The organism is Desulfovibrio desulfuricans (assembly GCF_024460775.1).
GTDB lineage: Bacteria > Desulfobacterota > Desulfovibrionia > Desulfovibrionales > Desulfovibrionaceae > Desulfovibrio > Desulfovibrio desulfuricans_E.
The window spans coordinates 288217-344556 of record NZ_JANFYZ010000001.1; the positions used below are offsets into that span (position 1 = coordinate 288217).

The 56340-nt window shown below is 56.0% G+C and carries 57 protein-coding genes and 1 other RNA gene (2 of these 58 cut by a window edge); 22 read left to right on the forward strand and 36 right to left on the reverse strand.

Features of this window, described 5'->3' with window-relative positions; genetic code table 11:
• On the reverse strand, positions 1–992 hold the 5' portion of the coding sequence (locus tag NE637_RS01120; protein WP_227118348.1) for a dicarboxylate/amino acid:cation symporter. It extends 295 nt beyond the left edge of the window; 992 of the gene's 1287 nt are visible here — the first part of the coding sequence; it begins with the start codon at positions 990–992; the stop codon falls past the left edge of the window.
• 674 nt (positions 993–1666) lie between these two features.
• On the opposite strand from NE637_RS01120, the gene NE637_RS01125 reads away from it, so the two are divergent.
• From NE637_RS01125 to pgm, 4 genes are all read left to right on the forward strand, one after another.
• Positions 1667–3136, forward strand: a complete 1470-nt coding sequence (locus NE637_RS01125) for a 30S ribosomal protein S1 (RefSeq protein WP_215647633.1) — start codon at positions 1667–1669, stop codon at positions 3134–3136.
• A 14-nt stretch (positions 3137–3150) separates the two neighbouring features.
• A complete protein-coding gene (locus tag NE637_RS01130) occupies positions 3151–4578 on the forward strand; it encodes a DegQ family serine endoprotease (RefSeq protein ID WP_215647632.1) in 1428 nt (475 codons plus the stop codon).
• 52 nt (positions 4579–4630) lie between these two features.
• Positions 4631–5656, forward strand: a complete 1026-nt coding sequence (locus tag NE637_RS01135) for a glycosyltransferase family protein (protein WP_227118349.1) — start codon at positions 4631–4633, stop codon at positions 5654–5656.
• Between the two features lie 102 nt (positions 5657–5758).
• Positions 5759–7408 carry a phosphoglucomutase (alpha-D-glucose-1,6-bisphosphate-dependent) gene (pgm, locus tag NE637_RS01140; protein ID WP_227118350.1) on the forward strand — a complete coding sequence of 550 codons (1650 nt, stop codon included), beginning with the start codon at positions 5759–5761 and terminating at the stop codon, positions 7406–7408.
• Between the two features lie 223 nt (positions 7409–7631).
• On the opposite strand, the gene NE637_RS01145 is transcribed toward pgm, so the two are convergent.
• Positions 7632–8699: a pseudouridine synthase gene (locus NE637_RS01145; protein WP_319637968.1), complete on the reverse strand. Its 1068-nt coding sequence runs from the start codon at positions 8697–8699 to the stop codon at positions 7632–7634.
• Between the two features lie 28 nt (positions 8700–8727).
• Here NE637_RS01145 and NE637_RS01150 point away from each other — a divergent pair, with 28 nt between their 5' ends.
• From NE637_RS01150 to ssrA, 8 genes are all read left to right on the forward strand, one after another.
• Positions 8728–8850 carry a hypothetical protein gene (locus NE637_RS01150; RefSeq protein WP_256186001.1) on the forward strand — a complete coding sequence of 41 codons (123 nt, stop codon included), beginning with the start codon at positions 8728–8730 and terminating at the stop codon, positions 8848–8850.
• Positions 8851–9276: 426 nt separating this feature from the next.
• The gene (gene rdgC, locus NE637_RS01155) at positions 9277–9900 is read left to right on the forward strand and encodes a recombination-associated protein RdgC (RefSeq protein ID WP_192111783.1); all 624 of its coding nucleotides are present in this window, start codon (positions 9277–9279) and stop codon (positions 9898–9900) included.
• 18 nt (positions 9901–9918) lie between these two features.
• On the forward strand, positions 9919–10446 hold the full coding sequence (locus NE637_RS01160; RefSeq protein ID WP_192111784.1) for a hypothetical protein: 528 nt from the start codon (positions 9919–9921) through the stop codon (positions 10444–10446).
• Positions 10447–10455: 9 nt separating this feature from the next.
• Complete coding sequence (locus tag NE637_RS01165) at positions 10456–11487, forward strand: ABC transporter permease (protein WP_227118351.1); 1032 nt, start codon at positions 10456–10458, stop codon at positions 11485–11487.
• Positions 11487–12323 (forward strand): ABC transporter permease, encoded by an 837-nt coding sequence (locus tag NE637_RS01170; protein WP_215647627.1) that lies wholly within the window; start codon positions 11487–11489, stop codon positions 12321–12323. Before NE637_RS01165 ends, NE637_RS01170 begins: the two co-directional genes overlap by 1 nt.
• Positions 12324–12399: 76 nt before the next feature.
• Entirely contained in the window at positions 12400–14004 is a 1605-nt protein-coding gene (locus tag NE637_RS01175; protein ID WP_227118352.1) for an AAA family ATPase, read from the forward strand.
• Positions 14005–14233: 229 nt separating this feature from the next.
• Positions 14234–14770 carry a hypothetical protein gene (locus tag NE637_RS01180; RefSeq protein WP_227118353.1) on the forward strand — a complete coding sequence of 179 codons (537 nt, stop codon included), beginning with the start codon at positions 14234–14236 and terminating at the stop codon, positions 14768–14770.
• 47 nt (positions 14771–14817) lie between these two features.
• Positions 14818–15197: a transfer-messenger RNA gene (ssrA, locus tag NE637_RS01185) on the forward strand.
• A gap of 75 nt (positions 15198–15272) precedes the next feature.
• On the opposite strand, the gene hyoA is transcribed toward ssrA, so the two are convergent.
• From hyoA to fabG, 20 genes are all read right to left on the reverse strand, one after another.
• Positions 15273–19592 (reverse strand): NACHT domain-containing antiphage protein HyoA, encoded by a 4320-nt coding sequence (hyoA, locus tag NE637_RS01190; protein WP_227118354.1) that lies wholly within the window; start codon positions 19590–19592, stop codon positions 15273–15275.
• A gap of 46 nt (positions 19593–19638) precedes the next feature.
• Positions 19639–20850, reverse strand: coding sequence for an AMP-binding protein (locus tag NE637_RS01195; protein ID WP_227118355.1), 1212 nt, complete (start codon positions 20848–20850; stop codon positions 19639–19641).
• A complete protein-coding gene (locus NE637_RS01200; RefSeq protein ID WP_227118356.1) occupies positions 20850–21725 on the reverse strand; it encodes a beta-ketoacyl synthase chain length factor in 876 nt (291 codons plus the stop codon). Before NE637_RS01200 ends, NE637_RS01195 begins: the two co-directional genes overlap by 1 nt.
• Positions 21722–22939, reverse strand: coding sequence for a beta-ketoacyl-[acyl-carrier-protein] synthase family protein (locus tag NE637_RS01205; protein WP_227118357.1), 1218 nt, complete (start codon positions 22937–22939; stop codon positions 21722–21724). Before NE637_RS01205 ends, NE637_RS01200 begins: the two co-directional genes overlap by 4 nt.
• 8 nt (positions 22940–22947) lie before the next feature.
• Positions 22948–23220, reverse strand: coding sequence for a phosphopantetheine-binding protein (locus tag NE637_RS01210; protein ID WP_371740758.1), 273 nt, complete (start codon positions 23218–23220; stop codon positions 22948–22950).
• Positions 23217–24119, reverse strand: coding sequence for a lysophospholipid acyltransferase family protein (locus NE637_RS01215; RefSeq protein WP_227118358.1), 903 nt, complete (start codon positions 24117–24119; stop codon positions 23217–23219). The genes NE637_RS01210 and NE637_RS01215 overlap by 4 nt, the downstream gene beginning before the upstream one ends.
• Positions 24109–25296 carry a DUF2062 domain-containing protein gene (locus NE637_RS01220; RefSeq protein WP_227118359.1) on the reverse strand — a complete coding sequence of 396 codons (1188 nt, stop codon included), beginning with the start codon at positions 25294–25296 and terminating at the stop codon, positions 24109–24111. The genes NE637_RS01215 and NE637_RS01220 overlap by 11 nt, the downstream gene beginning before the upstream one ends.
• Positions 25284–25766, reverse strand: coding sequence for an acyl-CoA thioesterase (locus tag NE637_RS01225; protein WP_227118360.1), 483 nt, complete (start codon positions 25764–25766; stop codon positions 25284–25286). Before NE637_RS01225 ends, NE637_RS01220 begins: the two co-directional genes overlap by 13 nt.
• Complete coding sequence (locus tag NE637_RS01230) at positions 25763–26128, reverse strand: ApeI family dehydratase (RefSeq protein ID WP_227118361.1); 366 nt, start codon at positions 26126–26128, stop codon at positions 25763–25765. The genes NE637_RS01225 and NE637_RS01230 overlap by 4 nt, the downstream gene beginning before the upstream one ends.
• Positions 26125–26676 (reverse strand): hypothetical protein, encoded by a 552-nt coding sequence (locus NE637_RS01235; RefSeq protein WP_227118362.1) that lies wholly within the window; start codon positions 26674–26676, stop codon positions 26125–26127. Before NE637_RS01235 ends, NE637_RS01230 begins: the two co-directional genes overlap by 4 nt.
• The gene (locus tag NE637_RS01240; protein WP_227118363.1) at positions 26673–28916 is read right to left on the reverse strand and encodes an MMPL family transporter; all 2244 of its coding nucleotides are present in this window, start codon (positions 28914–28916) and stop codon (positions 26673–26675) included. The genes NE637_RS01235 and NE637_RS01240 overlap by 4 nt, the downstream gene beginning before the upstream one ends.
• Positions 28917–29031: 115 nt before the next feature.
• Positions 29032–29760 (reverse strand): outer membrane lipoprotein carrier protein LolA, encoded by a 729-nt coding sequence (locus NE637_RS01245; RefSeq protein ID WP_227118364.1) that lies wholly within the window; start codon positions 29758–29760, stop codon positions 29032–29034.
• A complete protein-coding gene (locus tag NE637_RS01250; protein WP_227118365.1) occupies positions 29760–30197 on the reverse strand; it encodes a hotdog family protein in 438 nt (145 codons plus the stop codon). Before NE637_RS01250 ends, NE637_RS01245 begins: the two co-directional genes overlap by 1 nt.
• The gene (locus tag NE637_RS01255; protein ID WP_227118366.1) at positions 30187–30603 is read right to left on the reverse strand and encodes a hypothetical protein; all 417 of its coding nucleotides are present in this window, start codon (positions 30601–30603) and stop codon (positions 30187–30189) included. The genes NE637_RS01250 and NE637_RS01255 overlap by 11 nt, the downstream gene beginning before the upstream one ends.
• A gap of 5 nt (positions 30604–30608) precedes the next feature.
• On the reverse strand, positions 30609–31397 hold the full coding sequence (locus NE637_RS15845; RefSeq protein WP_367240624.1) for a lysophospholipid acyltransferase family protein: 789 nt from the start codon (positions 31395–31397) through the stop codon (positions 30609–30611).
• Entirely contained in the window at positions 31345–31614 is a 270-nt protein-coding gene (locus NE637_RS01265; RefSeq protein ID WP_022658786.1) for an acyl carrier protein, read from the reverse strand. Before NE637_RS01265 ends, NE637_RS15845 begins: the two co-directional genes overlap by 53 nt.
• Positions 31611–32852, reverse strand: coding sequence for a beta-ketoacyl-[acyl-carrier-protein] synthase family protein (locus tag NE637_RS01270; RefSeq protein WP_227118367.1), 1242 nt, complete (start codon positions 32850–32852; stop codon positions 31611–31613). Before NE637_RS01270 ends, NE637_RS01265 begins: the two co-directional genes overlap by 4 nt.
• Complete coding sequence (locus NE637_RS01275; protein ID WP_227118368.1) at positions 32834–34291, reverse strand: phytoene desaturase family protein; 1458 nt, start codon at positions 34289–34291, stop codon at positions 32834–32836. Before NE637_RS01275 ends, NE637_RS01270 begins: the two co-directional genes overlap by 19 nt.
• Positions 34291–35505, reverse strand: a complete 1215-nt coding sequence (locus tag NE637_RS01280; protein ID WP_227118369.1) for a beta-ketoacyl-[acyl-carrier-protein] synthase family protein — start codon at positions 35503–35505, stop codon at positions 34291–34293. The genes NE637_RS01275 and NE637_RS01280 overlap by 1 nt, the downstream gene beginning before the upstream one ends.
• A 6-nt stretch (positions 35506–35511) precedes the next feature.
• Positions 35512–36240, reverse strand: coding sequence for a 3-oxoacyl-ACP reductase FabG (fabG, locus tag NE637_RS01285; protein WP_225529807.1), 729 nt, complete (start codon positions 36238–36240; stop codon positions 35512–35514).
• Positions 36241–36359: 119 nt separating this feature from the next.
• On the opposite strand from fabG, the gene NE637_RS01290 reads away from it, so the two are divergent.
• A complete protein-coding gene (locus NE637_RS01290) occupies positions 36360–36527 on the forward strand; it encodes a hypothetical protein (RefSeq protein WP_192111807.1) in 168 nt (55 codons plus the stop codon).
• Between the two features lie 242 nt (positions 36528–36769).
• Here NE637_RS01290 and NE637_RS01295 read toward each other — a convergent pair whose 3' ends face one another.
• From NE637_RS01295 to NE637_RS01305, 3 genes are all read right to left on the reverse strand, one after another.
• Complete coding sequence (locus NE637_RS01295) at positions 36770–36958, reverse strand: hypothetical protein (RefSeq protein ID WP_227118370.1); 189 nt, start codon at positions 36956–36958, stop codon at positions 36770–36772.
• Positions 36936–37703, reverse strand: coding sequence for a hypothetical protein (locus NE637_RS01300; RefSeq protein WP_227118371.1), 768 nt, complete (start codon positions 37701–37703; stop codon positions 36936–36938). The genes NE637_RS01295 and NE637_RS01300 overlap by 23 nt, the downstream gene beginning before the upstream one ends.
• A 64-nt stretch (positions 37704–37767) precedes the next feature.
• Positions 37768–38718: a hypothetical protein gene (locus NE637_RS01305; RefSeq protein WP_227118372.1), complete on the reverse strand. Its 951-nt coding sequence runs from the start codon at positions 38716–38718 to the stop codon at positions 37768–37770.
• A gap of 27 nt (positions 38719–38745) precedes the next feature.
• Here NE637_RS01305 and NE637_RS01310 point away from each other — a divergent pair, with 27 nt between their 5' ends.
• The 7 genes from NE637_RS01310 (at position 38746) to NE637_RS01340 (ending at position 44515) form a co-directional block, all read left to right on the forward strand.
• Positions 38746–39108, forward strand: a complete 363-nt coding sequence (locus tag NE637_RS01310) for a hypothetical protein (protein ID WP_227118373.1) — start codon at positions 38746–38748, stop codon at positions 39106–39108.
• Positions 39105–39668: a LemA family protein gene (locus tag NE637_RS01315; RefSeq protein WP_227118374.1), complete on the forward strand. Its 564-nt coding sequence runs from the start codon at positions 39105–39107 to the stop codon at positions 39666–39668. Before NE637_RS01310 ends, NE637_RS01315 begins: the two co-directional genes overlap by 4 nt.
• Positions 39652–39948 carry a hypothetical protein gene (locus tag NE637_RS01320; RefSeq protein WP_227118375.1) on the forward strand — a complete coding sequence of 99 codons (297 nt, stop codon included), beginning with the start codon at positions 39652–39654 and terminating at the stop codon, positions 39946–39948. Before NE637_RS01315 ends, NE637_RS01320 begins: the two co-directional genes overlap by 17 nt.
• 54 nt (positions 39949–40002) lie before the next feature.
• A complete protein-coding gene (locus NE637_RS01325) occupies positions 40003–42069 on the forward strand; it encodes a DUF2207 domain-containing protein (RefSeq protein WP_227118376.1) in 2067 nt (688 codons plus the stop codon).
• 67 nt (positions 42070–42136) lie between these two features.
• On the forward strand, positions 42137–42787 hold the full coding sequence (gene catA, locus NE637_RS01330; RefSeq protein ID WP_227118377.1) for a type A chloramphenicol O-acetyltransferase: 651 nt from the start codon (positions 42137–42139) through the stop codon (positions 42785–42787).
• A gap of 84 nt (positions 42788–42871) precedes the next feature.
• Positions 42872–43213, forward strand: coding sequence for a helix-turn-helix domain-containing protein (locus NE637_RS01335; protein WP_227118378.1), 342 nt, complete (start codon positions 42872–42874; stop codon positions 43211–43213).
• A gap of 12 nt (positions 43214–43225) precedes the next feature.
• Positions 43226–44515 (forward strand): type II toxin-antitoxin system HipA family toxin, encoded by a 1290-nt coding sequence (locus NE637_RS01340; RefSeq protein WP_215647601.1) that lies wholly within the window; start codon positions 43226–43228, stop codon positions 44513–44515.
• A 43-nt stretch (positions 44516–44558) separates the two neighbouring features.
• Here the strand turns inward: NE637_RS01340 and NE637_RS01345 are convergent, their stop codons facing one another.
• On the reverse strand, positions 44559–45533 hold the full coding sequence (locus tag NE637_RS01345) for a helix-turn-helix transcriptional regulator (protein ID WP_227118379.1): 975 nt from the start codon (positions 45531–45533) through the stop codon (positions 44559–44561).
• 46 nt (positions 45534–45579) lie between these two features.
• On the opposite strand from NE637_RS01345, the gene NE637_RS01350 reads away from it, so the two are divergent.
• Together NE637_RS01350 and NE637_RS01355 are read left to right on the forward strand one after the other, a co-directional pair.
• Positions 45580–45918, forward strand: coding sequence for a nuclear transport factor 2 family protein (locus tag NE637_RS01350; RefSeq protein ID WP_192111816.1), 339 nt, complete (start codon positions 45580–45582; stop codon positions 45916–45918).
• Positions 45919–45938: 20 nt separating this feature from the next.
• The gene (locus tag NE637_RS01355) at positions 45939–46766 is read left to right on the forward strand and encodes a nitroreductase family protein (protein WP_227118380.1); all 828 of its coding nucleotides are present in this window, start codon (positions 45939–45941) and stop codon (positions 46764–46766) included.
• A gap of 84 nt (positions 46767–46850) precedes the next feature.
• Here the strand turns inward: NE637_RS01355 and NE637_RS01360 are convergent, their stop codons facing one another.
• The 10 genes in view from NE637_RS01360 to NE637_RS01405 are tightly spaced (at most 31 nt apart) and all read right to left on the reverse strand, a layout consistent with a single transcriptional unit that may run on beyond the window.
• Positions 46851–48275, reverse strand: a complete 1425-nt coding sequence (locus tag NE637_RS01360) for an NADH-quinone oxidoreductase subunit N (RefSeq protein ID WP_227118381.1) — start codon at positions 48273–48275, stop codon at positions 46851–46853.
• Positions 48276–48306: 31 nt separating this feature from the next.
• Positions 48307–49830: an NADH-quinone oxidoreductase subunit M gene (locus NE637_RS01365; RefSeq protein ID WP_227118382.1), complete on the reverse strand. Its 1524-nt coding sequence runs from the start codon at positions 49828–49830 to the stop codon at positions 48307–48309.
• Between the two features lie 25 nt (positions 49831–49855).
• Positions 49856–51646, reverse strand: a complete 1791-nt coding sequence (locus NE637_RS01370; protein ID WP_227118383.1) for a Na(+)/H(+) antiporter subunit D — start codon at positions 51644–51646, stop codon at positions 49856–49858.
• Entirely contained in the window at positions 51639–51884 is a 246-nt protein-coding gene (locus tag NE637_RS01375; protein ID WP_215647596.1) for a hypothetical protein, read from the reverse strand. Before NE637_RS01375 ends, NE637_RS01370 begins: the two co-directional genes overlap by 8 nt.
• A 2-nt stretch (positions 51885–51886) precedes the next feature.
• On the reverse strand, positions 51887–53380 hold the full coding sequence (locus tag NE637_RS01380) for a monovalent cation/H+ antiporter subunit D family protein (protein WP_192111822.1): 1494 nt from the start codon (positions 53378–53380) through the stop codon (positions 51887–51889).
• 12 nt (positions 53381–53392) lie between these two features.
• Entirely contained in the window at positions 53393–53719 is a 327-nt protein-coding gene (gene nuoK, locus NE637_RS01385; RefSeq protein ID WP_192111823.1) for an NADH-quinone oxidoreductase subunit NuoK, read from the reverse strand.
• A complete protein-coding gene (locus NE637_RS01390; protein WP_227118384.1) occupies positions 53719–54243 on the reverse strand; it encodes an NADH-quinone oxidoreductase subunit J family protein in 525 nt (174 codons plus the stop codon). Before NE637_RS01390 ends, nuoK begins: the two co-directional genes overlap by 1 nt.
• The gene (locus tag NE637_RS01395) at positions 54243–54683 is read right to left on the reverse strand and encodes a NuoI/complex I 23 kDa subunit family protein (RefSeq protein ID WP_022658762.1); all 441 of its coding nucleotides are present in this window, start codon (positions 54681–54683) and stop codon (positions 54243–54245) included. Before NE637_RS01395 ends, NE637_RS01390 begins: the two co-directional genes overlap by 1 nt.
• 1 nt (position 54684) lies before the next feature.
• Positions 54685–55677, reverse strand: a complete 993-nt coding sequence (gene nuoH, locus NE637_RS01400) for an NADH-quinone oxidoreductase subunit NuoH (protein WP_192111826.1) — start codon at positions 55675–55677, stop codon at positions 54685–54687.
• Positions 55678–55688: 11 nt separating this feature from the next.
• A protein-coding gene (locus NE637_RS01405; protein ID WP_192111827.1) for an NADH-quinone oxidoreductase subunit D crosses the window boundary here: on the reverse strand, positions 55689–56340 show its 3' portion. The gene runs 467 nt beyond the window's last position; the window shows 652 of its 1119 coding nt (coding positions 468–1119); its start codon lies off the right edge, out of view; it ends in the stop codon at positions 55689–55691.

Here is a 56340-nt window from a genome sequence, read left to right on the forward strand (position 1 = left end):
AGCTGATCGCCCAGCGGCATGGGCGTATTGGTGGCCTGGGCAAGGAATATGGCCGCCATTGTGAGATAAATGGCTGTTCCATCAAGGTTGAAGGAATAGCCAGCTGGGATCACAAGATCCACAACACTTTTGTTGCAGCCAACTTTTTCCATCTTGCGCAGCATGTTTGGCAGTACGGATTCAGAAGAAGAGGTGCCAAGCACGATAAACAGTTCTTCACGAATATAGCGCACAAACTTGAAGATGCTGAATCCGCAGCTGAAGGAGATGGTCCCCAGAATGAACACGACAAAAAGGATGCTTGTAACGTAGAAGCACACAATGAGCTCGCCAAGTACAAGGACAGAGCCAATACCCTCCTTGCCGATGGTAAAAGCCATTGCGCCGAACGCGCCAATGGGAGCCACATGCATGATAATGCCGATAACCTTGAACAGCACTTCGGAAAGGCTCTTGATGAGGTCAAAACACAGCTTGCCCTTTTCGCCGCTGTAATTCAGGGCAAAGGCAAACAGCATGGCCACCAGCAGCACCTGGAGGATCTCGCCGCTGGTAAAGGCAGAAACAAAGGTATTGGGAATGATGTTGAGGAAGAAGTTGACGATATTGTTGTCTTTGGCCTTGCCAGCATATTGGGCGGCAATGTTTTTGTCCGCAGCGTTGAAGGCGCTAACGTCAACATTCATGCCCACGCCGGGCTGGGCCAGGTTGACCACCACAAGGCCGATAGCAAGTGCCGTAAGCGTAATGACGGTAAAGTACACCAGCGCTATACCGCCAGTTTTGCCCACCGCCTTGATATCTTTCATGCCAGCTATGCCGGTAACAACGGTTGAAAAAATCAAGGGCGCGATGATCATTTTAATGAGGTTGATGAAGCCCTTGCCCAAGGGTTGCATCTTGACGGCCAGTTCAGGATAAAAGTGACCCAAAAGAATGCCAATGAATATGGCAATGAGAACCTGCACATACAAAATTTTCAAGTACTTCATGGCTGGAATCCTGGCTTATGGCCTGATGTAAGTCTTGTTTCTCAGCTCTAGATACACCAAAAAATTCTTTTTTAAAATTGCAATTTAAATTTTACGTCAAGGTGGTATGATTATTTTTGACAAAATAACGCTTACTTTTTTGTTATAAAAATCGTACATAGCAGTATTTTTCTCTAAAAAAAATATATAATGAAAACAAACAAAAATATTACTATGATTATATAATATAGTAATTGACTCCATAATATTGAATCCAAATTTTATTTTTAAAAAACTGTTTGTATGTTCCAACAATTTTTTTATGTACAACGTACAATAGTCATTGAATGATGTATCACTGCATTGATCATAATTGCAATCAAATTATTTTTTTAACTAGTTGCATGAAAAACAACTGTTTGATTGAACAGTATAATTATAATTAGTAACATAAATAAGTATCTATAGCGCCACCTCAATTATCATCTATTGTTTTACCCTTGTCTTACCTCTGTGCATACTCATGGCATGGTGGCAATGGCTGCACAAAAAATATCCACCTGTATAAATTTGATTCAGCACCTACCAAAAGGCCCGAAAAAATCAGGACTAAAAAGACAATTGTTTTCCTTGTGCGGATGGCGTAATATGGCGGACTTGAGCAATAAGCCCAGCTTGTAAGGAGCAGGAAAACTATGACCGAGGATAAGTTCGCAACCTCCATGTCGGAGGAAGGCGCTGAGGATTTTGCCGCCATGCTGGCGGCCCACGACACCGCTTCAAACCGCCTGCAGCCCGGCCAGAAAGTGACCGGAACTGTAATTGCCATCACTGGCGACAGCGTTTTTGTGGACGTGGGCATAAAGGTTGACGGCATCATTGACCGCAAAGACATTCTTGATGCCGAGGGCAATGAAAGCGTTAAGCCCGGCGACAGCCTCGAAGCGTGGGTTACTGGTGTTTCCTCGCAAGAGATTCGCCTTTCCCGCTCCATGAGCGGCAGCGGCGTTGCCGCGCTTGAAGAAGCCCGCGATGCGGCGGTGCCGGTTGACGGCCGCATAACCGCAGTGTGCAAGGGCGGCTATACGGTTGACGTGCTTGGCAAGCAGGCCTTCTGCCCTGGCAGCCAGCTTGGCGTTGCCACGTCTGAAGACGCCGCCGAAGTTGTGGGCCGCAGCATGCCGTTTCTGGTTATCCGCGTTGAAAACCGCGGCAGAAATGTTGTGGTTTCGCACCGCGCCATTGTTGAGCGCGAACGCGCCGAACAGCTTGATGCCCTGCTTGAAAGCCTCAAGCCCGGCGACATGGTTGAAGGCAAGGTCACGCGTTTCGCCGCTTTTGGCGCATTCATGGAACTTGCTCCTTCTGTTGAAGGCATGATCCATCTTTCCGAACTTTCCTGGTCGCGCGTGGGCGCTCCTGACGAAGCCGTGTCGCTTGGCGACACCGTGCGCGCCAAGGTTATCTCCATCAGCAAGGACAGCAAGGGCCACGTGCGCATTTCGCTTTCGCGCAAGCAGGCCGAGGGCGATCCCTGGCAGGATGTGACCACCAGACTTGAGTCTGGTACGGTTGTTTCCGGCAAGGTTGTGCGCCTCGCGCCCTTTGGCGCTTTTGTGGAGCTTCTGCCCGGTATTGAAGGCCTTGTGCATATTTCTGAACTGTCGTGGACAAAGCGCGTGGCCAAGGCCGAAGACGTGCTTGCGGCGGGCGAAGTCGTTTCGGTTAAAATCAAGGAAATCAACCTTGAAAATCACCGTATTTCCCTGAGTCTGCGCGATGCGGAAGGCGACCCGTGGAAGGAAGCCGCCCAGCAGTTTGCCGTTGGTTCAACGGTAAGCGGCACGGTTGAAAGCCGCACTCCCTACGGTCTCTTTATTACGCTGGCCCCTGGCATCACCGGTTTGCTGCCCGCTGGCGTCATCAAGAATTCCAAGCAGGGCAACCAGTACAGCAAATTGGACAAGGGCGACACCGTCACCCTTACTGTACAAAATTTGGACACCAGCGCCAGACGCATCAGCCTTGCCCCTGAAGGTGAACAAGCTGCCCAACCCGCCGAAGACAAGGCATGGAAGCAGCATACATCCGCCGGAAGCTCCAACAGCGGGTCTGGAATGAACATCATGGCACAGGCTTTGCAGAAGGCTCTGAAAAATAAGTAACCAGGAGCTTTTCCATGATGATAAAAAAATGTCTTGCAGCCATGCTTGCCGTGACCTTTCTTGCGGCATCGCAGCTTGCCCAGGCAGCCAATCTGCCCGACTTCAGCGAACTGGCGGCCAAAAGCGGCCCGGCAGTCGTAAACATCGGTACGGAACGGAAGGCCAGCGGTAACAGCCAGGACGATCTCATGGGGGAAATGTTCCGCAATATGCCGCCAGGATTTGACAAATTCTTTGACCAGTTCGGCGGCAAGCGCGGTGGCAAGCGCCCCCAGATGAAACAGAAGTCACTGGGATCCGGCTTTATTGTCTCCGCTGACGGCTATATTGTTACCAACAATCATGTGGTTGCCGATGCGGATGTTATCCGTGTGACCCTTGATCAGAGCAATGGCAAAAGCGAAGCCATCACGGCCAAGCTGGTTGGCGCAGATGAAGAAACCGACCTCGCCCTGCTGAAAATTGAAACCAAAAAGACCTTGCCCTACCTTGCGTTCGGCAATTCGGATGAACTGCGGATAGGCGAGTGGCTGCTGGCCATCGGCAACCCCTTTGGGCTCGACCACTCGGTGACGGCGGGTATTCTTTCGGCCAAGAACCGCAACATACACGCTGGCCCCTTTGACAACTTTCTGCAGACGGATGCCTCCATCAACCCCGGCAACAGCGGCGGCCCGCTGCTGAACATGGCCGGGCAGGTGATTGGCATCAACACGGCCATTATTGCGAGCGGGCAGGGCATTGGCTTTGCCATTCCGAGCAACATGGCCGCCAAGATCATCGACCAGATCAAGTCCGGCAAAAAGATCAGCCGTGGCTGGATTGGCGTTGGTATTCAGGATGTTGAAGAAAATACCGCCAAGGCGCTGGGCCTCAAGGACGCCAAGGGCGCGCTTGTGGGCAGCGTTATGGAAGGCGAACCTGCTGCCAAGGCTGGCATGAAAGACGGCGACATCATTGTTTCCGTTGACGGCAAGGCAATTGATGACGCCGCGGCCCTGCTGCGCGTGATTGCCGACAAAACCCCCGGCAGCAAGGCTGCAATAACGGTGTGGCGCGATGGCAAAACCACTGAACTTTCCGTGACGCTTGGCGAACGCAAAACCTCGCAGACAGGCGACCAGAACGGCAAGGATCAAAAGCAGAAGGATGAAGGTTTGCTTGGTATTTCCGTCCGTCCGCTGACGGATGAAGAACGACGCGACCTCAAGATTGAGAAGAACGAAGGGCTGGTCATTATTGACGTCAATCCTGAAAAGCCCGCTGCTGAAGCCGATCTGCGCCCCGGCGACGTGATTCTCAAGGCCAACCTCAAACCCGTTCGCAGTGCTGCGGATCTGTCGAAAATCGTCAACGATGAAGGCGTCGCCCGCGGTGCCGTCATGTTGCAGATTTCACGGCGAGGCGATGTGTACTTCCGAACTGTAAGCCTGAGCAAGTAGCAGGCACAACTACACGGGCTGCCTCTTAACCGGGGCAGCCCTTTTTTTATCCATGAGCTTACGCATACTCAACATTGGCGGGCCGTATCTGGCCTCCGCCCTCAAACGCCTTGGGCACCACGTCATCACGGCGCATCCGGCAGCAGACGCCGACATTCCCTCACCGCACCCGTATTCTGTGCGACAACTCCTGAACCGCCTTGATACACTCGGTTTTGCGCCTGACGCACTTTTCTATTGCGATGACGGCAACATGCCAGAACTGCTTGATCCGGAAAATGCCCCCTGGCCTTCGGTGCGTTATTCCATTGATACCTACTGCAACCCCTGGCACATCCCGTATTCCAACGGTTTTGACGCAACCCTTGTGGCGCAGAAAGACTACGTGGAAGTATTTTCGCACGAGGGCATACCGGCGCGCTGGTTTCCGCTGTTTTATCCCCAGATTCTTGAGCCAGTGGGGGATTTTGCTGCCCGCGACATCCCCGTAGCCTTTGTGGGAACCCTCGGGCACAAAAATAACCCGGACCGCGCGCCATTTCTCAAGGCCTTTCGCGCCAGACAGCCGCTGGTGGCAATTTCTGGCGATTACAAGCCCATCTTTACGCGCAGCCGCATTGTTCTTAACCAGACGGCGGCTTCGGAAGTGAATTTTCGCTGCTTTGAGGCTATCGCCTGCGGCGCGGCCCTACTAATGGAAACCTGCGGCAACGGCCTGAACGAACTCTTTGTTCCCGGCGAGGAAATTCTGCCCACATACCAGCGCAACGATGCGCAGGCAGCCGCGGCCATTGCCGCAGAAACCCTCGCAAACCCCGAAAAACTCGCGAAAATTGCCCAAGCCGGGGGCAGAGCAGTGGCCCGGCGCCATACAGACACGGCGCGCGCGGTCAGCCTGACGCAGATGCTCGCAGAAATGTGCGCCACTCAGGCGCACCGGGAGCGGCTTGAGCAGTCGCTTGAAAAGCGCACTGCTCTTGTACGCGGTGCATATGGCATGCTTTCCAGCGAGCTTTTTGACCCACAGCTTGAAGAACACCGCGATTTTTTTGAAAAAATGTGCCTTCGTCAGCCATAGCTCCATAAATACCTGGTAATGCATCAAGGGATGCATCCTGCATTGCAGGCATGTGCGATAGGGCATATAGTTGGCAGAGCACCACTTTTTGGAGGAATATCAATGCCAGTTGTGCATAGCGATGCCGGGCATCTGCCTGGGCTGGAAAAGCTGGAGAACATCCCCGCGCTCATGAGCGCGTATTACACCGAATTTCCCAATCCGGCGCTTGCAGCCCAGCGTGTTGCCTTTGGCACCTCGGGGCATCGGGGCACATCAGTGCTGTGCAGCTTTAACGAGGAGCACATCTATGCCATCACTCAGGCGGTGTGCGACTACCGCGCCGCCAAGGGCATTGACGGGCCGCTGTTTCTTGGCGGCGATACCCATGCGCTGTCAGAAGCCGCCTTTCGCTCCGCGCTGGAAGTGCTGGTAGCCAACAACGTGAATGTGTGCATTTCGGCTGGCGGGGCCTACACAGCCACTCCGGCGATCTCCCATGCCGTGCTCAAATGGAATGCGGGCCGAGTTAACGGTCTGGCCGATGGCATTGTCATCACGCCTTCGCACAATCCCCCGCGTGACGGCGGCTTCAAGTACAATCCACCCCACGGCGGCCCGGCAGAAGCCGAAGTCACCAGCCAGATTGAAAAATGCGCCAATGCCTACCTTGAAAACGGCAACAAGGGCGTAAAGCTCACACACCTGCGGGCGGCACGTGCCTCGTCGCTGGTGGAAGAATACGATTTCATCGGCAGTTATGTGCAGGACCTGGCTGGAGTGCTGGACATGAAGGCCATTGCCTCCTCTGGCCTGCGCATCGGCGTTGACCCCCTTGGCGGCGCAAGCTTGCCCATGTGGGAACCTATTGCTGAAGCCTACAGAATTGACCTTGAAGTGGTGAACAGGGCAGTGGATCCAACATTCCGCTTTGTTCCCTGCGACAAGGACGGCAAAATCCGCATGGATTGCTCCTCGCCCTATGCCATGAGCCGCCTTTTGGATCTGCGCGACCATTTTGACCTGAGTTTCGCCTGCGACCCGGATTCCGACCGACACGGCATTGTGACGCGCAATGAACTGATGAACCCCAATCATTATCTGAGCGTTGCCGCCTGGTATCTGTTCCGTACCCGCAGGGGGTGGCCCGCGCAGCGCGGTATAGGCAAAACCCTTGTGACAAGCGCCATGCTCGACAGGGTAGGGAAGGATCTTGGCCGCCCGGTTGTTGAGGTGCCTGTGGGCTTTAAATGGTTCGTGCCCTATCTGCTCAATGGGCGCTGCGGCTTTGGCTGCGAGGAAAGCGCGGGCGCTTCCTTCCTGTGCTTTGACGGCACGCCCTGGAGCACAGACAAGGACGGCCCCCTCATGTGCCTGCTGGCGGCTGAAATGATGGCGGTGGAGCAGTCCTCCCCAGATGAACTTTACACAAAACTGACCGAGCGTCTTGGCGCGCCCGCCTATCAACGGCTTGATGCTCCGGCGGATGACAATGTACGGGCAAAACTTGCGGCGCTGACGCCTGAAAGCGTGAGCCTTAAAACTCTGGCTGGCTCGCCTGTTACCAGTGTGCTCACTCGCGCGCCCGGCAATGATGCCTCCATCGGCGGTGTAAAGGTGGTCAGCGATGACGGCTGGTTTGCCGTACGTCCCTCCGGTACGGAAGCCATCTGCAAAGTGTATACGGAGAGCTTCAAGGGCGAAGACCACCTGCAAGCCTTGCAAAAGGACGCCATCGATTTTCTTGAGCATTTGCTGAAAGGCGATGCCTGATTGGAGTACAGATAATCTTTCTCTGCCAAGCGCGCGTAGCGCGCGGCAATTTTTTGCGGTTCAATATAAAGGTATATAGCCCTTTAATCAGCAAAGCGCAGTCGCAATGCCGGGTATCCGGTCACTGCGACTGCGCTTTGCTGTAAATAATTCTGGCAAATGTACGATCTTGCCCAAGGGGCTTACTGGCTACCAACAGGAAGATTGCCAGACCAGCAAAGGTCTACCGCGCGGCGGGCAGTCCAGCGCTTTCACGCAGACGGGCAACCTCGGCATCCGTAAGGGGCCGGGCCTTGCCGCTGGCCAGATCCCCAAGGCGCAATGAGCCTTGAGCAACACGACACAGGCGCAGAATGGTCAGCCCAAGATCACGACACATACGGCGAATCTGGCGGTTCAGGCCCTGACGCAGCACCATCTGCAACTGGGTATTGCCGCCAACCTGCTGAGCGATCACTTCCACAGGCATAATATCTTCACCTTCGGCAAGGTGCATGCCGCGCCGCATGATTTTGAGCGCCCCTTCAGGCACAGTGCCGCGCACAAGCACCTCATAGGTCTTGGGCTGGTGATGCCGGGGGTGGGTGAGGCGCTGGGCCAGTTGGCCATCATTGGTGAGCAGCAGCAATCCCTCAGAAAAATAGTCAAGTCTGCCAACAGGATACAGCCTGAGCGCCTTGTATTCAGGCGCAAGGCAATCCAGTACGGTGGGCCTGCCTTCCGGATCGCTCACTGTGCAAACCACATGCACGGGCTTGTTGAGCATGAGGTAGGTATAGGACTGCGGGGCCGACAAAATGCGGCCATCCACGGCAATGCTTTCAAAGGGCAATACCTGACGCCCTGGGTTGGGCTCCGGCTTGCCGTCAACACTGACGCGCCCGGCAAGAATAAGCTCGTCTGCCTTGCGGCGCGAGCATAGACCAGTTGCGGCTATGGCCTTGTTAAGGCGTATGCCGTCAGCTGCATTGTCAGCATCGGGCTGAGACTTTGTGGGCGCGGCAGGCCGAACAGAATGATCGGCGTCAGATTTGACGGCCTGGGGCTGCGCGGGTTTGCGTTGCGAAAAGCCGTCTCGGGCCTCACGGGCGTTCGGCTGAGTACCTGACCGTGAATCTGTCCGCGAATCAGAACGGCCATTTGGTCCATTGGCAGACCAGCTATCAGAACGTGGGGCATGATTCTTGCGCGCGTCCGCAGGCTGTTCCTTTTTATGGGAGATGGTGGACGAACTGTTTTTGCTGCGGTTTCTGGCGGATGATCCGGCATTGCCGGAATGTTTGGGCGGCACGGTGATTTCTCCTTGGCAAGATGCGCACATGGTGCGTGAAGTGGAGCATGCCGTCAAGGGCAAGCAAGAAGCGCATGCATGGCTGACCTGGCATTACGGCGGCTTCCAATCTTCAAAAGTTTACATAATTATCATTATGGGACATTTATAAATACTGTATGCTGGGTGGACCGGGGTTCAAAACCAGCACGAAAGTCTGCTTAGAATGCCATTGGCGGCACCACTGCCAAACCATCCACGCGCAGAGGTCTGAGCAATGTAAAATGAACAAGCCGCCATGAATTTTCCCGCCGTTCCTTGAATTTTGAGGATTAGCATTGCTCAAACCTGCGAGTTCGGTTTTTACCCGTGTAGCCATTTCATCCTTTCCTTATATAGAAGCCCATGATTGCCGCTCATGAACCCCGTCCAGATCGACCAGCCCAATAAGGCCGAATGTCCACCTTCCAGATTCACGGCCACAACTCGCTGCGCAATCTCCTTAACAGGCGTAAAACCAGGGGCCAGCCTGCACTTGCTCCCGAAGCGGCTCTGACGTACAACACTGCCAACACTGGTTTTCAAGCAAGGAGTTTACATGGGCTTTGCCAACAGCTCTTGCAGCTTTACTCGGTTCCGTATTCTTGATCCTGTTCCGGCCACGCTCTGGCCGCAGATACTGGACAAACTGAAACAGTTCGCCATGCGCGACATTGACGATATTCCTGAAATGCAGGGCCAGGGATGGGCCTGTTTTGAGGACATGCTCGATACCGACTGGGTGACGGCCCCGCCCCAGAAAGGCGCGTACATCGTGTTTTCCCTGCGGCTGGATATGCGGCGCATACCCGCTGGCGTGGTCAAAAAACACGTTGCTCTTGCCCTTAAGGAAGAAAAAAAGCGCATGGGCGAACAGGGCAAGAACTACATTGCCCGCGAGCGCAAAAAAGAACTCAAGGAGCAGGTGCTGCTGCGCCTGCGCTCCCGTTTTTTGCCTGTTCCCGGCGAATTCAACGTGCTCTGGGCCACAGACAAGAACGAAGTCTGGTTTGCGTCCACCCAGAACAAGATGATCGACCTCTTCCTGGAAGAGTTTCTCAAAACTTTTGAGCTGCACCTGGAGCAACTGACGCCCTACAATCTGGCGGTCTCCATGCTGGACGAAGAAAGCCTGATCCGCCTGGACAAGCTGGAACCCACGCAGTTCGCTCCCCTTTCCTGATGACGGCACGGAGACCCCATGAACATGCCCTATCTTGGCGAATCCACTGACAGCATTCTCGGCAAGGAATTTCTGACATGGCTCTGGTACCAGAGCGACACCGCCCCCGGCGCGTTCACTGACAAGGACGGCGCGCCTTTTGCCGTTTCCATGGAACAGCGCATCGTGGTGGAAGGCGGCGAAGGTGATGCCCGCGAAACAGCCTCTGTTTCCGGCTCGCTCTCCCCTCTCCGCGAGGCCCGCTTTGGCCTTGGCACCGGCAAACAGGTCAGCCGCGCTCTGCTGCGCCTTGAAAAAGAAGAACTTGCCTTTCAGGTCAGCCTCAAGGCCGAGGATTTCTGCCTCAACAGCCTCAAAACCCCCAAGCTCGACAAGGGCGACAGCGATGACGACCCGGACGCACTGCTGCTGGAAAAGTTCTATCTTATGGAAGTGTGCACCGGCCTGCTGGATGCCCTGTACGCCCGCTTTCTGAAGCTGCGCCTCTCATCTGGCTGGCAGAAGGAAGTGGACGACATGCGCCAGTGGATGACCCGCACGGAGTAAGCTTTTTTCATGAGCACCCTGCCCGCATCTGCCGCAAAAGGCCGTTTTTCCGGCCCGCTACTGCACGTTTTACGCAAAACGTTGTGGATGCTGCTTGTGCTGTGGGGCATCACCATCATCAGCTTTTGGGTCATCCATCTGGCCCCCGGCTCGCCCACAGATATGGAAACCACGCTCAATCCGCTGGCTGGCGCTGCGGCGCGTCAGCGGCTTGAGGTGCTTTATGGGCTGGATCGCCCCCTCTATGTGCAGTACTGGGACTGGCTTAGCCGCATCGTGCATCTGGATTTCGGCAACTCCATGTCTGCCGATTCCCGCCCGGTGCTGACCAAGATTCTTGAGCGCCTGCCCCTCACCGTGGGCATGAACGTTATTTCGCTGGTGCTCACCCTGCTCATTGCCATTCCGGTGGGCATTGTTTCCGCCTGCCGGCAGAACTCGCTGCTGGACAAGTCAGTCACCGTGCTAGTTTTTCTGGGTTTTGCCATGCCGTCCTTCTGGCTGGCCCTGCTGCTTATGATGTTTTTTGGCATTGAGCTGCAATGGCTGCCCATCTCCGGCCTTACATCCATGAATTACGAACAGTTGAACGCCTGGGGCAAGTTTTGCGATCTGGCGCGGCATCTGGCCTTGCCCACACTGGTGTATACCGTGGGCGGGCTGGCGGGCATGTCGCGCTACATGCGCGCCTGCATGCTTGAAGTGCTGCGGCAGGATTACATTCTCACAGCGCGGGCCAAGGGGCTGGGCGCTGGCGCGGTTATCTGGCGGCATGCCCTGCGCAACGCGCTTTTGCCCGTCATAACCCTGCTGGGCCTTTCTGTGCCGGGGCTTATTGGCGGCAGCGTCATTATTGAGTCCATATTTGCCCTGCCGGGGCTGGGCCAGTTGTTTTACGGCGCTGTTATGGCGCGCGATTACACCATGATCATGGGGAATCTGGTGCTTGGGGCGGTGCTCACGCTCGCGGGCAACCTGCTGGCGGATTTCTGCTACGGGATCGCGGATCCGCGCATCCGCAACGCAAAGGACAACGCCTGATGCTGCCCCGCGCCGTCAAAAAGCTGCTTGGCCGCAACCTCATGCTTGCATTGGGGCTTGTTATTGTGCTTGCCATGTCGCTGGCCGCACTCCTTGCCCCGTGGATTGCGCCCTTTGACCCCAACGCCCTGCATCTGGACAATATTCTGGAGCCGCCCTCCTCCCGCTTTCTGTTCGGCACAGACCGCCTTGGGCGCGATGTTTTTTCCCGCCTGCTTTACGGCGGCAGGGTTTCGCTGTGGGTGGGCTTTGTGGCTGTGGGCATATCGGTCAGCATCGGCACGGTTCTTGGCCTCGTGAGCGGCTATTTCCGCCGATGGGTGGACGAGTGCATCATGCGCGTGGTTGATATAATGCTCTGCTTTCCGTCATTTTTTCTTATTCTGGCGGTTATCGCCTTTCTTGAACCCAATCTTACCAATATCATGGTGGTTATTGGGCTTACCTCGTGGATGGGCGTTACCCGCCTTGTACGCGCAGAGGCGCTTACCCTGCGCGAACGCGAATTTGTTGACGCCGCGCGGCTGGCAGGCACATCCACTGCGGGCATATTGTTTCGACATATACTGCCCAATGCCCTTGCGCCCGTGCTGATAACCGCTACACTGGGCGTTGCCGGGGCCATACTGGTAGAATCAAGTCTCAGCTTTCTGGGGCTTGGCGTGCAGCCCCCCGCAGCCAGTTGGGGCAACATGCTCATGGACGGCAAAGCCGTGATTGAAACCGCACCCTGGCTGTCGGTGTATCCCGGTTTGGCCATCCTGGTAACGGTATTGGGCTATAATCTTCTGGGTGAAAGCCTGCGGGACATTTTTGATCCGCGCCTTCGCCAATAGTTTGAAATGTAAAGGCATCCAAGATAGTTAAAGTTTTACATTAAGCATATAAACCGCCATAAAAAACGTTAAAGCCATGCTTGAATACCTGCGCATTCGTAATCTGGCCCTCATTGAGGACATGGAACTGGAGTTTTCGCCCGGCATGAACGTGCTGACGGGTGAAACCGGGGCGGGGAAGAGCTTTATCCTTAAAGCGCTTGGCTTTCTGCTTGGCGACAAGCTTTCGGCGGATATGGTGCGCGCGGGCGCTGAGCGCGCGCAGGTGGAGGCCCTGTTCAGCACAAAAGATGCGGACATGGTTTTGCGCCGCGAAATTGTGGCGGAGACAGGGCGCAGCCGCCTGTACATCAACGATGAACTGCGCTCGCAAGACAGCCTGCGCGACCTGCGCAACCGCCTTGTGGCCCACACAAGCCAACACGCCCAGCAAAAACTGCTTCAATCTTCATTTCAGGCCAAACTGCTGGAAAGCGGCCTCAGCTGCCCCGAACTTCTGCACCAGCGGGACGACTTGCTTGCGCGCCTTCAGGCCAATGCGGCCCAGCGCTCTGCCCTGCTTGAGCGTCAGGCCGGGCTGGGCGAACGGCGCGAACTGCTTGAAATGCAGCAGCAGGAGATCGACAAGGTTTCTCCCGAAGAAGGCGAAGAAGAAAAGCTGGAAGAAATTCGCGCGCTGGCCCGCTCCATGGAGCACCAGCAGGAGAATTACGAGCAGGCGCTCATGTTGCTGCAAGGCGATGAGCAGGAAGGCGTGATTGACCAGTTGGGCCAGCTCGAAAAGCTCTTGCAGCGCATGTGCCGGGAGGACGATTCCCTCCAGGCCGATGCCGACGCCGTGGCCGCCCTGCGCCAGCAGCTGGCCCACCTTGGCGGCAGGCTTCGCCGCCCGCCTACCCTGCCGGGACTGGATGAAATGCCCGACATGGATCATCTGGAAGAGCGCCTGTTTGCCCTTGCGCAACTCAAGCGCAAGCTGCACAGAACCCTGCCGGAGATTCTTTCCCTGCGCGAAGAAATTTCCGAGAATCTTTCCTTCCTTGATGTCTGCGCGCTGGACATCACCCGGTTGGCCAAGGAAGCGGCAGCTCTTGCCGCAGAGCTTTCCGCCGTGACCGCCCGCATCATCCCGGCCCGCCGCGAGGCGGCAGCCGCCATTGCGACCAAGCTGGAAAACGAACTGCGCCAGTTGGGCTTTTCGGATCAGGTGCGGGTATTGCCCGATTTCACCGTGCAGGAAATCTGGCCCGGCGTTACGGACGAGCGCGGGCGCATCCTTTGGGCTCCCAACCCCGGCCAGCCCCCGCAACCGCTGGATAAAATCGCCTCGGGCGGCGAGCTTTCGCGCTTTTTGCTGGCGCTTGCCAGCGTGCAGCAGGATGACGAAGGCGCTACATTCATATTTGACGAAGTCGATGCCGGTGTTGGCGGCATGACCTTGAACAAGCTGGCCGAAAAGCTCTACGCACTGGCCGAAACACGCCAGATGCTGCTCATCACCCACTGGCCGCAACTGGCAGCCCGCGCCCGCAGGCACTTTCAGATTGTTAAGATGGTACGCGACGGGGAAACCTTTACCCTCTGCTCCCCCCTTAACAAGGAAGACCGCCACGCCGAGCTTGCGCGCATGGCAGGCGGCGGAGAACAGGGCGAGGCGTTGGCCCGAAGCCTGGAAAAATAGCACTCTGCAAATTTTGCCGTGTGGTTAATGCCATGCAGCATTTTTCTTTCATCCTTACCGCGACATTATCGTGCTGCGGCCAGTATCTACGCATCTTTCTGACAATTTTTTGACTTTTTCTAAACTTTTTGCCTCTTTTCAGGCCTGCAATGAGAACTGGCACTTATCTTGCTAATACCATCCCCAGATAACGAAAAGGCAAATTTGACCATAGCCACAGGGGGAGCATGTGACTAACGAAAATAATAATTGCATAAGCGCCATGCTCCATATGCAAACTGGCGCTCCCGAAGCCGCCTCGCATGCACGGCACGGGCAGATTGCGGGGCAACCGCTTTCGGGCCTGGACGAAGCATCAGCCAGGGCATTGCGAAGCCTGGCAAAGGATGGCGAAGGGCTTGTTACGGCACTTGAAGCGCGGCTTGATTCGCTTCAGGAAGCCTTTATGGACATGCTGAACACGCAGCTTGAAGAACGCCACCTCCGGCCCGAAGACCGCCTGCATATGTATGTTTCGCCCGAGGGAACGCTGGTGGTTGAAGGCAACGACAACGATGCCAACCTGCTGTGCGACATCATCACGCGCAAGCCGGATTTGCAAAAGAGCTTTAAGCAGATGGCCCAGGTGGCCATGCTCTCGCACGGTGTAGAACTGGCAACCCAGATCCATAACGATATTATCGATCAGGTCGAAGACGCCAATCCCCTGCTTGGGCACTACCATATGTGCCTTAAGGGCCCGCTCTCGCATTTCTACATCCGTTAGAGCTTGCCAAAGTCGAGCAAGCGACTTATTGTAATGCTTGACCAAATGGGGGCGCACTGGTTTCGACGGGGACGTGGAAGCCTTAGCGGCAGGTCGAGGCGCCGCTGGCCTCGTAAAAAGCGGCAACAAAAGTAATTGCCAACAACGATTACGACTACGCTTACGCTGCCTAAAAACAGCGAGGCAACGATCGCCTAGGCGGTCACGTCATTCTGGGCCATGTCTGATAACCCTGAATGGCGACACTTATCAGGCTGGCGGAAACTGGCTCTTACCGGGGTTTTCCGCGAGGAGTTTACCGGCGAGATTGCCGTGAGGCGCCCGGTCAGGGGCTACCACCACGGTGAAATTAATACCTGACATAAACCTGTAGATGCTTCGTGTGGACAGTTCTCGGACGGGGGTTCAACTCCCCCCGCCTCCACCAACCCCCACAAATTAAAGTGGCTTATACGATCTGGCTAAGACGTATAAGCCACTTTTTTTGCTATTGAACACTAATTTAGACTTTGATTTTGGCTTTCTTCTCAGTTGACAGGCGCGGGCGCAAATCCAGAAGATGAATCATAATAAACACCTTGCTTCCCAAGGCAATTTGCACACGCTCTGCCTCATTGCGCAAAAGTTCAGTGAGTTCACCAATATTTATCTTTTTGCCTTCATCAGGATGTTCCCACTGACGATTTTTGGAAATTGCCACAAGTAACGCCCCAGCCCTGCTTTTTTCTGCGGCCAGATATTTTTTTACAAGTTGGTTCTTAATCGTATCACGCAGATATTTAGCAGTACGTTCATTCCCCAACTTAAGCTCAATCACAGCCTCATAACCACCGACCACGGAACGCAAACGAATATCTGTTTCTTTTTCATCTGCGGTCACTGCTTCCTGATCCACTGTATAAAGAGAATTGGCGGCGATCTCCAGCTCCCGCGCTATTGCGCGCCTCAGTATCCACTCTTTATCAATTCCTGCCCATAACTCACGAGAAGACGTGTCACGCAGCAAAAAATCATCCAGATCAGACAATCTGTCTTTTAAGATGCCAAACATTGCTTCATTACTGGCAGCGGGGGCTTCGCAACTTTTATCGAGCGCAATGGCCTGCTGCTCATCATACGCATGCGCGTCAATTTCTTGAGCCCAGTTTTCATCAGCCATTGCAATAAGTCTGTCTTTTAAATGCCCGCAAAGTGGATCTGCCGCCATTTCAAGCTGAGCACTAAAGCCTTCGTCACCTTTTATGCGGAATAATGCGTTAGAAATATTATGACGCGCCATCTGGGCATCATCGCGAGCATCTGGGGAAAAAACGCCTTCGCGGTGTACATCATCTTCAACCCGAACATGCTGGTAGGCGAGACGGAGCAGCCGAAGCAATAACCGTGGCGTAAATAACTTGTTATGCAGACTCACAGCACTATCACGGTTTCCGAAGAACCTAGAAAAACAGGACACCACTTCTGAGCGAGCAGAAGGCTCCACCGTGCTTGCAAAATTCTCAAATGCCACTACCCCACGTTCTGGGTCAATTTGCAACAATGTGGAGAGCCACACATCGCGCAATTCCGCAGAAAGAAAACAAGCAAGACGTTCCTGAGCTATCTGTGCAAGCTTTGCCTTTGTCGCAATATCACCGTATTTTATTATTGGGCGTGTGGCATGGCGAAGTCTATATGCCATGACGGTAGCAATGATATCGTCATGGCAAGCTGAACCAGATTCCAACCATGTTAACAGGCGTGGAAGAAATAATTTCGCCACATTTTCTGGAGCATCTCCAAGCTGCTGGAGCAGCCAAGAATTGCTACCCACCTCAGGAGTTTGCTCCAGTTCCCACGATACTTCTTTCCAAAGAATCTCCGCAGCAGAGGGATGAGCATCTACAAGTGTGCCAATCCATTGCGGGAGTCCGTTCAGTTCAAGAAGCGCGTGACGCGCAGCTTTTAGGGCTTCTTCTTCAGTGAGCTTCTTTGCCCACTCTGAATCTTCAGCTTCGGCGCTAATTGCAGCTAAGCCGAGTTCCCAGCGTTCAGAATAAGAATTATGGCTACCAACAGGCCGCTCGTACGGCAATGTGGGGCTTTCGGTGCGCCATATGGTAGTTAAAACAGATTGAAGTCTATCTGCGGTGGCTCTATCAAAAAAGTCCTCAATCGCGCTACGATTCCAAACAGACAAGGTATTATCATCCGACATTCTGCGCATAAAATTCCATAAATTCCATGCCGTGGCGAATGATTTCTCACTTGAAAATTCACAGTCAGGTTTATTGGTAACACTGCGCCAAAATTCTATCCAGGCAGCACGTCTTTTGGCGTCAGCCCGATTTTTCTGATCTTCGCGGCTATTTTCCTTTCTACTGAATCGCAAACTGGTTTTTTTATTTTTTATTTGTACTTTTACTCTAGTATTAAAAATTTTGAGTAGTAATGGGTTGTCTTCAACAAGAGATTCAATTTTTTTTCGGCGTTCACCAACAATCTCATGAACTGGAGTAATGTGAAGGACAGCTTCCAAAAGCATTGCACGATCATCTACAGTGCGATTTTTATTAGCCAATGAATTATTGATCCATTCATAATCCCTATCAAATCTAAGTGACACAAGACTATATTTTCCGGATGCTGCAAAAAAACGTCTAAAAAAATCACTATTAAAATGTAGAGATTGAACAAATGCATCCGCACACCAAAATAAAAAACAATTATCTGTTGCGGATAAGTCAAATAAATATTCACGCAGATTCTGAATGGATTCACTAATTCCAAAAAAATGTCTATTAAATAGACATAAAGCAAGCACACTGGCCTGACACCAGGACTTATTCACGTCTTGCTTAAGGCCTTGTAAACATATAGCAGCCAAGATACCACAATACTGAGGAAAATCACTTGTGATATGCGGCCACTCGTGTTGCCAACGAAGCCCCTCGGATAGCAATGCTACAAAACTTTCCCTCAGTACGACCAGAACATCATAATCAATCTCAGACTCAGACGATGTTATAATGCTGGTGATATACCTGCTACCCTCCCATAGGGTGTTCTCTTTGGATTCTATCCACCTAAGTATCTTACAAAGCTGGTCCGCAGACATAAATTGAGGAAAAAGAACTGCAACAGCCCGGCTGACAAAGCGCTTTGACCCATAAGTGTCACCCTCTGCGATATGTGCAGAAACCTCGTACAGACTTTTGTCATTAAGGACGGCGAGTGTTCGGAGAGCTATTATTTTATCGCTTGCAGAAGAATTTGTACTATTCAAAAGATCATAAACATCAGCAGCAGAGGAGGTGATGCCACCACCACCAATAAGACCCAGGAGAAATATTCTAACTTCAGGATTTTCCACCCCTTCGAGCCATATCTTACGGATTTCATCTGCAAGATCAGCTGAAGCAAAGCGCTCAACCTGAATGGACGGCACATCCATTCCTCGCCAACCACTGGAACAGTATCTCTTGGCAAAGGCTCGCAGAATCTCCTTTCGCTGAGCCAGGCTGAGTGCTTCCGGGTCGCCTTCATTTAAAAGAACTTCCGGCTCATTATCTCGCAGCAACTCAAATATGCTGGGGATATTCAACGCCAGCCACGCTGCAACAGGGCGTTTGGAGGGTCGAACTATTATTTTGTCTTTTGTTTCAGCAAAAATAAGTCGCCTTAAAGCTTTCAGAGGCATTCTTTGCTCGCGAAGGTACGTAAGACGCTCGGCAGCAAGAAATTCCATCACGGAACGGTGGTGAAACCGTACCCGGCCATAAGAAGCAAAACCAAAGAGCGGCCGCTCAAGCAGCGTTTTCACTTCATTTGGCTGCCAATCAGACAATATACGTAACGGATTCAGGGCTGCATCGCCCCTAGTGATGTCTGAGGCAGCACTGTGCCGAATTGTAAAAAGGCGCATGACCTGCATTGCAAGTGCCAGCCTGCTTGCACCTTCCCACGCTTTATTTGACGACAATTCACAGGCTTCACGTCTATCAACGCGCGCCTCAAGCTTCACACGGATATTTGTTTTGACTTGATCACGATGTGTTCGGACGTGTAGTTGGTTTTCCCGCCAGTCGGCGCAAAGTTCAATGAGGTCTTGTGGGCGGCGCGCAAAAGATTGCGCTTTGCGGCGCAGCAAGGCTTTCAACAACAGGTCAGGCTTTTCCACTCGCTGTTGTGAGGCAAATTCTTTAATTTGTTCATCGGAAAGGGGCATTAAGGCGACCAAACGCCACCCCAGGGGTTCGTTTGCATCATCGGCGTCGTGCTGTTGAAGACGCTCACGCGTCATGATCTCCGCAAAACGCTCTTCTTTCGTACCTTTCGGCTGTGCAGGAGGGATTGGCAGCAATGTTCGAATTAAGCTTTCGTCAAAAGGGATTGGACGGGTTGTTATGACAATTCTCGCCCTATGGAGCTGATCTTTTATCTCTTTCTTGAAACGCTTAAGCGCCAGCTCAAACGAATGCTGTGTAAGCTTAAGCTCATCAACTGAATCGAGAAAAAAAGTGGCTTCTTCATCTGGCGAAGCAAGCCAACCGTCAAGACGAGCTTCCTCCTCAGAATCAAATAAATCTCTAAGATTCGCTGATGCCAATGATGAAAGTTCAACAAAAAAAGCTGGTGCACCGGCATTGCTCAGGCGCTGAGACTGGACTTTGCATTCATAAGTTTTACCCGCGCCTGCTTCAGAAACTATCAATATACGCTTTGACTGTAATAGTTCCCCCCAAGAAGTCCCTATAGACCAGCCAAGACTGACCAGAAATTCATGCTGGTCAGCATCTTCAATTTTCCCATCAGGAATATCTTGAAAAGTCCGTTCAATCATGGCTGGCTATCTGTTTATTATGATGACTGTATTTTACTCATTATTGTTACCAATCCATCGGCTTACCTAGCGGCCCTCGGGGGATATCCGGGCCAAAGGTATAAGCTCCGGGGCGTTGCACATCGCTCAGTTCACGGCGGGCATGCAGTATCAGCTCCTTGTGCAGGGCCGACGCGTCATAACCCGGATGCGGCACCACAAAGGCTTTGAGTCTGTATCCCTCGTCCTGACGCATCAGCCGCACTAGGCACTGATTTACCCCTTCGTGGCGCTCGATGACCGAGGCCACATACTGGGGAAACACATTGATGCCGCCCACCTGCACGGCTTTGTCGATGCGCGCGCCCGGTCGCAAGTGCCGCTGGCCAGTCCAGGTTACGTTATCCATCAGCGGGTAGTGCTGCACCACGCCATCCGGCAGGCAGCGCACCAGCGCGTTGCCGTGCTCCCCTTCTCCCCGCGCCACATGAGGCAGCAGTTCATAATCGGCTTCCGGCTCAAAGCGGCCGCAAACCACACCCATCTCTGACGAGCCAAAAAATTCCATTACGCGAAAACCCTGCCGCTCCAGCGCGTACATCACCTCGGGCGGCGTGGGCGATGTACCGGTCAGCAGGGTAATCCCCTGCCCCGCCTCTGAGCCGGAGGCCTGCCATCCCCGCATATCCACAAGGCGCGACAGCAACAGCGGAATGCTGATAACAAGGTCGCCGGGGCGCATCTGCGCCTCAACCATTGTTGGCAGGGGCGGCACGCTACGGATGGGCACCCCGAGGCTCAGGGGCAGCAGCAAGCCAAACGTAAAGCCGTACATGTGATGCATGGGGACGGTGATCAGCGCCGAGGTTCTGTCCGCGACAATGGGGGCCAGACTGGTCACTTCCTGCCGGATATGGCTTTCCTTATGCGTGCAGGGCTTGGGCTTGCCTGTTGAGCCGGAAGTAAAAAATGTGAGCGAGCGGTCGCTGTTTTCCCACTGCTGCAAAACCTGTTGCGAAAAATCGCCGCACAGCCCGCCAACTTCGGGCGCTGTCGCAGTGGTGTGAAACATGGCATTGCAGCGCTGCGCCATATTTTCCAGCGCAGTTGCATCAAGCCCAAGCGATTCCCAGCGCATGGATGCAAACTCGTGCGGCGCGCGCGCCTCAAAGCTCAGCGGGTTGCGCTGGCTCAATTCTGCCTGCGCCACGGATTGCACAATCGCCGTAACAGCCCTGAAATCAAGAATTGCAATCCGCTCAAGCGGCCAGGACTCCATTACGCACCCCGCACTTCGATTAATGCCTGTCTGCCGCTTGCAGCAGCAGCGCAGACGCAGTTAACAGCTTCGGCCCTGTCCGTCTGAGGCATGTTCAGGGTCAGCATCACGTCCAGTGCGTGGGCCAGCGGCCCATGACCATACAGATGTTCATGAGTTACCCAGCCCGGCCCGGAAGCAGCACCCGAGGCAAAGACAGGGCCGTCCGCCTCCGTTTGTTGTCCCCACCACACTCGCAGTGAGGGCGCACCCGCAGCTTGCCTGACCAGACACAGGGCAACGGCTCCCTCCGTCTGGGGGTGCTCGCTGCTTAGATATTCCGGGCAGCAGCGGGAAAAACGGCTGTCTGTTTCGTCCACCGCACACAGCAGCACCCTCTCGGCCCGGCCCGCACCCAGCAGGGCTGCCGCAGTGCTCACAGCACCGGCAAAAGAAAGCTCAAACTGCGAAATGGTAAAACACGGCCCCTCAATGCCAAGCAGCAGGCTGAGCAGGCCTGCACCCATATTGTTAACGGCATGCGAAAAGGCCGTTGGCGAAGAAAGATGCGGCCCGTTATCCAGAATTGAATCCATAAAATCCATGCTCATCTGTGAGCTGCTGTAGGCAGTGCCAAAAACAAAAGCTGTACGGTGCAGCACTTCTTTTTGCCGCCAGCCCGCCGCATCCAGAGCCTGCACGCAGGCCAGAAGCGCCATACGTGCATAGCGGGGAATGCGGCGCAGCGACACGCCCGGCAGCAATGCCGCGAGTGAAGAAATATCGGGGGCAGATATGGCAGGCGCTTGCCCTTGCTGTATGGCTGCAAGGGCTTCCTTGCCGCCAATGCTGTGCACTAGCCCGGTTCCCGCCACAGAAAGCGCAGCACTGCTCATGGCTTTACCCTCCCCAGAACCAGAGCGGCATTGCCGCCGCCAAAACCCAGCGAGGTTGAAAGCGCAAATGGAGAAGATACCGCAAGGGCGCTCTGCGTGGGCGCAAAACCTATTTCAGGGTCAATGGTGAAGAACCCCGGCGAGGCCGGAACCGTGCCGTTGCGCAGGGCCGCGAGCGTCAGCACTGCTTCCAGCGCGCCAGCGGCCCCGAGGGTGTGCCCCGTGCCCCCCTTGCTGGCCCATACGGGCACCCCCGGAAGCAGGGTGCGCAAAAGCCGTCCTTCAACCTTGTCATTCTCGCGGGTAGACGTGCCATGCGCGTTCACAAAGGCCATATCCGCCGCTGTGAGGCCTGCCTGCTCCAGAGCCGAGCCGATGGCGAATGCAAGCCCCCGCCCTTCCGGATGCGGCGCGGTAAAATGGTGCGCGTCAGAGGCGTTGCCGTAGCCCAGCACATGTCCGAGCACTGCGGCATTGCGCGCCCGGGCATGCTCGGCGCTTTCCAAAACAAGCGCGGCTGCGCCTTCGCCAAGATTCAGGCCTTTGCGGTCACGGTCAAAGGGGCGGCAAGGCTGGTCGGAATATATCATCAACCGCGCAAAACCCGTATGCGGTACAAGGCTCAGGGCATCTGCGCCACCGCACAGCACGCACTGGCACTGGCCTGTGGTGATGAGATCCATTGCCAGACCAATAGCGTCCGCACCCGATGTGCAGGCATCGGTAACGGTCAGGCGCGGGCCGTGGGCCTCCACGTCCATCTCCAGCGCAAGATTGGCGCTGAAGTAGTCGTCGCGGTCGGCCCCCAACGCGCAGGAGCAAGTAGGCGATGCTGATTCCGCAACCTGCTCTGGCGTGGTTCCACGGCTGGCGGCGTAAGACTCCAGAAAATGCGATGCGCTCCCGGCGGTTGTGCCAAGCACAATGCCCGCCTCAAGCAACAGATGTTGAGGCAGTGCGGCTTCGGCCAGCGCGCTATGGCACACGGCCCTTGCGAGCGTGAGGGTATCCTGCGCGGAATGCTTGCGCCCGCCGGGAAAGTGCTTTTCAGCAAGCCCGAAAAACGGATATGGCAAGGCCCGGCTGTCCAGCACGCTAGCCGCAACAAGCCCGCCCCGCCCGCTTTGCAGGCCATCCAGAACCGCAGCCGGGCTATCGCCAGCCGCGCACAGGCAGGCCATGCCTGTTACAACAACGCCTGAACCGTGCTGCATTGCTTTTCTCACGCCTGCGCTTTACGGGCGCAGATAAAGTCTGCAAGGCCGCTCACTGAGGTAAAGGCCTTGCGGGCTTCCTCGGCATCAGCAATGGCTACGCCAAAATGCTTTTCAACCACGACCACAAGCTCCACCGCGTCCAGCGAATCCAGCATCAGGCCGGAATCTCCAAATAGCGGGGCCGAGGAATCAATGTCTTCCACGGTAACGTCTTCGAGGCGCAGACCATCAATAATCGCCGCTTTCAGGGCGGATTCCATTTCGTTTTTTGTCATCATTGCGACCACATATCGTAAAAATTAAAGAACTGGTACGGGTGCCGTTCCACAACAGTCTCCAGAGCTGCGGCAAACTGTTGCGCATACGGCTGAAAAACAGAAACATCGCGGCGCGGCAAACCAGCGGGAACCGCCAGCCGCTCAGCCATAAAAACTCTGGTGATGCCTTTTTCGCGCACGGTGAAGAGCATGAGCAGTTCCGCCCCCGTGATGGAGGTAAGCGCATAGGCGCTGGCAGGAATGCGGATGCTCCCCCCCATGAAGGCTACATCAACGCCCTGCCCCGCCTGACGCGTACCGTGCATCCGGTCGCCCATCAGGCAGACAACTTCGCCGCGCCGTAGCGCTGCGGCGGCCTCGACCATGGAACCCACAGGGTCCGCCGAATCAATGATCTTGAACGGCCTGCCCCTGCCGTGCTGGAAGTAGTGTTTGCCCTGATCCTCGGGATTGTGCAACTGCACCACGTTCACCGGGCGGTCAAACTGCTCAAGCCCCGCAATGCCCACCTGCCAAGCGCCAATGTGGGCTGTCAGCACAATGCAGCCATGCGGGTTGGCCCCTGCCTCGGCAAATCGCTGCCGCACCTGCTGGTCCGTTTCGCAGAAAGGAAATCGCCCGGTCACTCCGGCAATCATCCTGTCCAGCAATACCTGCCCGAAATTCAGATACAGGCGGTAGGCATGCACAAACCTGCCCAAGGCCCCAGCGCGGGGGAAACGGCGGCCAATATAGGCCGCACAACGCTGACGCACATGAGGCAGCATGGCATAATACAACACAACAAAGGCCAGCACCACTCGCGCTGCAAAGAGCATCCGGCAGCGCACCAGAACCTCAAAAAAACCGTACTGAAGCCGGGAGCCAAGTACGGCTGTTATGGGGCGTTTAGTCTGCAAGGCCGCTCCCTTTGCCGCCCCCTTGCGGAATGGACACCATGCCGCGCGCCGCAAGGTAGGCCAGCGCACCCACTATGGCCCCTGCCAGCAGACCAAGCAAAGGGGCAAGAACAAGCGCGCCCGCAAACCAGTCGAGTATGCGCTGGGGAGCTTCATAGCCGAGGGTCTGCACAGAAAATTCCGTCAGCCAGCTACCTTTGCGCAGCCTGTAACCAAGCAAAACCCCAAGGCCCGGCACAAATGGGGGCCACGTGAGCGGGATCATTGCCAGCGCGCAAAGCCTGTTGAGCCGCAACCAGCCGATGCACAACAACAGCAGAATGCTCTGCAAACCCGGCAAGGGCAGTGTGGAAACAGCTATGGCAACCGCCGCCGAGCGCCCCAGCTGCCACGGCGTGGCCCTGTCCGCAAGCAGGCGGCGCAGGGAATCCATAGGGCGCAGCAAGGATATGCTGCCCTGTCCGTCTACGCTGTGTTGGCGAAAGGGCACAGGCACAAGAGCGCGAATGGTCAGCCGCGTGTTCAGCAGAGAAATGCGCACATTGTCCTTGAGCGCCTTGAAGTGAGAAATGCGCTCTTCCCTCGGCGGATAATACACCCGAATGTCAATTTCGCGCACGTCAAATCCGGCCCATGCGGCGCGCACCAGCACTTCAATCTCAAAGGCGTAGCCCGGCTCCGTGAATTTCAGGCAATCCAGCACGCGCAAGGGATAGGCGCGGAAGCCGCTCTGCATGTCGCGCACCCGCTCCCCTGTCTGCACGCGCATCCAGAAGGCGGAAAACGCCCTGCCAAAACGGGATGAGCCCGGCACGTGCGGCACGTTGAAATCGCGGCAGCCCACAATAATTGCGCCGGGGTGCTGCGCAATGGCCTGCAAAAAAAGGGGGATATCCTCCGGGTAGTGCTGCCCATCGGCATCCAGCGTTATCATGTGCGTTGCGCCAAGCCGGGCGGCCTCTGCCGCGCCAGACAACAGGGCCGCACCCTTGCCGCCATTGCGGGGCAGGCGCACAAGCGTGATGGGCAGGCCCTCCAGACTGTCAGCACTGCCGTCTGTGGAGCCGTCGTCCACCACAATGACCGTGCGGCACTGGTTCAGGGCCCGCTGCACCACATCGCGCAGGCTTTCACGGTGGTTGTACACCGGAATGACCACGGCGATTACTGGCGGCATGCGACCTTGCCCTGACACCACTGTGCGCAGAATTCGCGGTAAAAGGCTGGCGGCTCCATGAGAAGGTTGCCGTTCAGATCAAGCATGAGCTGGGTTGTGCTGGCGGTGGTGGTCACAATGCCTTCCGCGTCTTCAATGCGGTATTCAAAATCCAGCACTGCGGCCTCATTCCAGAACAGCTCGGCGTGGATGGTGTATGTCTGGCCGTAGAGCAGCGGATGGTGAAAATCCAGATGAAAGAGCTTGAGCGGCACCACAACGCCATTATCACGAAAATCCAGATAGCTGATGCCATAGGCACGGCCCATGGCCTCCCGGCCATCCTCAAGCCAGCTGGCATAGCGGCCGTGCCACATAAAGCGCACGGCATCCACCTCTTCAAAGCGCACCGTGCGCTGGACGCTGACGCAGAGAGAAGGCACCTCCGGCGCGCTACGGCGGCGGGGGCGTGAAGCGCGGTGCAGGCTCATAGCGCTGCCACCTCCACCTGTATGCGGGCTGCCAGCGTTTCGCCGCTGTGCAGGGTGCATTCCCAGCGCCCCTCACGCCGCCCCTTGCTCAGGGTCAGCAAAATATCCACATCCGGCCCAAGCGGCGCAAGAAATTTGGCCTGCGGCACACATGCCAGATCAACGGATTGCCCTATTGCTTCAAGTGCAACCTGAGCCATGAGCACCTGAACCACAGCGGGCAACACTGGATGCCCCGGGAAATGCCCGGCAAACACCGCACTGTCCGCCGCAAAACAAAAGCTCTGCCGCCACGCGCCCTGCTCGGGCAGATGTTCCAACTGGCTGGCCGCATGCAAGACGGCACGACGCATCACGCTCATAAATGCGAAATCTCCACAAAGTACATATCCATGGTCATTCCGTCCTGCTCACTGTACACGCCATTCAATCCATCCGCTGATGGATTAAACCGAGCCTTCCAGCCTTTGCCCTCAAGGTTCGTCAGCGCCGTATCCTGACCGAGAGCAGGCAATATTCTGTATACGGCCACACCAGCGCGAACAAGCAGGATGGCGGCCTCCCTGCCCATACCTTCCGCCGGGGTGCATTGCATTTTTACAGACTGCGCACCTGTTGCACCCTTTGGCTCACTGTCTGGCGCAACATCCGGGCTGTACGTGCAGACGCCCAGAGTTCTGCCATGTGGCAGAATAAGCGCCAGACTCCCGCCGGATTCAGTCATTTGCACTTCGCCCTGCACAGGCGCGCTTTGCCCGGCAAGGGTCAGCCGCGCGCCAAACTGCGCCACCAGCGAACCGCTCTGCTGGCTTGCCTGAATCGGCGGCAACTGCACCGTACGCTTTTGCGCGCCGCAAGCTGCAAGCAAACCCACAATCAGCAGCAAGCCTATGTAGCGCAGGGCCTTCATGCCTGTTTTCCTTGCGTCCGGCAGAGTCTGGGCAAAAGCCACAAGGCCACAGGAACCTCCACAATCAATCCCCAGAAAATAACTTCACCCATAGCTTTAAGGGCTGGATGTTGCGCAAGGGCCAACAGCCCCATGCCCGTGAACGTGGTGAGCGAAGACACAACAACTGCCCGCTCCACGCCCATCTTCACCCCGCTGACAAGATCATGCGTGACCACAATGCCGTGGTCTGCCGCAAGGCCCAGCACCAGCGGCATTGCCGCCATGCCCGCCAATGTTAGCGGGTGGCTGGTAATGGACATCCACGCAAGTATACATGCAACGGAACACAACGGTGGCAAAGATGCAAGCAAGGTTCGCCGCGCATCGCGAAAGTATAAAAACAGAAGCGCCAGACAGGCCATCCAGGCCAGGGGCACAAGCCGTTTTTCCATACCAAGCTGCTGCAACAGCGTTGTTTCAAGCTCACCCGGGGCCAGCGCCATTGTCTGCGCGGCGAGGGCAGGCTCCAGACGGCTCACATCCGCCTTTTTGCCGGTAAAGAGCAAAAGCCTAGCCGTGTGGTCATCAGCTTGCGGCGCATGCAAAAAGACATCTACCATTTCACCCAGGCCTGCGGCGCGCAGCACTGACGGATCAAATTGCGCCACCGGGCGTTCAAGCAACTGCGCAAAGGGGGCAAAGGCTTCAGCGGTGAATCCGTAACGCTGCGCGACAGAGGACAAAAGCGCCTGAACACGCGGCCCTTCCGCCTTTGCAAAGGCTCCCCACCGTTGCACGTTGGCCTGCGCCTGCTCTGGCGAAGGCCACACATCGGTAAGGGTGCCGATCTTGTTTTCAGGTTCCAGAACGCGCAGGGCCTGCACTACAGCACGGCCATTGGCAAGGGCCGCGTCCGTTGTCGGGCCTTCAACCACGAGGATGTTACTGTCGCGCGATCCCCAGATGTCCTTGAGCTTCTCGCCGTCTTGCTGCAATTGCGCCATATCCGCCCCCATTGTGCGGGGCGAAACATCCACGCGCACAATGGAAAACAAGGCGTAGCACAGCAGCAACAATCCAAAAACACTCGCAAAGACACGCAGAGGCACAGGCTGACGCGGCGCTGCATTTTCCTTACGCACAGGCAGGGGCGGCGTATTGAACCAGGGGCATATGGGGAGCACAACAACGGCCAGCGCAAAGCCTACGCTCAATGTCAGCAGGGCAAACAGGGCCAACTGGCGCACAGCCGGAATGCCTGAAAGCAGCAATACGGCAAAGCCGGAAGCATTGACCAGATACCCCTGAAACAAAGGCGGCGTAATATGTTCCAGCACGTTCTCTGTTGAGTCGCCGCTGCGCAGGGCAAAATGCATATGCACGGCGTAGTCTTCCGCCACGCCAAGTACGGACGCTCCAAAACCCAGGGCCAGCCCGGAGAGTGCTGGCGTGAGCAGGGTCATGCCGCCCAGGGCGAAGCTGGCGGCAAACGCAGGCACCAGCATAAGCCACAGCGCGCCGCGCGAGCGCACGAGCAAGGCGTACACCAGCACAAACCCCAGCATGGAAAAAAAGACGATATTGGTCACATCGCGCTGGATAACCTGCGCGTTGACGGCGCTGTGCCTGTGCCCGCCCACCACAAGGCCCTGCATGTCCGGCGCGAGGTGTTTCTGCATGGCGGCATGGATGGTGTCCATCAACCGAGCGGCGGCGCTGACATCGTGCAGGGAATGGGCTGGTCGCAGCACCAGCAACAGATGTTTGCCGTCCGCGCTCACAGGATAACCCAGCACAGGGTCAGGCATGGCCCCGGCATGCTCTGCTGGCAGGCGTGAAAGCACAAATCGGCGCAAGCTCAGTGGGTCGGCCCGCAGCCAGTCCTGCGCCGGGCCAGCGGCAAGAAGGCTGTTCAGATTGTTGTGAGCCGAGCGCACGGCGGCATCAATCTGCGAGGCATCTGTTGCCTGTTGCAGTTGGGCCAACGTGGCATCATCCATAAAATACGGCAGCAGGGCCATGAGCGCCTGGGCATCGGGCGTGCCCACGGCCCCCACCCTTTCGGCCATATCCGGCGGCAGATCGCCCACGATGGCATCGGCAGCGCCTGCAAGCGCATACTTTCCGCCATGACGCTCTGTGGAAAGATCAATAAACAGCAGGCCAGAAGCCGGGGAAACATCCAGAGCTTTGGCCATGCGGCGCACTTGCGGCGCATCGTCAGGGAAAAAGGCCATACTGCTGGAATCTGGCTGCATCCGGGCGGCCAACAAGGCAAAAACCGCCCAGCACAAGAGAACCAGGCTGAATCCCAGAATCTTGTGTGAGCGTAACCAGCAATGGAGCCTGACAATGAAAGGCTTGCCCATAGGCCTACTGACCATCGCTCCCCGCTGCCTCAAGCACGGCGCAGGGTGCTGGCAAGGCCTCGTTGACCCGTGTTTGCTTAAAGATAATGCGCACCGTGTCGCCATTACGTTCCGTAAAGGTCAACTGGCGTACACTCTTGAGGTCCTCGGCAAAGGTTACTTCAAGCTTTGCAAAAAAAGACTGCCGGAGGGGATACAGTTGCAGCATGGGTTTGTCGGCCTGCGGGCGCTCAAGCCTGTAGGTGGCGCGCAGAGCCGCCGGGTCTATGCTGATCCAGTCCAGAATATTGCGGATAATGGCTGTAATAACACTGGATTCCCGTTCATTGGCAGGGCGCGTTGCTTCCGGCGATCCTTCCCACAATGCGCCCTTCCCATTTTTGTAGACAAAGCCAGAGGCAAGAGGACGGGTATACGCCCAAAGCAGGCTGTCGGCTGGTTGAAAACCATTGGCATCCTTGCTGGTTGCGCGCTCCTGAACACTGGACGCTTGGACGCCCCGGCGCAGGCAAAAATAGCCTTGCGAGGTCATGGGGCGGGCCAAAACGGTCATGGATTTTTCCTGCACAAAATCAGCGCTCAGGCTGGCAATGCCAGCACTTTGCTTTGCGGCAGCATCCAGCAGAGCCTCGGCGCTTGCAAACGGCTGCCCCTGCGCAACCGCAGAGGTAGGCAGCGCGGTAAAAGCCATAATAAACCCAGCCAAAAGCAGCATGCCCGCAGATGAACGCATCAGGCCGTTTCCTCCGGCATAAATATCTTGAACTGCCCGGTGGCCAGCAGCTGTCCCTCTGCATGCACCTCGCCGTCAACAACCGCAATTTCGCCAAGTCTGGCTGAGACGCGCACTAGAACCTCCAGGCACTGCCCCACATGCGCATCGGCATGCACAGTTACATCGCGCAAGGCGGCAAGGTAGCCCCAGCCCGCGCAGACGCCACCGGCTGCAAGCAGGCTGGCCCCGGCCCCGGCGGCAAAACACTGGGCCATAATCTCCGCATAGGCCACGCGCTCAAGCTTGCCGTCAGGCCGCAGAAAGGGATTACCATCCCGCACTGCCGCCGTTGCCCGCGCTTCTTCCGAGCTAAAGCTTTCAAGTCCGCTCAGAAGAAGCATGGGGGCACGGTGCGGCACAATGGCCGTAAGAGACTGCTGCGAATCAGTATTCACTGCTCGCCACATTCCGGCGGATGTTCTGGTCAAGAATGCCTACCCACTTGTTGTAATTGGGGTGGATAACAGCGCTGCCGTCGCTCTTGGCCTTGTATTCCATATTGGTGCTGGCCTTGTAGTTGATGCTGTAATGCGAGGCCGTATAGGGGATGGAGACCACCACAGTGTGCTTGTTGCGCACCATGATTGTGGCTTCAATCGTGTTGGAGGAAGGTTCAGAAACGCGCCAGCCGGTATCAGCGCAGGCTTTGACGATGGCATCGTGCATCTTTTTTTCAGAAATATTCTTGCTGGCTTCGGCCGAGGGGAAGTCATAGGCAAAGGTGCCCACAGGCTGGCCAAAACGGCAGCCAATGGCCGCAAGAGTCATCACCAGCACCGTAAGCAAAAGATATTTTTTCATTACAGTTACTCTCCTGTCGCACACGTTAGATGTTTTACATAAAGGTTTCTGACATGCCGCATCATGGCGCGATGCGGTAAAAGTTCTCCGGCAAAGGCTTGCGGCCATACCGGATCAAGAAACTCCATATGGATGGTAGCAGGATGAAAGCCCTTGGCGCCAGGAGGAAACACCTGGAAGCTGTTGTGAATCAGCAAGGGGAGCACGGGGCGACCGGCCTTTACAGCAACGTGGAAAGCACCAGCCCGAAACTTGCCCAGAGCACCAGTGCGGGTACGGCTGCCCTCGGGGAAAATCACCAGAGTAACCCCATCACGCAGACGTTCAAGACACAAAGCCTCGACCTGTTCTGCGGACAGACTCTCCGCATCAATATATTCCGCGCTGCGCATGGTGGGCGCAAAGAAAAAAAGCAAGCGGAAGGGCCAGCTTTTGGTTATCAGGCACACATTGGCCTGATCCTGCGCCGCAAGCAGGTATATATCCAAAAAAGACTGATGGTTGCACACAACAACCGACCCAGGATACTCCACTGCCATATGTGCGTTGCGAATACGCACCGGCAGCCAGGGCCGCAAAAAAAACAGCGTAGAGCGGCCATAAAGCCAGATGTACCGCCGATTAACCACGCACATGACACCGGGGAAAACCGTGTGCAACGCGGCAATGCACAGAGTTAAAGGCAAAATAATAATTGTCCAGCAAACAAAGATTGCACTTATGGCAATGTTTGACACAATATTACTGTTCCGCCTTGACGGTTCCTTCATCGCGCAAGGCCTCGATGAATGCATAAATGTCCCCTAGTGTCTGAATTTTTACCAGGGACTCTTTGTTTTGCAATTTGAAGTTGAAGGCCTTTTCCAGCACTATGACCATATCTACGATATCAAGGCTATCAAGCCCGAGGTCTTCCTTGATATGCGCTGTAGGAACAAGCTGATCCGGGGACAATTCAAATTCTTCACTCAAGGCCGCGTCAATCGTCTCTCTAATTTTATTATCGTTCATTCTTTCCCAACATTGATTGAATTTTCACTCAACCTATCAAATATGATAGTGCAATTGCAACCGCCAAGCGCAAAACTGTTTTTCAATACCAAACCGCTTGGTTTATGCAGATGTTCGCACATATGATTCAGATTTCCGCATCGGGCATCGGGATTGCGCAAGCCGCGCGTTGGAAAATAGGTGGAGGACTGCAACATTTCTATACACAAAATGCTTTCCAGCGCGCCGCTGGCCGCCATTGTGTGCCCAAGGTGCCCCTTGAAACTGCTCACTGGCACTGATGAGCCAAAAACGGCTTCAATGGCCTGCCCTTCTGCAATATCACCGAATTCGGTAGCGGTGGCGTGGGCGTTAACATAGGCAACATCCTGCGGTTGTACGCCTGCATCGTCCAACGTTCTGCGCATGCAGCCGGCAATGGCAGCCGCGTCGGGCTGGGCGATGCTGCCGGGCGATGAAGATATGGCCGCGCCGCGTATTTCCGCCAGAATGGGCGCATTGCGGGCCTGAGCACTTTCCAGACTCTCCAGCAGCAGGATGCCCGCACCCTCGCCGCAAACAATGCCTGTGCGCTCCGCATCAAAGGGGCGAGAGGCGCAATCCGGGTCTTCTATGTGGGATGCAGCGCCAAGGCGGTCAAAGGTGGCGGAGGTCAACAGGTGGAATTCATCCGCGCCACCGCAGAGCATCATTTCTTCCCGCCCTGCCGCGATAGCCTCGTACCCGAGGCACAGGCTCATGAGGCCAGAGGCGCAGGCGGCAGCAGGTGCAAGCGTGCGGCCTGCGCACCCGCAGGCCAGGGCCACATTGGCGGCAACCGTGTGGCTCATGACCTTGAAAAATACGGTGCTGCGCATGCTCTCCACGCTGTGCTCGCGCAGAAACATCTCAAAAAACTCGTGCAGCATGGTGGGGCTGCCAACCGTTGAGCCAACAGCTACGCCCATGCGCTGTTCGGGCCGGGTACTCAGCCCGGCGCTTGTCAAAGCCTCCCAGGCAGCGAGGCAGGAAAAAATAGACATGGGCGACATGGAACGCCGCAATTCCCGTGGAATACGCTTTTCCTGCAATGGCGGCACCAGCCCGGCCACACGGCACGACAAACCCTCAAGCTTGTATTCCGGCAAGGTGGTCAGCGCGCAACGGTTATCGCGCACACCTTCGTACATGGCTGCCACGCCTTCGCCAAATGGCGAAACCGCGCCCATGCCCGTAACGACTACTCGCTTTCCGCGCATTCCCTGAACTCCTTGAGAGCGTTATCATGACCGAAGGAAAATCCCACGGCCAGGGCAGCGCTGACCATGCCGCCCAGCACACCGGGCAGCAGGATGTTCTGCCCGGCCAGGAACAGCCCCGGCAGGCGTGTGACAGGCAGCATGGGCATAGCGCCAAGGTGGTGCTTCACACCATAAAGGCTGCCAGTAGCGCCGTGAATCCAGCGCCTCATTGTCAGCGGGCTTGCCGCATCCAGGATGCGCCAGCGCCCTGCAAGCTCCGGCAGACGTTTTTCAATGTAGGCCTGCAATCGGGCAGCAGACTCACGCTTCCACGCCACATAGCTTTGGGGGCGCGGATGCGGATCGCCGTTGGGCAAATCCTTGTCATCCATGAGCGCCACGGCCATCACAGCCTTTCTGCCATCCGGCTGCGGTCTGTCGCAAAAAAGGTATATGCTGGGGTGCGCGCTTTCCACACCCTGGAACAGTTCTTCCGCTGAAGGCTCCGGCAGCAGATAGATGCTTTCATTTTCATTCAGGCAGTCGCGTGTTTCTGCAAACAGCAACATGGCGGAACGTGTTTCCGGCAGCTCATTTATGCGGTGCAGGTAGGCCGGACGCATGAGGCCCTTGGGGATCAGCCCCTCAAGCTGCGAGGGATGCCCGGTAAAGAAGCAGCGCTCGCAGACAAGGCGGGAACCGTCACCTAATACCACGCCACGCACGCCTTGCGCCTTGTCCGCCTCTATATCCGCAACGGCAGCGTTGCAACGCACAGTGACCCCAAGCTCGCCGAGGCATCCCAGAAGCGCCTCAACCAGAGCCAGCCCACCACCCTGCCACGAGCCGCTGGACTGAAAATACGGCCCGGCCACAAGGGAATATTCTTCAAGTGAGGATTCTTCGGGCCGCACGCCGTACAAAAGGCACCGGGTGCCGAGCATGGCCCGCAAGTGCGGAGGAAAGCCCGCAGATTCAGCATACTGGGCCACGCTGCCCGCGCTGTGGAGCGCAAAAGACGGCTCTGCTCGCACAGCGGGATTCAGGTAGGGGGAGTGGCCCAGTTCCGTATCCATATGGTGCAGAAAAGCCTTCATGGCTGGCCCTGCGCCGGGAAATTGCCGCTCAACAGCTTCTGTTACCGCCGCTTGCCCTGCCGGAAGCTGAAACACCTGCCCATCGGCGAAGTGGAAGACCTCCGTGCGGCCGGTCGTGATCTGCCGCAAATGCTTTTCTACACCCAACGCCCGCAGCCAGCGGCGCAAAACGCCCCCGGCATGCAGACCGCCGCCGCAGTGAAAGCCCGTATCAAAATACAGGCCTTCGCGCCAAAAACCACGCAGCAACGGGGCAACGCGCGGGCCAGCCTCCAGCACGGCAACATCGTGGCCCTGCCGCGCCAGCAACAAGGCGACAGTCAGGCCGGTAATGCCGCTGCCTGCGACCACGCAGCGCATCAGCCGAGCCTCAAGGCGATACTGGCGTTGCTGCCGCCAAAGCCCGCAGCGTTATTCAGCACGACTCGCGGGGGTTGCTCCAGCCTGCGGACAAGTACGGGAATACCAGCGGTATCTTCGTCCGGCTCTTCATAATTTATGGTAGCAGCCGTAAAGCCCGCCTGCGCCATAATGACGGCATAGGCCACCTGCGATGCGCCAGACATCCACAATTCATGCCCGGTGAGGCTTTTCAGCGCCATGACATCGGGGCAGTCAGCGCCGAAAACGGCCCGCAGATTGGCTGCCTCCGCCGCATCCCCCTGAGGGGTGGATGTGGCATGCGCGTTGACAATATCCACATCAGCAGCGCTCAGCCCGCCTTCCGCCAGAGCCATACGCATGGCGCGCGCAAGCCCTGTGCGGCTGGGAACGGAAAGGGTTTCGCCGTCCGCGCTGCAACCAAAGCCGAGTACTTCTGCCAGAATGCAGGCGTTGCGGCTGCGGGCAATATCGTAATCTTCCAGTAGCAGGGCCGCAGCGCCGCCGCTTGGCACCAGCCCGTCCCTGCCCTTGTCAAAGGGGCGGGACGCCGCCTCCGCAGGCGTGCGCGCAGAAAAAGCCCCCAGACCGTCAAAGGAGCATACAGACGGCCAGTTCACTTCTTGCGCAGCGCCGCAGACGACGCGGTCGAGCCGCCCTAGGCGAATCTGGTCTGCCGCCTGGCCGATGGCATATGCCCCGCTGGCGCAGGCGGCGCTTACCGTCCAGCTTGGGCCGGTATTGCCAAGCAATACGTTGAGATTCATGGTGATGGTGGAATTCATGCAGCGAAAAACATGGCCGCTGCCCATGCCGGAAGTGCAGCCAGCTTCCAGCAAGGCCGCCTGCTGGTCAACTACAGACTGCACTGTGGAATCATTGCCAAAAACAAGGCCGCACCGCTCTGAGCGCAGGTCTTCGGGTGCCAGCCCGCCCTGATCCAGGGCATCCAGTGTTGCCGCATGCGCCTGAATGGCAAAATCCGGCATGCTTTTGCGCTGCTTTCTGTTAAGATGGCGGGCGCAATCAAAACCGTCTATATGCCCTGTAAGCGGGCTGTGAAAGCCATGCTCCAGCCGCTGCGGGTCGGCAACTATGCCCGAAATCCCATTATACAACGCGTTGGCGATCTGCTCGCGGCTAACGCCCAGAACGGATACAAGCCCCACGCCAGTTATGACAACTCGCCGCATCGGGCCTCACATGTACAGTCCGCCGTTAACGGACAGTACCTGCCCGGTAACGTAGGACGATAGGTTGGAACACAAAAATCGCACGCAGCCCGCCACTTCTTCCGGCAAACCCGGTCTGCCAAGGGGCACGCTTTTCATATATTCATCCACTGGCAGCCCGGCCGTCATCTCTGTGCTGATAAAGCCAGGGGCCACGGCATTAACAAGCACGTTGCGCCGCCCAAGCTCGCGTGCAAGGGCGCGTGTTGCTCCAATAAGACCAGCCTTGGCTGCGGAGTAGTTCACCTGCCCCGCCATACCTGCCTGACCCGAGGTGGAAACAATATTTACAACACGCCCGGTGCGCGCCCGCTGCATACGTGGCACAACCTTGCGCGAAACATGAAAAAACCCGTTGAGATGCACGCCGATGACAGAATCCCACTGCTCTTCGGACATAAGGCCAAAGACGGTATCGCGGGCAAAGCCTGCGTTGTTGATCAGGGCAAAGGGCGTTTCCTCCGCCAGCAGTGGATCAAGGGCGGCTTCCACCGCATCTTTGTCCGCCACGTCAAAGGGCAGCAAAACACATTGACGGCCTAGAGCCTCAATGGCATCGCGCACGGCTTCTGCGGCATCGTGGTCGTTGCGGTAGTTCAGCCAGATATCAAAACCATCGGCGGCCAAGCCAAGGGCAATGGCCTTGCCAATTCCCTTGCTTGCGCCCGTTACCAGAGCTATGGGCGAAGTTTGCATTTGCTCCCCTGCTTGCATGTTTGCATGCCTTTATTTATTAAAAAGGCACCAGATTGGACAGCCGCACAATATACAAGAGACTCTTTTAGGACAACTCTCAATTTAGGATGGAATTTATCATGCGGATTCTTGCAACAGCCTTGATTGCGCTTTTTTTCTTTTCCAGCGGATGCAGTTGGGTTGGCAGAACTGCTGGCAAAGCCTCTGCAAAAATTGAAAGAAAGGTTGATGCTGTTCAGCAGGGCTATAATGACGGCTACAAGGGTGAACAGAAAAAAGCAGACTAGTTTGCTATGTTGATTTTGTAGCACCGCACTGCTTGTTGAAGAAAATAATTCAACAAACAAGGTGAGCTGCATGGCTGGCAAGCATAAAGCCCAGATTCTGCGAGGCAACAGAAAACAAATCTGGCCCTGAGTTGAGCGCAGTTTGGGGCACCCTGCCATCTTGAAAAATTCAACGTGGCTTATACGTCCTTAGCAAACATATAAGCCACGCTTTCACTCATCTCCTTAAACTTCAATACTGCCTACTTCCCTGCTGGCACTCTTGTAAGGCTTATCTGCGCCAGTGCGGCATCCAGATCAAGGTTCATGGCAAACTGCAGCCCTTCGCTGCCAAGCACAACGCGCACGGGCTTATCCGCATTTTCCGTACCGCTCACAAACATGGTTTCAAAGGCCTCCCACATGCCGTCAGCGGTTTGGGGGCAGTCCACGGCTTTTCCCTTGGGGGCGAGGGCCGCACCCTGCGCGCCAAATACGCTTGTCTGGCCTCCGGCATCCAGAACCAGAGGCAGCCAACCGTTTTTTTTTCAGTTCTTCAAATATGGCCCCAATGGTTGTATTGGCAAATGGCGCAGACAGGGCAACCGTTTCCAGCCCGCCGCCCTTGCCGTCAAATTGCAGGCCCTTGCCCGCGAGGCTCCACGACTGGTCGGCAAAGCACACGGCATAAGCGCCGGGTTCTTTAAGCCCATCATAGCCGGGCAGGGCAAATTCCTTCCAGCGGGCCACGTCCATTCCCTTGCGCATCAACTGCACCAGCATAAACATGGGCACACCCGCCGGGGCCACATAAGCCTCACCATCTGGCATGGTTATGAGCATGGAGGGATACTTGCGCTTTTCGTTACGGCCTGCGGCATCCATTGCAAACTCGATTTCCCTGGCTGAACCGGGTTCCGGCTCGTGATAATACTGCCAGCCCATGCCGTTTTGCATGGTCACGCCAATGCGCGTGCAATCATGCTCAGGAAACCTAGCCGGACTTACCGTCTTGGATGATTTTTTTGCCAAGCCCTCAACAACAGGCTTTTTATCCCCATTGTTGCCCACGCAAAAAACGGCCTTGATATCAGAGTTCATGCTGTTTTTCAGCACTATCCCGGCCGCAACCCCCGTTGACGGCAGAAAAACCAGCAGGGCCGCCACGCCAGCAACCCATTGCTTCAGCAAGTACATGCGAGACTCCTTGTAGTGCGGTTTGACGAAATCCGTTGGTCAGATGGCGCGCAATACCCCGGCATCAATGCAGCGCTTCGCGCAGTTCCGCCAGGTTGGCATCGTCTTCGGGGTAATACAGTTCAACAACCGTGTTGGCGTCATTGGTCAGCACTGTGCCGATGCCGCCTTCTCGAGTATAAAAATCAACGGTGCCTTCACCGGTAGTGATGTTGATGCCCTTCAGCCTGCGGGCAAGATCAATAAGATCCGTGCCCCACTTCCCGTTTTCCACCTTTTTGAGTGGATACAATCCCACAGCGTACCACACCTTTTCGTCCGGTTTGTCATAGATTGTCCACTGTCCGGTGTGCGTTGTGCGCCAGCCTTCAGGGATGGTTTTTCCCTGCGGAGCTGGGGCGGGGGCAGCAAGGTCTGCCAGGGCCGCAAAATCAGGCCTGTCGCCAGTAGGGTCTGCGGGTTCCACAGGCCTGGCATCGTCCGGACGGTCGCCGGTCACAAGCCACCTGGTATTTTCCGGGCCTTGCGCAACTGCCAGCAGTTTGTTCAGGGGCGCTGCATTCTTGGCCTTAGGAAAAATTTTCAGGCTTTTTACAATGGGCCCCACACCTCGGCAGGCATGTCCAACAGAGACTTCCATATACTTGTCGTCCGCAAGGCCAACCCAGTATCGCGCAATCTTGTCGGCAAAAACAACCCCCTTACCTTCACCCAGAGTGCGCAGGTCGTTGCCGCCAGTTATGCTGGCGGAAGCTTTTGCAAGCAGATCCAGATCGCCGTTGAAGCAATCCTTTTCAAGCATCGTCACGTAGCAGTCTTCTTTGGGAGAGCTGAGCAGTACCTGATTCCCCTCCTCCTGCGTTTTCCAGCCTGCTGGCACCTCGACCACCCAATCCCCCACCGTGCGGGGAGCCGCAAAAGCCGAAAGTCCGGGGCACAACAGCAGGCACAGCAGCACAAGCGCTGGCCTCGCGCCAGCCCGCAGCAATGAAAAAGGAATAGCACTCAGGGGCATTCCCCGACCGACACAAGCAGAGCTATCATGCGCGCACACTTTGGAAACCCTCAAAAAGCCCATGTCGCAATCCCCCGGAATTTTATTGGTGATTTCGGCCTGATTTTCCCTTTCCACTTCCTTACCTTCGTAACGCACCTGTGCATAAATGTCTTTGGATGTTTTGGCTTGAGGGCGAGAAAAGGAGGCAGCACGAGAGGGCCGGGCTGGGGCTTATCCAGAAGACCGCCTCTTATGGCTGGCGGCACTGAGGCATTGACCGAATATCACATATATGCCAGTTTTTATGGCAACATTAACTGGATTTTTGCAACGCTAACCGAGTCCGCTCGCATCACGCTGATGCATAAGCCTGCGCATGTTCCCAACAAATCCAAGGAGTTCGTATGAGCACCGGCATCTTGATCGCCATAGGGGGCGCTGTGGTTGTGTTCGCGGTCATTGTAGCCCTTTACAATGCCCTGGTGCGCGGCAAAAACATGGTGGACGAAGCCTGGAGCAGCATTGATGTGCAGCTCAAGCGGCGGCACGATCTGGTGCCCAATCTGGTCAGCGCCGTCAGGCAGTATGCCAGCCACGAAAAGAGCCTGTTTGAAGAGGTGAGCGCGGCGCGTGCCCGCAGCCTCTCCGTGCAGGGCGATGTTGCGGCCCAGGCCAAAGCGGAGAATCTGCTTTCCGGCGCGCTGGGCAAGCTTTTTGCCATTGCGGAGGCCTACCCGGAGCTTAAGGCCAGCGAAAACTATCGCCAGTTGCAGCAAAGCCTCGCCACGCTGGAGGACGAAATCCAGATGGCCCGCCGCTATTACAACGGTGCAGCAAGGGAACAGAACGACCGCGTTCGCCAGTTCCCCGGCAATCTGGTTGCCGGATTTTTCCACTTTGCCCCTGTGGCGTATTTTGAACTTGATTCATCAGCAGAACGGGCAGTTCCTAATGTTGGTGCACAATAACAGGCAAGACGGGCTGGGCCGCCGCTTGTGGCGGCATGCCCTGTACTTCATGGCTGCTGCCCTGATGGCGGCCTTGCAGCTTTGGGTCTCAGGCGTGCTTATAATGGCGCGGCGGTCAGACACATTGCTTGGCTGCAACCTTGCCGCAGGGCTCATCTGGCTGTGGTATGCGCGGCGGTGCTATATACGCGGCAATTTCGCGCGGATGGCTCTGGCCTTCATGGGCCTGCTCGGCTCTGTGGGGCTTGCTGCCCTGAGCCTGCCTGACATACTTTTTTAACCACCGCCTGAGCCCAGACATCCCACCACAAGCAGCTTGCGCAAGGATGAAACCATGCACACGCCCAATGCCAGCAGTTGGTTTACACGCCGCATTGCACTGACCGTATGCGCCCTGCTGCTCTGCATCCATGCCATGTGCCTTGCTGCCTACGCGCAGGAACGCATAGAGAGCTTTGCCTCTACCGTCACAATCCATCAGGACGGCAGTATGCATGTGCGCGAAGCAATTGTTGTGCAGGCGGAAGGCAATCAGATTAAAAAAGGCATATATCGCGAACTCCCTCTGCTCTATTCCGGCCCGGCGAACTACAGCGGCACGGTTCCTTTCGCCGTTACATCCGCAAGCCTTGACGGCGTGCCCCTTAACCCGGTCGAAACCGAAGTCAGGGGCGACTACATACGGGTGCTCATGCGCGGCAAGGAGCCGCTCTCCACGGGGCAGCACCGCTTTGTGCTTGAATACGACACTTCCCTGCATCTGCGTTTTTATGAATCCAATGGGGAACTCAACTGGAACGCCACTGGCGTGTGGGGCTTCCCTATCCTTGACGCTTCATGCCGCGTTATACTGCCCAAGGGCGTAGCCGTGGAGCAAACCGCCGCGTGGGCCGGGCTACCTGGCTCCAGAAATTCCGACCACATCACCATTGGCAGACCGCAAACCAACGAAGCATCCTTTACCCTTGCCAGCACCCTTGAGCCTGACACGCAGCTTACGGTGGCTGTGGCCTTTGACAGGCAGAGCATTGCCGACCCTGTGCTTCCGCTTGCATTGCAGCAACAAAGGGAGGACGAAGCCCTGGAGCTGGCCCGGCAGGAAGAGGAGCGTGTCATCAGGGAGCGGGGCCTGCTCTTTGAAGTCCTGTATGATAATCCCTTGCTGCCCGCGCAGTGTCTGGCTTTTTGCGCTGTTTTTCTTTACTATTTTCTGCTTTGGCAACGCCTTGGCATTGACCCGCCCAAGGGTGCCATATTCCCCCGCTATTACCCACCCAAAGCCGTTCAGTGGAGCAAAAAATCTGCTGCTGAGGCCACGCCGCAAGTGCTTTCGCCGCTGGCGGTGGAGTTCTTATACAAGTCGGCCCGCATCTCTGGCCGGGGGCTTGCCGCCACGTTTCTGGCTCTGGCGTTCAAGGGGCTGTGCCGCATAAGCAAGGCGGACGCCAAAACCTATGCGCTGGAGCTGCCCGCCGCATCAAACGGACGCACAGAGGGGCTTACCGCAGAAGAACAGACCGTGTACCGCGAGCTTGTGCACAGTACTGGCAAGGGTGAAAAACTCTTGCTGCGCCCCAAAAATGAAGATGTCCGCAGTATTTTCAACGCTGCCAGGGCAAACCTTAAGCAAAACTTTAAGGGTGCATGGCAGCTGAACACCTGGGTTGCAGTGCTTGGCTGGTTTTTGGTGCTGCCGCTGGCTTTTGCGGCGAGCTTTTGGGAAGTTGACCCTTCGGTGCTTACCCCGGATAGCTCGCAACTGCCGCTGATTCTTCTGTTGCTCGCAGTTTGCATGGCTTTTTGCGCAGCACTGGCGCTCCCCCTGCTGCTGGTGCGGCAGCAGGCAAAATCCCTGCTGGCAACTCTGGGGCTTATGGCTTTGCCACTGGCCGGGATAGCTGCGGTTGGTCTTCAGTTTTATTTTTACGATCTTGGGTGGCTGCTTCTTCTGCTCATGATTATCACATCCATTGTGTTCACAGCCGTCATCAAGGCTCCAAGCCCCGCAGCCCGCGCTGTACTGGACGAAATTGAAGGCCTTGCCATATACATGCGCACGGCGGAACTGCCACGCATGGAGCAGGTTAGCGCGCAGGATGAAAAACCCGAAAACACGCCCGAGGTTTTTCGCCGTCTGCTGCCCTATGCACTGGTGCTGGGGCTGGAAAAAACGTGGTGCAACAGGTTTGCCGAGCAGCTCCAGGCGGCAGCGCTGGAAGACTCCGGCGTTGATGTCGCCCTTGTGCACGGGCATGACGGCTGGAGCGACTTTTCCAATGGTTTTGGCAGCGCTGTAAGCGCCTCCTCCGCGTCTGCCGAATCTTCATCCGCCAGCGGTTTCAGCTCCGGCGGTGGCGGCTCGGGCAGCGGATCTGGCGGGGGTGGAGGCGGCGGACTGTGAACTACAAAACGACTCAGGGATTACGTACTTTCGTGACGAGCAAGCAATAGCAAAAGGACTATTTTTCATGTTATTTAATGTAATCGATTTGAACATCTGGAAAAGAAAATCTTATTATCAGCATTACGTCCATACTGTTCGCTGCACTTACAGCATCACAGTAAATATAGAAATTGATTCACTTGTAAAAGAATTGAATCTTCGTGGAATTAAGGCATACCCTGCACAAATATACATACTTTCACGCGCAGTTAATAAATTTCAAGAATTCAGAATGGCTATAAATACTCATGGCGAACTTGGCTACTGGGAATCAACAAGCCCAAGTTACACGATTTTAAACAAAAAAACTGAAACTTTCAGCAGTATATTCACGCTATTTGATAGTAATTTCAGCAAATTTTATGACAACTGCATTCACGACATGGAAAAATACGGCAACTCTGATACGCTTTTTCCTCAAAACAACATGCCTGAAAATTTGTTCACGGTTTCATCCTTTCCCTGGCAGAGCTTCACCGGCTTCAATCTGAATGTTTACGGCGAGGGAACATACCTCCCTCCCATTTTTACAATTGGACGCTATCTGGAACAAAACGGAAAGACACACATGCCGCTTTCCATTCAAGTGCATCACGCAGTGTGCGACGGCTATCATGTGGGAAAATTCATAGATGCCGTTCAAGGCCTGGCCCAGAACTTCAGCAATTGGCTGTGACCTGTTTGATCGACCTGGCATTTCCTCCTTGACCATTTTTTATTTATCTATATATTAACAAAAAATGCCAATAAAGTATCGTTTATGAGTAAATCGTCAGCTTCCACAGCCGCCCTGCCGCCCAAGGTTCTGGCAAAACTTGAGGATCTGGGCCGCAGAATCAAACTGGCGCGAAAGCGCCGGGGTCTGACCCTGCACGAAATGGCCAAGCTCATGATGGTTTCTGTTGGCTCCCTGCAAAGGCTGGAGAGCGGCACACCGGGAACAAGCCTTGGCACCCTTGTGACTGCCCTGCTCACCCTCGGGCTTGAAGACGACCTGGACAACGTGGCCGCCATGGAAACGGACATGATCGGCCTTGCCCACGAACGCAGGCGGCTTGAAGGAAAAACGGACGGCAAGGACAAAATTTCCTACGACTTTTAAGGGAGCCATCTCATGACAACCCGCGTGGCGTATGTGCATATGCACCTTGAAGGCAGCTTTGTTGTTGCCGGACGCCTGCGCTATGTTCAGGATGGCCGGTTCAGCCAGTGCTTCTTTGAATATTCCAACCGCTATCTGGAGCGGCCTGACGCGGTTGCCGTTGACCCTGTTGCGCTGCCCCTGCAACGGGAACACACCTACGAAGGCCCGCTGGGCGGCGCGCTCTTTAACGGGCTGCGCGATGCCTGCCCTGACGACTGGGGCCGTCACGTTCTTGATATAGCCGCCGAAGCCGCAGGCTCCCACCTTGGCGAATTTGACTACATGCTCTATGCCGGGCCAGACAGAATCGGCGCGCTCGGTTTCAGCAGCGCGCCCGATGCCGCCCCATTTACCGATGTGCCGCCCTGGGCGCAGAGCCTCCCCGGCGCAGAACTTGACCTCCAGGGCATGCTGCTGGCTACGGACAACGTGGAGCAGGCGGACGATCTCAACCCGCAGTACAGACGCTTTTTTGTGCGCGGTTCTTCCATTGGCGGCGCAAGGCCCAAGGCCTCGTTTGAGCAGGACGGCAAATTCTGGGTTGCAAAATTCAGCAAGGAGCGTGAAGCTTGGCCCACTTGCCGCATAGAGCATGCCAATATGCTCCTCGCGGCAAAGTGCGGCATCAATGTGCCGGAAACGGATCGGATTACGGTTCTGGGCAACCGCGATATCCTTCTGGTTGAGCGTTTTGACCGCCAGATTCGCAGCGGCGCCCTGCACCGCCTGCCCTTTGTTTCGGCCATGACCCTCATTGGCGCCGCAGGGCCGGAAGCGCATGCTGCCTACGCCGACATCGTCACAGCCATGCGGCGGGATTTTTACAGCGCCGAGGCCACGCGCAGCGATATCCGCGAGCTGTACCAGCGCATGGTCTTCAATGCCCTGTGCAACAACTCCGACGACCATTTGCGCAATCATGGTTTTCTGCATCTGGCTGATCAGAATGGCCGATCCGGCTGGCGGCTCTCTCCGGCGTATGACGTGGTGCCGCAGCCTGTGATGGACGAGGCCCCACGGGCCTTGCACCTGAGCGTGGGGCCGGATGGCCGCAGCTCCGCCATGAGCAACGTGCTGGCCGCGGCACGGCACTTTGGCCTTGCCCCCGATGAAGCACAGATGATTGTTGAAGAAATCAGGGGGACAATCCGCCAGAACTGGGAAAGTCTGCTCCTGAGCACAGGGGTGCCGCAGCGTAACCTTGCCGATCTGCGCAACTGCTACGCCCTCGCCCTGCTGCCGGATACAGCAACGCCATAACACAGCATTGGAATAAAAATGAGCGGGCTGGTAAAGGCTTACATTAACAATAGACGCTCATGGCTTTTCTGAAATATTCTTTCATGCTTTCCCTGATGCATTCAGGGGCGAGCACTTCTGCATCGCAGCCAAGGCTGGCAACAAAACTGTGCCCCTGATCATTGTCAGTTAATGGAATACGGGCCAGCCACGTATTTTCATTCTCCTGCTCAAGCGCCGCATCTCCAAACAGTTCCACAATTGTCTCTCTGGCCCTTGCAGATATCCGTATTATTCCATCCATGCATTCTGCATCGTCAAAATTTCGAACAATAAAATCTTCTGTAGCAACAGTGCGCGGAGAGAACGATTCCTTGCACAGTTTTGTTTCAGCCATACGTGAAACTTTAAAAAGGCGCATGCCCTCACGCATCAGGCAATATCCCCCAAGATACCAGCTCCTTCTTTTAAGAATCAGTTTGTATGGTTCTACACGGCGGGCGCTCCGCTGGCCTTTACGGTCATTATAATCAAACTCCAACAGCCTATTATCCTTCAAGGCCTGCTGAATTTTCACGAGCGCTGCCATACCAGCATGATTGTTGCTCCAGGGAGTCAAATCAATTGATACCTGCCCTGCCTGCAATTCAATTGCCTTGCGCTCTGCCTCAGGAACAAGCCCTTTGATTTTTGCAATTGCTCCTGCCACCTCGGCACTTGAATAAGACGTGCGAATACTGCCCAGCCCCATCAGGATCATGGTCACATCCTGCGACGTGAAGAAACGCTTTTCCGCCTTGTAACTTTCAAGAATGCCAATTCCCCCTTTTGCACCAGGGTACGTGACCACGGGCAAACCCGCCTGATTTATTGTATCAACATCGCGATAGATGGTTCGCACAGATACTTCAAACGTCTGGGCAAGTTCTGAGGCGCTTACTTTTTTCTTTGCCAGCAAAATCATCACAATGGACAAAAGGCGGTCAATTTTCACTCTGGCCTCCATCAGGCGCTCAAAAACATGACATAATGTTGTCATGTTTACTCTGCTAGACATAAATTTCAACAAAATAATGGAGGTTGCCATGAGCACCAACATGCCAGAGGCTGTGGAAATATTTATGGAAACAATGAACACTGCCGAAACTGAAAAACTGGACAGTTGCCTTGCAAGCGAGGCTGTGCTCTTTGACCCGGGCGAAAACAATGAAATCAGCGGAATAAATGCCATCAAGGCCTTTGTTGCAGATTCAAAGGAAAAATTTGATCTTTGCACAACTGTTATTGATGCAATTTCTACTGCTGAGAGCACAAAAGTCATAACGTTGACAAAAGGCAATTTTCCAGGGAGCCCGCAAAAATTTTCTTATGAATTCATTGTCAAACACGGATTGATACAAAGTATCAACATCCTGCCAGCATAGCTGCAGCAAAGGGCATAATCATGAAGCAGATACATTTTACAGTTGATCCACAAAAGTGCGTCCAGTGCAATGCATGCATAACCGACTGTCCTCGCCATATAATTTCCATCTCCGACGGTTTGCCGTGGGTTTCGCCCATACTGGAAGCAAACTGCCTTGAATGTCAGCATTGCCTGGCCGTATGCCCTACAGGGGCAGTAAGTATTTTCGGCCTCAAGGCAGAGAACAGCATAGAACTGAGCGCAGAAAAAATACCATCTGCCAGCCAGATGCACACGCTGTTGCGGGGACGGCGCAGTGTTCGCCAGTACAGTATGGAAAATGTGCCAACCGGAATGATTGATGATCTTCTCGCCACGCTGGCAAATACACCAACAGGCTGTAATGATCGCACCTTGAGTTTTGCTGTGGTGGATGATCACAACGTAATGCAAAAACTACGCATCAGGGTGATTGAATCAATTGAGAACAAAATAGAATGCAATGAGTTGATGCCAGATTTTTTATCAGCGGCTGTGGCAGCCTATCGGCAACAGGGAGTAGATGAAATATTTAGGGGTGCGCCGCACTTGCTTGTTGTCTCTGCGGCAGAGACCGCAAGTACACCCCTGCAAGATATTTCTCTGGCTCTGGCATATTTTGAATTGCTCGCCCAATGCAGCGGATTGGGTACAACATGGTGCGGATTCTTGAAATTTGCAGTTGATGCAGCTCCAGAATTGCGTCCCATTCTCGGTCTGGATCCTGAAACACCTTTTTATGCAATGCTTTTTGGGTATCCGGCTGTTCGCTACCACCGCACGGTGCAACGCGACAATGCCGCGAAAATCAGGCACGTTTCCTTGTAGGGCAGCAAAAAACAAAAGTCAGTGCGACCGTTGTGGTCAGCACTGACTTTGCTTTTCTGCACTGTTGCGTGCTTGTCTGTCAGCCTACCATGCGGCTTGCACCGCTTCCCTGGCCAGCTGGAGCATGCTTTCCGGCGCAATGCCAAGGGCCAGAACCAGCCCCACAAGGCATATGCCCGCCATACGCGCGCCTGCGTGAGGCACAATGGGTTCCGCATCATGTAGCGCGGCCTCGGTATACACGGCGCGCACCACCTGCAAATAATAGTAGATGCCGATTGCTGTGTTGATGGCGGCAATGATAACCAGGGCCGTATGCCCAGCCCGCCACGCGCCCGTCAGCAGCATGAACTTGCCCATAAAACCTACAAAGGGCGGAATGCCCGCCAGCGCGAACATGCTCACGCCAAGTACAAAGGCCAGCAGAGGCGAGCGCCGCGAAAGGCCGTTCAGATCCTTGATGCTCAGGTTCCGCCCATCGGGCGAAACCACGCACAGCACCAGAAATGCCGCCAGCATCATAAACAGATAGCCGGTGGCATAATAGAGCGCCGTGGCAATGCCCCAGCCTTGCAGGGTCGCCATACCCATGAGGATGTACCCGGCATGCGCTATGCCCGAAAAGCCAAGCATGCGCTTGACGTCAGTCTGCACCAGCGCCGTGAGGTTGCCGTAGCACATGGACGCTATGGAAAGCCCGGTCAGCAGCAGCGCCACGTGCCCCTCGCCGGGATATGCCATGGCGCAGAACCGCGCCAGCACGGCCACGGCCACAATCTTGGGTATGGAGGCGATAAAGGCCGTGGTGTCGTTGGATGCGCCCTGGTACACGTCCGGCGCCCAGAAGTGGAAGGGAAACACCGCCAGCTTGAAGAACATGCCGCAAAAGAGCATCAGCAGCCCAACCAGAGGGGCGGCATGTGATCCGGCTGTCCTCATGGCTGGCAATATCTGGTCAAGATAGGTGCTGCCCGCGATGCCAAAAATCCAGCTCATGCCAAAGAGCATGATGCCTGAGGCCGTCACGCCAAAGAGCAGATACTTGATGGCCGCCTCCATGGGCGCGCGCATGCTGTCCGAGGGGGTACGCATGGGCACCAGCAGGTAGAGCGAATACGAAGACAGTTCAAGGGCGATGAACAGGGTGATCAGCTCCACACTGCTTGAAAGCAGGGTCAGGCCCAGCAGGCTTGTGAGCAGAAAGAAATAATATTCCGGGCGCATGCGCACGGAAATACCCTTGGTGTCCGCCCCAAAAAGCAGCATCAGGGTAAAACCGATGGACATCACGCATTTTACCAGCTGCGAAAACAGGTCTACCCTGTAGGCTCCGTAAAACAGGGTTCCCTTGGCAAAAAGGCAAAGAACGGAGGTAGCGGCAAAGGCTGCCCCAACGCAAAGAACCAGCAGGCGCAGGGTTTGCGTCCGGGCTTCCGTCAGAGTCATGCAAAATGCCAGCAGACACCCTGCAAGAAGAACCAGTTCCGGTGCAAAAAGATGTGCGTTCATGCGTAGGCCTTATGTCTGTGCTTGGGGTTCATCAACGCGCAATAAGTTCAGCAAGGGCCAGTGCGCTCGTGGCATGGTAGCCGGTCTGCGCCAGCAGATGGTCAAGGCTGGGCCTCATGACGCGCAAAAACGGTTCCGGGGCCAGCCCAATCCAGAAAACAAACACCAGCAGCGGGGCCAGGGTCACGGCCTCGCGCCAGCCAAGATCGTACATGCGCGACTGGTCGGGGTTGTTGATGCCGCCCCAGATCACCCGCTGCAACATGCGCAGCATGTAGGCCGCCGCCAGTATGGCACCGGGGATGGCGCAAACCGCAACGATCTTGTTGTTGAAAAATGCCCCGGCAAGGATAAGAAACTCGCCCACAAAACTGTTTGTGCCAGGAAAGGCCAGCGACGACAGCGAGAAAAACGTCAGATACGTCACATAGATGGGCATGAACTTGCCAAGCCCGGCCGCGTCCGAAAGCTCGCGGCTGTGCGAACGCTCGTACACCATGCCCACGCAGAGAAACAAAGCCCCTGTGGTGACGCCGTGATTGATCATCTGGAGCAGCGCGCCCTCAAGCCCCCGCTGGTTCAGGGCAAAGATGCCCAGTGTCACAAAACCCATATGCCCCACGCTTGAGTAGGCAATGAGCTTCTTCATGTCCTGCTGCGCAAGGGCGGTCAGACCGCCGTAGATGATTCCTGCCACCGAGAGCCACTGCAGGGCGGGCAGCAGGCCGATAGCCGCGCCGGGCGTAATGGGCAGGCAAAAGCGCAAAAATCCGTATGTACCCATCTTGAGCAGCACAGAGGCCAGAATCACCGAGCCTGCTGTCGGGGCTTCCACATGGGCCGCTGGCAGCCAGGTGTGGAAGGGAAACATGGGGACCTTGATGGCAAAAGCAATGAAAAAGGCCAGAAATACCAAAAGCTGGAAACGCTCGGAATATTGCTGCCCCATGAGCGCGGGAATACTGAACGTCCCCTGATTGATGTACAGGGCCACAATGGCCACCAGCAGAAATACCGAACCCGCCAGGGTGTACAGAAAAAACTTGATGGAGGCGTAGCTCTTGCGCGGCCCGCCCCACACGGCGATGAGCAGATACATGGGAATAAGCATGGCTTCCCACAGCACATAGAACAGTACCAGATCCAGCGCCATGAACACGCCGAGCATGGATGTTTCCATCACCAGCAGGCAGATCATGAATTCCTTTACGCGGGTCTGGATGTACTTCCACGATCCCAGCACGCACAGCGGCATGATGAGCGTTGTCATCATCACCAGCAGCAGAGAAATGCCGTCCACGCCAAGGGTGTAGTTGACGTTAAAGCTGGCAATCCACGGGTGGTGCTCCGCAAACTGGTACAGGGCGGATGTGGGGTTGAACCGCGTAAACAGCGGCAGTGAAATGACGGCGTTTGCCAGAGTGACCAGCAGCGTCCACACCCGCACGCTGTTCTCCCCCGGCAGCAGGGGCACAATGACAGCCCCTGCCAGCGGCAGAAAAACAAGAATGCTGAGGATGGGATACCCCAAGGTGTTCATGCTCAGAAAATCCATTGTGGCGATCTCCTTTCACCCCGGCTCAAACAAGAGCCAGCAGCGTGAGCACCAGGGCCACCACTGCGGCCATGGAAATAATGTTTATTTGCAGGCTGCCGCTCTGCACGTGCCGCAGCATTCCGCCAAGAGAGCGCACGCTGCGGGCCGTGCCGTCAACCACAGTATCAATGCCGTGCCAGTCAAACCATGACCAGAAGCGCGCCGTGCGCATGAGCGGCACTATACCCTGCCGGTTCCAGGCCTCGCCCACGGCATTGTCCGCAGACTGCACGGGCTTGCGCGCAAACCAGTAAAACAGCCTGCCGCCCATGCGGTAAAACCAGTCCAGATCCAGACTGATGGTGGGCTCCGGCGTGAGCTTTTTGAGCAGCAAAAAGAATCCCAGGGCCGTAAACAGCAGTATCTGCAAGGTTTCAGAAATATGCGCGGCGCTGTAGGGGTGGTACTGCGCCGCCACTTCGGGGAAGGGAAGCATGTCGTACAGGTACGGCGTGTGGCAGCCGATGAAGATGCACAAAAACGCCGCCACCGCCATGGCCGCCTGCATGTTGAGCGGCGGATCGCCCGCGCGTTCCCATGTTTCCTTGGAGCAGTTGTTTTTGCCAAACCAGATGAAGTAAGGAACCTTCAGACCCGTGTGCAGGAAGGTACCCGCAGAAGCCAGGGTGAGCAGAAAGCCCGCCCAGTAGTTGTGCGCCTCAAATCCGGCGGCAACGATCATGGCCTTGGTCACAAAACCGCTGAACAGGGGAAAGGCCGAAATGGAAAGCCCGCCCACCAGAGTGAATACAAAGGTTTTGGGCATCTTTTTGTACAGGCCGCCCAACTGGGTGAACTTGCTCACGCCCGTCATGTGCAGCACAGAGCCGCAGCCCATGAACAGCAGCCCCTTGTAGAGAATGTGGGCAAAGGCGTGGGCGCAGGCCCCGTTGATGGCCAGCGGCGTGCCTATGCCCACAGCTGCCACCATGTAGCCCACCTGACTGATAATGTGGTAGGCCAGCAGGCGGCGGGCGTCGTTTTCAAGCACGGCGTACACAACACCGTACAGGGCCATGCACACGCCAAGCGGCACCAGAATTTCCATGCCCGCAAAGCTGCGCGCCAGCACATATACGGCGGTTTTGGTGGTAAAAGCGCACATGAATACCGCGCCTGTCACCGTGGCTTCGCCGTAGGCATCGGGCAGCCACGCATGCAAGGGCGGCACTGCCGCGTTGAGGATAAACCCGGCCATGATCAGGTAGGTGTAGAGCTGCGGATCAGCCACGCCGATGGGGCCGAAGGTCAGATCGCCCGTGGCCCGGTAGCGCAGCACAAGCCCTGCCAGCAGCAGCAAACCACCCGCGGTGTGCACCAGCAGATATCGGTAGCCGGAGGCCAGCGACTCCTTGCGCCGCCTGAACCACACCAGAAATACGGAGGAAAAGGCCATCAGCTCCCAAAAGAGAAAGAGCGTCAGGTAGTCCCCGCAAAAGATGACGCCCAGTGATCCTGCCACATATGTCCAGGCGGCGGAGTGCTGCGCGGCTTCTTCCACATGCAGGCCATAGACCGAGCCGATCACGCACATGAGGGTCATGATGTAGGCAAAGACCATGCTCAACGCATCGACCTTGCCGAATATGAGTTGCCATTTCATGAAAGGCAGCACGCCGTATACTCCATTGTGCCCCTGCATGAGCAGCACGGCGCAAAAGGCCAGCACCGGCACAAGCACGATACATATCCGGCGCAGGGCCTTGGGCAGCAGCGGCAAAATTACCGCGCCCAGCAACAGAACTGCGGAGGGGTGAATCCATGGCTCAGTCATCGTAATAATCCTCGCGGGTCATAATGCCCAAATGGCCGAACCACTTGGAAACGATGATAATCACAACGCAGGCGACAAAGCCGAACGCGGCCCAGAATCCGGGTATGCGCTCCACAAAGGTGTGCACATGCTCTTTTGAAACAAACAGGGCGTCCCACACCACCAGCGCGGCCAGCACCACCAGGCACACGCGGATGGTAGCCTTGAGCCGGGCGCGGAAAAATTCGATGATGTTCACTATCATCCTGTCACCACCTTCACGAAGGACATGATGGCATCGGGGTAAATGCCGATGAACACGGAAACGCCAGCCGCTATGAGAATGGGCACAACCATGCTCAGCGGTGCTTCACGAATGCCCGTTTCTTCGCCTTCCGGCCTTTTGCCGAAAAATGCCTTGTAGGTCACAGGCGCAAAGTAGGCCACATTCAGGAGCGTACTTGCCAGCAGCACCAGCAATATGCCCATGGAATGCGCGGGCATTTCCATTGCGCCCACCAGCAGCTTCCACTTGGTCACAAATCCTGCCACAGGCGGCGCGCCGATCATGGAAAGCGAGGCCACGGCAAAGGCCGCAAAGGTAAAGGGCATGGAGCGCCCAAGGCCGCTCATCTCAGAAATGCACTTTTTGTGCGTTGCCACATAGATCGCGCCTGCGCAGAAAAAGAGCGTTATCTTTGAGAATGCGTGGTTGGCGATGTGCACTATGCCTCCCTGTATGCCGTCTACGGTCAGGAGCGCCACGCCAAGCACGATGTAGGAGAGCTGGCTCACGGTTGAATATGCCAGCCGCGCCTTGAGGTTGTCCTTGGTCAGGGCAATGATGGAGGCCGCAAGAATGGTGAACGAAACAAAGTAGGCCGTGGGCACGCCAAGGTTCAGGCTTTTCATCAAATCAGTGCCAAACACAAAGAGCATGACGCGCGTGGTGCAAAACACGCCCACCTTGACCACCGCCACCGCATGCAGCAGGGCCGAAACAGGCGTGGGAGCAACCATTGCGCCCGGCAGCCAGTGGTGGAACGGCATGATGCCGTTCTTGGCAAAACCCAGGATGCAGCAAACGTACAGCACGGTTGCCAGCGCATCGCTGGCCCCGGCGGACAAGATGCCCGTGTGGCTGTTGTGGGCAAAGTCCAGATTGCCCGTCAGCACGTAGATGACGATCATGGCTGGCAGCACCAGCCCTTTTGCCGTGGTGGTCAGGTACACAATATACTTGCGCGCGCCGTCATAGCCCTCGGCATCCTGATGGTGGGCCACAAGAGGATAGGTGCACACGCTGACCACTTCATAGAACAGGTAGAGCGTAAACAGGTTGTCGGCAAAGGCCACGCCCATTGCCCCAAAAAGCGTCAGGGCAAAGCAGGCGCTGAAGCGCGTCTGGGCATGCTCGTTGAGGCCGCGCATGTACCCTGCCGCGTAAAAAACGGTGATAATCCACAAAAACGAGCCAACCAGCGCAAATACCATGGAAAAAGCATCCGCCCGAAAGCTCACCGAAAGCCCCGGCAGGATGGGGAAAAGCGTGAGGTGCAGCGTGTGGCCAAGCCCCAGGGGCGCAGGCGCAACATCGCCGATCATGGAGGCGATGATGCAGAACATGACCACCGCCGTTACAAAAGAAACGGTCTCGCGCACGTTGGGCCGACGGCCCGTCAGCATTATCAGGCATGCGCCGATCAACGCTGTAAGTATGGCGGCCAGGGGTCTGACGGATTCAACAATATCCATATGCTGTTCCCCTTAACCTTTGAGGTCTGACGGAGCGTCCGTTTCAACAGATCTGTACAGCCGATACACCGCAATGATGATGGAAAGCACAATGACCGCTTCCGCCGCTGCGATGGCCATGACAAACAGGGCTGCGATCTGCCCGGTTGCCGTGTCTGGCGCGCAGAACCGGCCAAAGGCCATAAAGTTGACCGAAGCCCCGCAGAGGATAAGCTCGGACGCAATGAGCATGCCTATGAACGTGCGGCGCATGGCCATGCCGAACAGCCCCAGGCCGAACAGTGCCGCGCCGATGACCAGATAGGTTTCAAGAGACTGACTCAAGCTTGCGTAGTGCATCACTTGTCCCTCCCGTGGCGGGCCAGTGCGAGCGCCCCCACCATGGCTACCACCAGAACCACGGAAATAAGTTCAAAGCTCATGGAATACGTGCTCAGCAAGGCCTGTCCGATGCGCTCGATGGTTCCTTCTATCTGCGACGGCGGCGTCTCCGGCCAGGGAGCCACGATGGATTGCACCACAAGCGCCGCCGTGATGGCGCAACTGGCCGCAGCGCCCAGAAAAAGACTCAGCCTGTTGCGACGCGGGGCGCGGTTTGCGTCCGACGTTTCAGCCAGCATGATGGCGAATGTAATGGTGACGCACAGCGCGCCCACATACACAAGCATCTGCATAAAGGCCACAAAGGGGCTGGAAAGGTAGTAATAAAGCCCCGCCACGCCAGTGAAGCACAGGGCAAGCCCGGCCACGCGGCGTATGAGCGTGCGCGCCGAAACAGCCAGCACCGCGCCGCTAAACGTCACCAGCACAAAGAACCAGAAAATGCCCTCAGCCAGCGTTTGCATAGTTTCATGACTGGACATCAGGGACGCTCCTTGAGCCGCCGTACAAGGTCAAAGTGATACTCCGCCTCGTCAAACCCGGCCAGATTGTAGTCATGAGAAAACGTCAGCGCGTCTGTGGGGCACGATTCCACGCACATACCGCACAGGCTGCACTTGGTAAAATTCAGTTTGTAGCTCGTGAGGGTCTTCTTCTTGGCCCCATCCAGTTTTTCGCCCGCAAGCTCTATGCAGCCCGAGGGGCAGGCCTTCTGGCACGATCCGCACACAATGCACCTGTCCGTGCCGGTTTCCGGGTCGTATACAAGGTCGATATGGCCCCTGTAGCGCGGTGTTATGGGCAGCACCTCACGCGGGTAGGATGATGTAACCACCGGCTTGAAAAAATAGCGCAGCGTTATGCCCATGCCCACAAAGAGGCTCCACCCGCCTGAAAAGATATTTTTAAAGTATGCGTTCATGTTACAGCACCTTGAGCAACGCGCTGGTAATGATGAGGTTGACGAGCGCAATGGGGATAAGCACCTTCCATGAGAGGTTCAGCAGGCCGTAGAAGGTTGTGCGCGGAAATGTCCAGCGCACCCAGATTACGGTAAAAATGACCGCGTAGAGTTTGATGGCAAACCAGTGCGCCCCCGGCCAAAGCCCCAGCGGGCAATCCCACCCGCCAAGAAACAGCAGGGTCAGCAGACTGGCGCCAACCACCACGTTGGCGTACTCGCCCATAAAGTACACGCCAAACCCCATGCCCGAATATTCCGTAAAAGCGCCTGCGATCAGTTCGCTTTCCGCCTCGGCCATGTCAAAGGGGGCGCGGTTTGTCTCCGCCAGCATACAGATGAAAAAAATGATGAACGAAACCGGCATGAGCGGGCTTGCAGAAAGGCGCAGCACGTTCCAGTGCCAGAACCCGCCCGATTGCGTGGCAACGGTTTCGCTGAGGTTGAGAGTGCCCGTGACCATCACAAGGCTCACTACAACAAGCAGCATGGGGATTTCGTAGGCCACGTTTTGCGAAACCACGCGCGCGGCGGAGATAACCGCGTACTTGTTGCGCGAACCCCACGCCCCGAGCAGGAGGCCCAGCACGTTTACCGAGGCAAAGGCGTAGATGGCCAACAGCCCCAGATCAAGGTTACGCGCCACAAGGCCTTCGGTGTAGGGAATAGTCACAAAACTCATGAAGGCCGGGGTCATGACCAGCACAGGCCCAAGGCAGAACAGCACGCCGTCTGCATCCTTGGGAATGAACACCTGTTTGGTCATGAGCTTGAAACCGTCCGCCAAGGGCTGCAACAGGCCATAGGGGCCAACTTCCTTGGGCCCTATGCGCCGCTGTATATGCCCTGCCACCTTGCGCTCAACCCACACCAGATAGGCCGCGTTAAGCGCCACAAAGACAAGGAATCCTACAAGATACCCCAGAAGACGCAGCATTTCGGAATAAAACGTCATAGCTGTGTTCCTTAGCGGTCAATATCCGGAATCACCAGGTCAAGGCTGCCGAGCAGCGCCAGTGCATCGGGCAGCAGCATTCCCCTGCCCGCCTCGCCAAAAACAAGCAGGTTTGAAAAACAGGGGGTGCGCCACTTGAGCCGCCAGGGGGTACCGCTGCCATCGCTGACGGCGCGGATACCCAGAAGACCGCGCGCCGTTTCCACAGCGTGGTAATAGTCGCCCTTGGGCGGTTTGATGGTTTTGGGAACCTTGGCCGCCATAACCGGGCCTTTGGGCAGATAGTCGAGGGCCTGCTCAAGAATGCGCAGACTCTGCTCAATCTCGTCCATGCGCACCTTGTAGCGGGCCATGGAATCACCCTCGGAGTACACGGGCACGTCAAAAGTAAAACGGTCATAAACGCCGTATGGCTCGTGCTTGCGCACGTCGTAAGCAATGCCCGCACCGCGCGCCACAGGCCCGGTTGCACCGTATTTGCGGCACATCTCGGCAGGTACAAAACCCACATCCACAAGGCGCTGCTGGATAATGAGGTTTTTGGAAACGAGGGAATGGTACATGGGCAGGCGCTTGCGCATACGCGCGATAAAGGCCCGCGTGCCTGTTACAAAGTCATCGTCAACATCGTTGTACACGCCGCCAAAGCGGAAGTAGCAGTAT

What these genes read in the sequence shown, in the direction of transcription:
- NE637_RS01270 (WP_227118367.1), bottom strand. Translation starts at nt 32,852, where the DNA reads ATGCGCGGAAAGCGAGTAGTCGTTACGGGCATGGGCGCGGTTTCGCCA.
- NE637_RS01345 (WP_227118379.1), bottom strand. Translation starts at nt 45,533, where the DNA reads ATGACAACATTATGTCATGTTTTTGAGCGCCTGATGGAGGCCAGAGTG.
- nuoH (WP_192111826.1), bottom strand. Translation starts at nt 55,677, where the DNA reads ATGACGTTTTATTCCGAAATGCTGCGTCTTCTGGGGTATCTTGTAGGA.
- NE637_RS01320 (WP_227118375.1), top strand. Translation starts at nt 39,652, where the DNA reads ATGTTGGTGCACAATAACAGGCAAGACGGGCTGGGCCGCCGCTTGTGG.
- NE637_RS01310 (WP_227118373.1), top strand. Translation starts at nt 38,746, where the DNA reads ATGCGCGCACACTTTGGAAACCCTCAAAAAGCCCATGTCGCAATCCCC.
- NE637_RS01365 (WP_227118382.1), bottom strand. Translation starts at nt 49,830, where the DNA reads ATGGATTTTCTGAGCATGAACACCTTGGGGTATCCCATCCTCAGCATT.
- NE637_RS01335 (WP_227118378.1), top strand. Translation starts at nt 42,872, where the DNA reads ATGAGTAAATCGTCAGCTTCCACAGCCGCCCTGCCGCCCAAGGTTCTG.
- NE637_RS01200 (WP_227118356.1), bottom strand. Translation starts at nt 21,725, where the DNA reads ATGAGCAGTGCTGCGCTTTCTGTGGCGGGAACCGGGCTAGTGCACAGC.
- NE637_RS01275 (WP_227118368.1), bottom strand. Translation starts at nt 34,291, where the DNA reads ATGCGCTGCGTGGTCGCAGGCAGCGGCATTACCGGCCTGACTGTCGCC.
- catA (WP_227118377.1), top strand. Translation starts at nt 42,137, where the DNA reads ATGTTATTTAATGTAATCGATTTGAACATCTGGAAAAGAAAATCTTAT.
- NE637_RS01355 (WP_227118380.1), top strand. Translation starts at nt 45,939, where the DNA reads ATGAAGCAGATACATTTTACAGTTGATCCACAAAAGTGCGTCCAGTGC.
- pgm (WP_227118350.1), top strand. Translation starts at nt 5,759, where the DNA reads ATGCCAGTTGTGCATAGCGATGCCGGGCATCTGCCTGGGCTGGAAAAG.
- NE637_RS01280 (WP_227118369.1), bottom strand. Translation starts at nt 35,505, where the DNA reads ATGCGGCGAGTTGTCATAACTGGCGTGGGGCTTGTATCCGTTCTGGGC.
- NE637_RS01360 (WP_227118381.1), bottom strand. Translation starts at nt 48,275, where the DNA reads ATGAACGCACATCTTTTTGCACCGGAACTGGTTCTTCTTGCAGGGTGT.
- NE637_RS01395 (WP_022658762.1), bottom strand. Translation starts at nt 54,683, where the DNA reads ATGAACGCATACTTTAAAAATATCTTTTCAGGCGGGTGGAGCCTCTTT.
- NE637_RS01350 (WP_192111816.1), top strand. Translation starts at nt 45,580, where the DNA reads ATGAGCACCAACATGCCAGAGGCTGTGGAAATATTTATGGAAACAATG.
- NE637_RS01265 (WP_022658786.1), bottom strand. Translation starts at nt 31,614, where the DNA reads ATGAACGATAATAAAATTAGAGAGACGATTGACGCGGCCTTGAGTGAA.
- NE637_RS01210 (WP_371740758.1), bottom strand. Translation starts at nt 23,220, where the DNA reads ATGATGACAAAAAACGAAATGGAATCCGCCCTGAAAGCGGCGATTATT.
- NE637_RS01305 (WP_227118372.1), bottom strand. Translation starts at nt 38,718, where the DNA reads ATGCCCCTGAGTGCTATTCCTTTTTCATTGCTGCGGGCTGGCGCGAGG.
- NE637_RS01130 (WP_215647632.1), top strand. Translation starts at nt 3,151, where the DNA reads ATGATGATAAAAAAATGTCTTGCAGCCATGCTTGCCGTGACCTTTCTT.
- NE637_RS01225 (WP_227118360.1), bottom strand. Translation starts at nt 25,766, where the DNA reads ATGAGCCTGCACCGCGCTTCACGCCCCCGCCGCCGTAGCGCGCCGGAG.
- NE637_RS01390 (WP_227118384.1), bottom strand. Translation starts at nt 54,243, where the DNA reads ATGTCCAGTCATGAAACTATGCAAACGCTGGCTGAGGGCATTTTCTGG.
- NE637_RS01380 (WP_192111822.1), bottom strand. Translation starts at nt 53,380, where the DNA reads ATGGATATTGTTGAATCCGTCAGACCCCTGGCCGCCATACTTACAGCG.
- NE637_RS01235 (WP_227118362.1), bottom strand. Translation starts at nt 26,676, where the DNA reads ATGAAGGCCCTGCGCTACATAGGCTTGCTGCTGATTGTGGGTTTGCTT.
- NE637_RS01325 (WP_227118376.1), top strand. Translation starts at nt 40,003, where the DNA reads ATGCACACGCCCAATGCCAGCAGTTGGTTTACACGCCGCATTGCACTG.
- NE637_RS01160 (WP_192111784.1), top strand. Translation starts at nt 9,919, where the DNA reads ATGAACATGCCCTATCTTGGCGAATCCACTGACAGCATTCTCGGCAAG.
- nuoK (WP_192111823.1), bottom strand. Translation starts at nt 53,719, where the DNA reads ATGCACTACGCAAGCTTGAGTCAGTCTCTTGAAACCTATCTGGTCATC.
- NE637_RS01195 (WP_227118355.1), bottom strand. Translation starts at nt 20,850, where the DNA reads ATGGAGTCCTGGCCGCTTGAGCGGATTGCAATTCTTGATTTCAGGGCT.
- NE637_RS01240 (WP_227118363.1), bottom strand. Translation starts at nt 28,916, where the DNA reads ATGCAGCCAGATTCCAGCAGTATGGCCTTTTTCCCTGACGATGCGCCG.
- NE637_RS01340 (WP_215647601.1), top strand. Translation starts at nt 43,226, where the DNA reads ATGACAACCCGCGTGGCGTATGTGCATATGCACCTTGAAGGCAGCTTT.
- NE637_RS01175 (WP_227118352.1), top strand. Translation starts at nt 12,400, where the DNA reads ATGCTTGAATACCTGCGCATTCGTAATCTGGCCCTCATTGAGGACATG.
- NE637_RS01370 (WP_227118383.1), bottom strand. Translation starts at nt 51,646, where the DNA reads ATGACTGAGCCATGGATTCACCCCTCCGCAGTTCTGTTGCTGGGCGCG.
- NE637_RS01255 (WP_227118366.1), bottom strand. Translation starts at nt 30,603, where the DNA reads ATGAAAAAATATCTTTTGCTTACGGTGCTGGTGATGACTCTTGCGGCC.
- NE637_RS01165 (WP_227118351.1), top strand. Translation starts at nt 10,456, where the DNA reads ATGAGCACCCTGCCCGCATCTGCCGCAAAAGGCCGTTTTTCCGGCCCG.
- NE637_RS01205 (WP_227118357.1), bottom strand. Translation starts at nt 22,939, where the DNA reads ATGCAGCACGGTTCAGGCGTTGTTGTAACAGGCATGGCCTGCCTGTGC.
- NE637_RS01170 (WP_215647627.1), top strand. Translation starts at nt 11,487, where the DNA reads ATGCTGCCCCGCGCCGTCAAAAAGCTGCTTGGCCGCAACCTCATGCTT.
- NE637_RS01230 (WP_227118361.1), bottom strand. Translation starts at nt 26,128, where the DNA reads ATGAGCGTGATGCGTCGTGCCGTCTTGCATGCGGCCAGCCAGTTGGAA.
- hyoA (WP_227118354.1), bottom strand. Translation starts at nt 19,592, where the DNA reads ATGATTGAACGGACTTTTCAAGATATTCCTGATGGGAAAATTGAAGAT.
- NE637_RS01315 (WP_227118374.1), top strand. Translation starts at nt 39,105, where the DNA reads ATGAGCACCGGCATCTTGATCGCCATAGGGGGCGCTGTGGTTGTGTTC.
- fabG (WP_225529807.1), bottom strand. Translation starts at nt 36,240, where the DNA reads ATGCAAACTTCGCCCATAGCTCTGGTAACGGGCGCAAGCAAGGGAATT.
- NE637_RS01245 (WP_227118364.1), bottom strand. Translation starts at nt 29,760, where the DNA reads ATGCGTTCATCTGCGGGCATGCTGCTTTTGGCTGGGTTTATTATGGCT.
- NE637_RS01125 (WP_215647633.1), top strand. Translation starts at nt 1,667, where the DNA reads ATGACCGAGGATAAGTTCGCAACCTCCATGTCGGAGGAAGGCGCTGAG.
- NE637_RS01300 (WP_227118371.1), bottom strand. Translation starts at nt 37,703, where the DNA reads ATGTACTTGCTGAAGCAATGGGTTGCTGGCGTGGCGGCCCTGCTGGTT.
- rdgC (WP_192111783.1), top strand. Translation starts at nt 9,277, where the DNA reads ATGGGCTTTGCCAACAGCTCTTGCAGCTTTACTCGGTTCCGTATTCTT.
- NE637_RS15845 (WP_367240624.1), bottom strand. Translation starts at nt 31,397, where the DNA reads ATGCATTCATCGAGGCCTTGCGCGATGAAGGAACCGTCAAGGCGGAAC.
- NE637_RS01150 (WP_256186001.1), top strand. Translation starts at nt 8,728, where the DNA reads ATGGTGCGTGAAGTGGAGCATGCCGTCAAGGGCAAGCAAGAAGCGCAT.
- NE637_RS01290 (WP_192111807.1), top strand. Translation starts at nt 36,360, where the DNA reads ATGCGGATTCTTGCAACAGCCTTGATTGCGCTTTTTTTCTTTTCCAGC.
- NE637_RS01220 (WP_227118359.1), bottom strand. Translation starts at nt 25,296, where the DNA reads ATGCCGCCAGTAATCGCCGTGGTCATTCCGGTGTACAACCACCGTGAA.
- NE637_RS01135 (WP_227118349.1), top strand. Translation starts at nt 4,631, where the DNA reads ATGAGCTTACGCATACTCAACATTGGCGGGCCGTATCTGGCCTCCGCC.